Here is a 50847-nt window from a genome sequence, read left to right as displayed (position 1 = left end):
GGTTAGTTTGTTTCATAAGGTGCCTGTCCTTATAAAAAGAAACAACATAAACGTCTATTGCTCAACATAAATAAGCTTACTTATATCAAACTCATGCTCTGTCGCCATACGCTTGAACTTCGCTAATACCTCATCACTGACTGTTTTTGTTCTGGATAGCAACCATAGATAATCTGTATCAGGTCCAGAAACAAAGGCGTATTGATAATTTGATTCCAATTCAAAAACAACATATGAACCATAAAATGGTCCAAAAAATGATACTTTCAAATATCCTTCATTTTGAGCGTCGACAAAGTATGCTTTACCTTCTGCTTCTTTCCATTCGTCGTTAGAGGCTAAATATCCCCTATTTACTACGTCAACTCGTCCATTTTCTTGTAACGTATATTCGGCACTAACTTGGGTAAGGCCGCGTTCAAACGAATGGTCTAATCGAGCAATCTCATGCCATTCCCCCATATATTTCTCTACTTCAAAATCCATTACTGGCTCGACTTTAGCCGGCATACCAAGGCATCCACCTAACAAAAGAACTAGTACTGATAACAAGGAATATTTCATCCACACTCTTGTTGAAAACTGCATTCGTTTATCACTCCCAATACATAATCAAATAAAGTCGTTATTCGTGTATAAATCTAACCTAATGGTTAACTAAAGCACACGACCATTCCTATAAATACATTCTAAATACTAAGATTTACTTTATATAAGATAGAGCAAAAGTAAGTAAAAGTGGCAAGGTTAGAACACAAAAAAAGTTACTAAACAAAACCATTGACGCAACTTTCTGAGGCTCAACATTAAACCGTTCAGCAAACATAAAGTTCATTACCGCAGGCGGAAGCATCGTAAACAACACCATCATTTGAAGCTGTAAGGTAGGTAATGGCACAAAATAATAAATCATACCGAACGATATCGCGCCAACTGCAATTGATAATAAAGTACAACCCAAACCAATTCTCAATCCGCTCAATTGTATATTACACATTTGCGACCCTAAGGACACCAGCATAACGGGTACAGCTGCTTGACCTAATAATGCCGTTGCTTCATATAATGGGTTCCAGATCCCAACTCCACTTAAATTTAAACTAAGCGCTATTAATGAAGCGAGAAAAACCGGCATTTTAACAACTTGCTTAAATGGATTGCCTTCACTAAGTAACAGCAAACCTACGCTAACATGAAGACAAGCGGACACAACAAACAATAGTACCGCCGAGGCTAGTGCTGACTCCCCAAATGTATAAGTAAATAAAGGAATCGCTAAGTTTCCACTATTACGAAACATTATAGGTGGAGCCCAAGTTTTATATTTTAAATTGGCGATACGACAAATAGGCCAAATTAAGATACCAGGTAGCAATACCGCAATAAATGATGCTGTTAATAATGGAATCTGAGAAGAATCAAGAGGCATGGTAACTAAGGATGAAAAAACGATCGCGGGGACAAAGACTTCCATATTGAGACGATTAATAGGCCCAAAATCTGGTTTTATCCATTTTCCAACCGAAAATCCAACCGCAGCTAGCGCAAAAACAGGAAAGAGTATCCCTACAACGGTTTCAAACATACTTACCTTCTAACTGGGTTCACTTATGCAACTAAGTTACCCCATTTAACCACTATTTGGTAGTGACTAAATGAGGTAACGAATATTTATCGCGACTATCGATAATCATTTATTCGTTTGATTTTACTTTTAAATCGACTTCTGCAAGTGTCGCCGAGACTAAAACATTTTCCGCTAATGTTATAGAGGTTGCTAAGTTAGTTGCTCGAACCCTTGCTTTAACTGCCGCAATTCTTACAGAGCTCATACTTAATTCATCAACACCAAGACCAACTAATAGTGACGTTAACCTCGGATCACCTGCCATTTCCCCACACACTCCAACACTAATACTTTCAGAATGAGCCGCATTAACCGCGGTTTGTATCATATTCAATACTGCAGGTTGGTGAGTTGATGTTAGATAAGCAACTGATTCATTTCCTCTATCCGCGGCCATAACATACTGCGTTAAATCGTTGGTTCCTATGCTAAAAAAATCGACATGCTGTGCTAAATGTTTTGCATTTACCACGGCAGCTGGCACTTCTATCATAATACCAATTGCAGGAATTAATGATGCCTGTCCTTGTAATGTGAGCTGTTGATGCATATCTGCTATCATTGATTTTGCATCGAGTAACTCTTCTACTGTTGCTATCATTGGAAACATTATTTTAATATTGTCAAACTGCGCTCGAGTCCTTAGTAAGGCTTTAAGTTGAGTTTTAAATACATCACTATTTTTCAGACATAAACGTATACCACGACACCCTAAAAATGGATTATCTTCTTTATTTTGCTGTAAATATTGTAGAGGTTTATCACCACCAATATCGAGTGTGCGAACTATGACTGTTTTACCTTCGAAACTCTGCGCTATTTTAGAATAGAAACGAACTTGTTCCTCTTCGGTTGGTGGTTGAGCTGAATCCATAAACAAAAACTCACTTCTCAGTAACCCTACCCCTTCTGCTCCATTTTCCAACGCTTTATCTACATCCTCTAATGTTGCTAAATTAGCGAAGACTTCGATACACTTGCCATCTTTCGTAACTGCCGGAAGCTGTGCTACTGCTTGATCTTGCTGTTGTTTTGCTAGATTTTCAGTTATCTGTTGTCTATTCTCTTCTAATTGAGTGCAGGTTGGATTTAAGCAAATGGTTCCTCTATATCCGTCAAGGATCACCTCACACCCTTCTTGTACTTGCTCTAAAATGCTATCAACTCCAACGACTGCAGGAATACCGAGACTCCGCGCTAAAATGGCCGAATGAGATGTATTGCCACCTTTTTCAAGACACAAACCTTTCACTAAGCTGGGGTCAAGTTGAGCAGTATCGGATGGCGATAGATCACTAGCAAATAAAATACTCGCTTGTTCTAATACGATATTCGACGACTGTTCACCTACCATTATTTGCATAACACGTCGACCAATATCAAAAATGTCGTTGGCACGTTGCATAAGATAAGAATCGCCGGTTTGGTTGTAAGCATCAGCCATTTGGTTAATCGCGTCGATCCATGCTTTTTCAGCGATAACTTGGCTATCTATAAGGTTATTTTTTACTTGATTTATTAATTCAGGATCTGAAAGCATCTGCTGATGAGCTTTGAATATTTCAGCGTCTGACACCGATACTTTAGTTGAAACGTCATTGATTAAAGTTTGTAATTCAACATGTGCGGCCTCAAGTGCTCGTGTTACATGGTTCATTTCACTCTCTAACCCACCAATCTCGCGTTGCGGAACGGGTGGCATTACCGTTCTATAACACAGTGCTGGTGCGATGCTAATGCCATCAGAAGCGGCAATACCTACAACCATTGAACCCTCTTGTTGTGGTTCAACGTTAGCTAGAGGAACTTTATGATCACTAGAGGTTTGTTGAGAAATTAAGGCTGGCTCTAAAGACTCTCCAAAGTGAGATTCAGCCAAACTAGAAAAAGCATTTATAGCCTGTTGCGCGTCTTTACCTTGAGCTTTAAAAGCTATGGTATCATTTTGTTTTGCAGTCAACAAAGCCACACTATTTAGGCTGCGTGCATTAGCAACTTTGTCACCATTTACTAGCCACGTCTTTGCTTCATAATCACACGCTAAAGTAACAATCTCTGAAGCTGGACGAGCATGAATCCCATTTGGATTTTGTACTTGCCAAGAAAACGACAATACCTGCTCATCTTCAATATCAGAATCTTCCAACGTAATGGAAGTAGACTCTGAATGTTCAGGAGTACCAATAGCGCCAGCGAGTGCGGATGATTGCTGTAACAATTGATATTTAGCCACAATCGCGCCATTGGTCTCATCAATAACTTGCTGCATCGGCATACCTGCAGCCGCAGCGACACTGGCCGCCATTGTTCCTTCAATTAAAGGGGCAGCACAAACGTGGACGACATTGGCCTGCTCTGGTTCTAGAAGCTCTAATGCCATATCGGTACTAAGAATCGCACTCCCCATATCAACCAAAACTAAAACACCTTGAGTAGAAAAAACCTCGTCGATGGCCGTCATGATTGCAATCGCATCTGTACCTATTGGGTTATCCGGATCGTCAACACCTGCGGCGATCGTCATGACGACTTTTCCCTGAGACATCTGTTGGGCAAGCTCTAATACGCCTTCTGCAAGCTGTTTACTGTGAGACACAATCACAATACTGACCATAATATAACCTACCATAGAGGTGGCAATTGCCACCTCATTAAATGATTAAATAACATTGAAAGAGTTACGGAAAAATTGCTGAAGAGGTTAAAACGCTGCTTTAACCAATGAGTTGACTATCAAATAAGTAGACGTTGCACCTGGATCTTGATGTCCGGCCGAACGTTCTCCGAGATAACTCGCTCGCCCTTTTTTTGCAACCAAAGGTATGGTGTCCTTCATGCCTTTTTCCGCTGCTTGTAAAGCGTGCTCTAAAGCCTGCTGCAAAGATGTTGATTGCGACTGCTCTAGTGATTCCACCATTGGAACCATAGCGTCAATCATCGTTTTATCGCCGATAACGGCTTTCCCACGTTTTTGAACACCCTCACAAGCATCACTAAGCATTACGGTAACATCTTTTAGTGTGAGCTCTTCTTTAGCCATTACACTGGAAGCGGCACGAATAAAAAACGTACCGTATAAAGGCCCACTAGCCCCACCAATACTTGACAACAACGTCATACCTGTTGTTTTCAGAATGGTGCCTATATCCTTGTCCGCTACAGTAGGCAAACGTTCTATCACTTTACGAAAACCACGATTCATATTAAGCCCATGATCTGCATCACCAATCTCACGATCCAATTGGGTAAGAAAATCTTGGTTCTGTTGAAAAACTTCGGCTAAATCTTCCAACCAAGCAACAATGTGTTCCTTTGTGACAACCATTATCAACTCCTATAATTTATATTCCCCAGCGCAACGCTGGTGTGTTAACTGGAGCATCCCAAAGAGACAACATTTCATCATCCACTTTAAGAACAGAAATAGATAAGCCTTGCATATCAATAGAACTACAATAAGTTCCCACAAGATTTCTCGCAATAGTGATGCCTTGTTGCTCCAGCATTTCCGCGACTTTCCGATATACGCAATACAATTCAGATTGAGGAGTACTGCCTAAGCTGTTGACTAGTACAATCACTTTATCGCCTTTGTTCAACGCTTCTGTCGTACGGTTTTCTTCAATCCAACTTGCCGAGTCAATATCCCAAGAACGTACAATTCGTTGATATGGCGTATTATCAAGAATTTCAGCCATCATATCGGCTGTAATTGCATCACCACTAGTAAATTTAGTGCGTTTAATGCCCGGTTCTCCGTGAATACCAACACCAAATTCAATTTCATCATCTGCTAATACAAAACTCGGTTTTCCTGCTGCTGGTACAGTACAAGCATCGAGTGCGACACCAAATGAACGTCCACGATTTGCAATACGAATGGCCAATTCATTACATTTTTCTAAGCTATATCCTTTTTCAGCAGCTGCGCCAAGAATCTTCTCAGCAAGGACGGTTACGGCAACCCCACGGCGACCAGCAGTATATAAACTGTCTTTAACCGCAACATCGTCATCAATAAGCGCCGCTTGCACTTTTATGCCATCGTCATGCAATAATTCAACCGCCGTTTCGAAATTGAGTACATCGCCAGTATAGTTTTTCACTAGAAATAGAACGCCTTCCCCTGAATCTACTTTCTGACCACATTCATACATCTGATCAGGTGTAGGAGACGTAAACATTTGTCCAGGGCATGCACCATCTAACATCCCTAATCCGACAAAACCACCATGCATGGGCTCGTGGCCACTGCCCCCACCAGAAACTAAAGCAACTTTGGGCTTGTCTTGTTTATTCACAATATACATAGGCTCCATGTTGACATCTAATTCCGGATGAGCTTTAGCAATCCCTTGCAACGTTTCAATAATGACATCATCAATCTCGTTAATCATTTTTTTCATGGTTTTATCCTTGTAGGGCGTAGAAGGTCATTGAATTTTAATTCGCTTATATTCTTGATAGTGCGATCATTTTTCTGGCCCTACTTTACCTAATAGAAACTTGGATAAGAAAATTTAATTTATGATTCAATATGAAACGAGTTATTCATTCATTAAGTTTCAAATTGAAACTTAAATAGCCCTCAAACAGCATTATTATGACCAAGTTCAAAATTTAACTAAGCCAAATATAAGATAATTAGCAATGCGCTGAATTACTCACAAGCAAGATAAACATGATGCAAAAGAATCGAAAAGATTGTTAAGTTTTTATCGTAACTAAGTCGACATTATCTGGAAACCGAATTTATGCAACTTGAAAGTAACAGCGTCTTAACAAGAGATCATCAAATTAAAAAATATTGGGACAAGATTGTTGCACAAGGTCAATCTGACTTTGAAATGGCTGAATTTGACCAAGAATTACGTGAACATTGGTTGCGGTGCCAACACAGACAACGCTTCGATCACTGGCCACAACTGAGCTATGCCAAAGGCGTTACCCTTTCCTCTATTAAAAAAAAGAAAGCACGTTTAATTGATATGGCCATTCCAGTTATCGAAGATATCCATGAATTCTTAGAAAATAAAAATTGTGCTTTACTATTAACCGACGAAACAGGTTGCACTTTATCGTTGTACAGCGATCAGTACATGAAAACACAATTGACTAAATTAGGACTCACTGATGGCGTGTACTGGCGAGAAGATATTTTAGGCAATACCGCTATTTCTACTGCAATCCATCAAGCAAAAGTTGCCCAAACTGTCGGTTACCAACATTTTAAACAAGCACTTCACTCACTCGCATGTTATGCAGCACCTTTATTTAACAATGAAGGCAGTATTCTTGGCTCCATCGCAATGATCTTACCGATTCATTCGGCAAGTGACTTTATTCTAGGCCTCATCTATTCAGCTTCTAAAGAAATTGGAACTAATTTGTATGCAGATTATTGTTTAAGTGAATCTAATCAGCATCTTAGTGAAGTTCATGTCTTACTAGAAGGCGTAGAAGAAGGCGTCTTAGCATGGGATTCAAAAGGTACAATTCACTATTTAAATAGTAAAGGAAGCAATCTATTAGGTCTAACAAGCAGCAAAGTATTAGGTTGTGAAATTGATTCGGTGATTAATCTACCTCCACAAATTAAACATGCAATCGCTGCCAAACAAGATCTAGCAATGTTTGAAACAAGCATAGAAATCAATCAACGCCTTATTTCATTATGGATTTCGTTACGTCTGGTCAAAGACGAACATGGCGAGATACACACTTCTATGGTACTCATGCATCCGATTGAACATATTCGCCAGATAGTTCATCATCAAGTCGGGAATCAAGCAAGATTGACTTTTGAAGATATAGAATACCAATCGGAGGAGATGCACCGTGTAATACGTCTTGCACAACATGCAGCAAAGGGCCGTGGTTCAGTTTTTTTACATGGTGAAGAGGGGTTAGGCAAAACAGACCTAGCTCAGGCAATTCACAATGCCAGTGATCGCAGTAACAAGGCATTTATTTCTATTAATTGCCAAGCTATTCCTCAAGTATCAATGAACACTGAATTTCTCGGCTCTGATGCAAATAGTGCGAATCCATTTCCTTCTAAATTTGAATTAGCCAGTGGAGGAACGCTATTTTTGGAGCATGTTGAGTGCTTAACAGCAGAGATTCAAGCCGCCTTATTACATCTGTTAAAAACTGGACTCATTAATCGACTTAATCACACAATTCTTCCTGTTGATGTCCGAGTTATCGCTACTTCAGATATAGATATCACGCAGTACGTAGACGAAAAACGCTTTGGTCGCCAGTTAATGTATGAATTACAATCATTCGACATTTATATTCCTCCACTACGACAACGTATTGATGATATTCCTGTGCTAGCGAATAGGACACTAAAGTTTTTACGCGGTAATAGTAACAAAAACATTTCTCTTGCTAACGATGCAATGAAGGTATTATCTCAGTACCACTGGCCAGGAAATAATCGTGAGTTGAGAAATGTGCTAGAACGAGCGTTTAGTTATGGTAACGGAAGAAAAATATTAGAACGAGATCTTCCCGACTCTGTTAGACAAACAATAGGCCATACACCAGAAATAGTAGCGAAGAAAACCTTAGCTGAAACAGAACGAGATGCTATTACCTGCTCTGCTATTCGTTGTTCAGGTAAACCGAGTAAAATGTGCCTGGAGCTAAATATTAGCCGTACATCATTATGGCGAAAACTGAAAACTTATCAGATTACATTAAACGATTTTAAATAATGTAACCCCCAAATTTATATAAAAATTAGAATTTTATAGGAGTGATTGTGGCCATTGAATTGAAAACAAATCGTTTAATCTTACGTGCATGGAAACCGTCTGATTATCAAGAATTCGCCAAAATGACCTCCGACTCTAAAGTAATGAAGTACTTCCCTTCAATATTATCAGAAATAGAAAGTAACCAATTAGCAGACAGAATCCGTCGACTTATAGATAAAAATGGATGGGGATTTTGGGCATTAGAACTGAAATCTTCATCTGAGTTTATTGGTTTTGTCGGTTTACACTATCAAGATCAGGCTATCCCAGAAAGCCCCTTTATCGAAATAGGTTGGAGGCTATCAGCAAATCATTGGGGACACGGCTATGCACCAGAAGCCGCAACAAAAGCACTTAAATTTGCTTTTGAACAATTACAACAGCCCGCAGTGTACGCATTTACAACTGTGAGCAACCAGCCCTCAAGGAGAGTTATGCAAAAAATAGGCATGATTAATACCAACAAAAATTTTAGTCATCCTCAACTTAGCGAAGATCACCCACTCGCCAAGCATTGTTTATACAAAATAACGTTAGAGCAGTGGATGAAATCGACAACATAATGACGATGTCAAAACGAATATTTTCGCCCATTTTTCCTAACTTGAGCCCATGCTAAAATCTCAGCTTTTTTTTGATTAGTTGATGCAGACCAACCGAGTATTTCTGACAATGTTCTATTACAACCAAGGCAAACATCATCGTCATCCAAACAACAGTGACGAACGCAAGGAGAAGCGATCGATTGAGACTCGTTGGTAAAAAGGTCAGCTTGCTTACGTTTTGTCATGTGTCCTATGCTCATTGTTAGTTAAAATAACGTGCCTGTCCTGATTAGTTAGTAACTAGTAAAATGATTAGTTATCGGTAAAAAGATCATGTTGAACGGATACTTGATCTGTTTCTGCTTGCAAGGTTTTCTTACCTTTCAATACTTTTCTTCTATAACGTTGCCTGCATAATTTAATTACATAAAGTTGCTGTGCTGGCGTAAAATCTAACCAATTAAAACGTTCTTCTCGTTTACGCATGCAACCATTGCAGTATCCTTTTTCATCTACTGAGCACACTCCCACACAAGGACTTGGCACGCTAAAAAATTCTAACTGTTCCATAAAATAGACGACTTTTTTACAATTACTAACTTTATATTAGTTCCATAATGCTTTGATAACAATTTACATAATCAACAAAACAATTACCTTTATCTGACATCACACTCTTATTACGGTCTATACTTTTAAAAAATATTAGACTTTCTCGTTTTGGAGCATTATATGAAAAAAGTTATCACTATGATTAGCTTACCTTTATTACTGGCTGCTTGTCAGAATATCACCCAAGGAAATACCGAAAACGGCACCATTTCGGAGCAAGATCTGCAACATCATAATTGGCAATTAGTCCAAATTGACGGTGAATCGATTATTACTCCAAGTAATATGCAGCCTCCGCGTTTAGAAATTGGTGAAAAAATGACGGCTAATGGCAACGCAGGGTGCAACAATTTCTTTGGTCAAGGAGAATTAGACGATAACAAATTCCGTATCATGCAGATGGGGATGACCATGAAAATGTGTATTAACGATGTTATGGGAACCGAAAAGGCATTATCCCAATCTTTAAGTGATTGGAGTGAAATAGAACTGACTAATGACACTATGACACTGACTAACGATCAACACACATTAACCTTCACTCTGAACGATTGGAAATAGAAAATTTAGCAATCAAAGCCTTACTATCGTTAGTAAGGCTTTTTTATGCGCTACGAATAATATTTAATATTTTTTGCTAAAAGTACCAGTATAGACGTCTAGACGTTTACAATCCGTGTGTAATCAGTTAATTTATGAGACAGATTAATGTAAGGACACAACTGATGAATAATACTAATGATTGAATTAAAACACCTACGAACACTTGCGTCATTACGAGATACCGGGTCACTTACCGCAACAGCAACCTCGTTGCACTTAACCCAGTCGGCGCTATCGCACCAGATTAAGGATTTAGAATCACGGATCGGTGGGCAGCTGTTTCTAAGAAAAACTCGTCCGGTAAAATTCACCGCTGAAGGACAAATATTTCTTCAATTAGCTGATGAGATACTGCACAAAATTGCCGTAGCCGAAAGTAAATTATCTAATTTAAAACAAGATGTAGATGGTCGATTACATATGGCTATCGATTGCCATTCTTGTTTTCAGTGGCTAATGCCTGCATTACGCGAATATCAACTCAGCTGGCCCAGTGTTGGCCTAGATTTCATTTCAGGTTTTGACTTTGAACCTATACCCGCTCTAGTCTCTGGAGAACTTGATCTGGTTATTACATCAGATATCGTGCCTCGGTCAGAAGTCCATTACGAAGCACTATTCGACTTTGAAATGTGTTTGGTTACATCAACTCATCACCCTCTAGCCGATAAACAACAAATCCAACCCGAGGATTTTCTAGATCAAACAATGATCACCTATCCTGTCCATAAAAGTCGTTTAGACGCCTATAAACACTTTATGCAACCCGCTGGCGTTGAGCCAATCAAATGGAAGAAAGCGGACAACACATTAATGTTGATTCAAATGGTCTCTGCTGGACTCGGCGTGGCTGTTATTCCTAATTGGGCGATTCATGAATTTTCTAGGCAAGGTTTGATCACTAGTAAACCATTAGGCAATGGTTTATGGAGACGACTATTCGCTGCGACTCGTCACTCTGAACACGATAGGAGTTATTTACAAGCCTTCTTCAATACCGCAAGGCTTCAATGTAAAAGTAATTTAGAAGGGATAAAGATGCCCTAGCAAACTAGGGTCGCATTCCTAATCTAAGTTCTAAGTTCTAAGTTCTAAGTTCTAACCAACGTTACATGCCACTTACTACTTGCTACTTGCTACTTGCTACTTGCTACTTAGAAAAATAATACTTGGAAAAAATACAGATAGAAGTAACACTCATGATAGTGGCTGTGACCAAGAGATTAGTGGATATAACTGTACCCCTGCCACTAGTAACAACGTTAAGCTAATCGATAGCTGAACTTTGTTGACTGTATGTCTAGTAACCAAGTGCCAACACCACACGACACTACCGACAAGTAAACAGACTAACCCAATTAATATCGTCTGATATAAGCTGTCCATACTTGCCTGCTCTAAACCAATAACGTGTAAAGCAACGACTAGGGCTAAACTCATACTACTGACAATACCGATCACCGGCAAAACTCTGTGAAATGCTTGCAAACGTGAACGGGCGATTAGTAACAGTAGTTGAGCAAAAATAGCCCCTAATAAACTAATGAGTAGCACCCACTCAATAGATGCAAAGGCCGTTGGCAATACAAACGCCTGCATTGCTACAAATAAAAATGCTAATAAATCGGCCAAATACAAAACCCATAAAGGACCCTGATTGCGTGTTTTACTTATTTGAACCTTAGAGAAAAAATAAAAAATGGCACAAGCGACAATAAAAGCGCTCATTTTAATTGTAACAATAGATAACCAAAGTACGCCTATTGCAGGTAGTAATTTATGTACTCTACCGCGCTGTCCTGGACAAATTTCACCTTTAACCAATACTAAAGTTAAAACAAGTTGTGCGCCTAGAAGCATTGGAGCCAACAAAGCAAGCAAAGATTCGGTCATAATATATTTCATCATATTGTTCAAATTAATTCAGCCGCGGATGATAACACATAAGCAAGCAACAAAACTCCTAGCCTAGAACAATCGTTCTGATATAATGCCCGCCAGCCAAATCAGAGGTCAAAAAATGCACAGCGTACAACTCAGTAAAGATATTACTCCTATCCACAAACAAAAGCCTTATTGGGCAGAATGTTACGGCACATCACAATTTTTACCTACTAGTAGAAAAGAGATGGATGCACTCGGATGGGATAGCTGTGACATTATTATTGTTACTGGTGATGCCTATGTCGATCACCCTAGTTTTGGCATGGCCATTATTGGACGTTTATTAGAAGCACAAGGTTTTCGAGTTGGTATCATTGCTCAACCAGAGTGGCATAACAAAGATGCGTTTATGGCATTAGGCCAGCCCAATTTATTCTTTGGCATTACTGCTGGTAACATGGATTCGATGATCAATCGATACACAGCTGATCGTAAACTACGCCATGATGATGCTTATACCCCCAACAATGAAGGCGGCAAACGTCCGGATAGAGCCACGCTTGTTTATTCACAGCGATGCCGCGAAGCATATAAAGAAACACCTATTGTATTAGGTGGTATTGAAGCAAGTTTACGCCGTATTGCTCATTATGATTATTGGTCAGACAAAGTTCGTCGTTCCGTATTATTCGATGCCAAAGCCGATATCCTACTATTTGGTAATGCAGAACGCGCATTAGTGGAAGTGGCTCACCGATTAGCTAATGGTGAAACATTACAAGAGATGACCGCTATACGTGGTACAGCCATAAACTTACCTGCTGCTCCAGAACAATACAAAATTGTTGACTCTTCACGCATCGAAAAACCAGGTCGAGCGTTCGTACCAATCAACCCTTATGAAGTCGAAACAAAATGTGACGATATAAAAGAAGAGCAACTTGAAGTAAAAAGCCAACCGATTACCGTTCGCCCTTCTCGACATGATGCAAAAACAACCGCAGTAAGGTTACCGCCTTTTGAAAAATTAAAAAATGATCGCATTCTATATGCTCATGCTAGTCGCATTATGCACTTGGAAACTAACCCTTATTCGGGACGCGCACTCATTCAAAAACATGGTGATCGTGAGCTTTGGGTTAACCAACCGCCAATCCCTCTTACCACAGAGGAAATGGATTACGTTTTTGCCTTACCTTATGCTCGGGTTCCACATCCTATGTACGGAAAGGCTAAAATCCCTGCTTATGACATGATAAAAACCTCGGTAAATATCATGCGGGGCTGTTTTGGTGGTTGCTCATTTTGTTCAATCACTGAGCATGAAGGTCGAATTATCCAAAACCGTTCTAAAGAATCGATCCTAACGGAACTAGAAGAAATACGCGATAAAGTCCCCGGTTTTACCGGTACGATTTCTGATCTTGGCGGTCCAACCGCCAACATGTACCGTCTAGGCTGTTCCGATCCAAAGGCCGAGAGAAATTGCCGACACCCTTCTTGTGTGTTCCCGAAAATATGCAGCAAGTTAGATACTAATCACCAAGAATTGATTGATTTATATCGTTCGGCTCGCAAAGTAGACGGCATTAAAAAAGTAATGATCGCCTCAGGTGTTCGTTATGATTTAGCGATTCAGTCGCCAGAGTATGTGCGAGAATTAGTCACACATCATGTTGGTGGTTATCTGAAAATTGCACCAGAACATACCGAAAAGGGGCCATTAGATAAAATGATGAAACCCGGTATGGGCACATATGATCAGTTTAAAGAGATGTTCTTCAAGTACAGCGCTGAAGCAGGCAAGAAACAGTATCTAATTCCTTACTTTATATCGGCTCATCCTGGTACAGAAGATGAAGATATGCTTAACCTAGCGTTGTGGTTAAAATCGAATGATTTCGAGTGCGATCAAGTACAAAACTTTTACCCTTCTCCTATGTGTAATGCAACAGCGATGTATTACTCTGAAACAAATCCATTGAAACGCGTAAAATATAAGAAACGCGAAGACGTGCCAGTGGCTAAAGGTGAAAAACAGCGTCGTTTACATAAAGCATTACTACGCTACCATGATCCTGAAAATTGGCCTTTACTGAGACAAGCGTTAACTGAAATGGGCAAAAAGCATCTTATTGGTGATAAAGAAACCTGTTTGGTTCCAGCAGAAGATGTTGCGAGTAAAACGCCAGCCCAGAGACGAGGTTCTGGTCGTCATGGTGCTAAAAGATTTGCAACTAAACACACCAAAGGTCAACCAGATATTAGAACGGATAACCAACGTTCTAAGCGAACCAATGGCAACAAACAGAAAGCTAAAGGCTAAAAGCTACAGCTACAGCTACAGCTACAGCTACAGCTACAGCTACAGCTACAAAGTAACCTCTATTAAGTGCTTAGTCGAGTAAATGTCTAAGCACTTACCTTTCCCTCTTCTCTTAATATCAGTTTTTCAATCGATAATGGCTTATCAAAATAATATCCTTGTATCAAGGAACAACCTAGATCAACAAGTTTAACATATTGTTCTTTCGACTCTACGCCTTCGGCAACAACCTTCATTTCACCAGAATGACCAATAGCAATAATCGCCTTAATCAAACTAACACTTTGAGAATTGTGGGTTATCTTATCAATAAAACACCGATCTATTTTTATCTCAGAGATAGGTAAATTATTAAGATAACTAAGCGAAGAGTAACCTGTACCAAAATCATCCAATGAAATACCAAAACCGAGTTCACGTAATTCATTTAAAATTGGCGACACTTCATTGACATCATTGATTAAGATATTTTCTGTAATCTCTAAAGTTACTCGTTGTATCTCAATACCAACGTTACTTATTACTTCGATCAATTGTTCAATAAAGTTCTGTTCTAATATCTGTTTTGGGGAAATATTCACCGAAACATCAATTGCGTTTTTTCCGTTAGGTGAAATTGACAATATATCTTCACAAGTACGTCGGAACACAAACTGTCCTATTTCGTTAATCACTCCAATTCGTTCCGCAATTTCTATAAATATAGCCGGAGAAATAACTCCAAACTGTTCATTATTCCAACGAGCCAGCGCCTCTACACCAACTAACTCTCCTGATTTAACGTCAATTTGTGGTTGATATAAAACGAAAATTTCTTGTTTAGCAACAGCGTCACGCAATTCTTCTTCTAATCTATATTCGTACTGAATTTGCTCATTAATGCTGTCGTCATAAAACATGACTTTGCCTTTTTGAGTCGCTTTAGATTTATATAAAACAATATCAGCTTTACGTATAAGACTTTCAGCATTATCGCTATCGGAAGGGAACATACTGACACCAATGCTACAATTGGTAATCAATACTTTACCGTTTATAACAAACTGATCGTCAAATACACGACTAATAGTATTTAACTTTTCTTGTGCTTCTTTCGCATCTCTCAACTGAGGAAAACAAAATATAAATTCATCGCCACCAAAGCGTGAAATAGTATCTCTAGGTCCTAAAATTGTTTCAAATTTTCGGCTGACTATTTCTAACAATTTATCACCTGAAGCGTGGCCATATAAATCATTAACTTTTTTAAAATCGTCCAAATCAACAAAGACAACCGCTAATTCAAACCCATTTTCTTTCGCATATTTTATACCTTGAGAAATTTCATTAATTAACAGTAATCGGTTAGGAAGCCCAGTTAAGGCATCATGCGTCGCCATATGTTGCATTTTATTTTTGGTATTCTCTAATTCTCTGAAGTCCGCATTTATGCGCAATTGGAAATTATTGAATCGATTAGCGATCATGTTATTTAATACCAAGGATGAGGCAATAGTCAATGCGGTAAGAATAGAGCTCAGTGTCAACATTTTAACAAATTCGTGTTGATTTTGTTCACGCAGTAAATCTTGATTTTTCAATAAATACTGTTCAAAGTCATCTAAATAAAAGCCTGTACCGATTAGCCAGTCCCAGCCTTCTATTCCTTGCACAAAACTAATTTTTTCGCGTTCTTTCTGATCAGTAACTTCGTTGGTATCGGGATAAATAGCGGGAATTTTATAACTTACAAAGCCGCCTCCCTGTTCCGCTTTAAGCATCATGTTTTTTCTGTTTAATCGTGTAATAAGCGTAGAGTCGGCAATGTTTGTACCAATAAACTTAGGTTCCCGGTGAGATAGAACAGTGCCATTACTATCTAACAGAAAAATAAAACCTTTATCTTCATAGCCATAATCGGTAACCCAATCAATAATCTCAGCTTGCACATCATGCTCTACGTCGACAACATATTCACCAGTACCAATCATCCAATTGTAAGGTTCAAATAATTTGCCAAAACCTATTTTTTCAAACTCTTCAGTTTTCGGCTCATTAGGTTTTCGATACCACCAACGATAAAACGCTTCACCACCTTGCTGTATAAGCTGGATGTGCTGCTGAAGAATATAAGTCCCACGAGCGTCTCTAGCATTCCACGCAGATTTACCTTCAATCTCAGGTTTTAATCCGTGCATAACACTCACACCATCCATTTGAAAGATAAAATAGTAGCCTCTTCCTTCAAAAAAACGAATCGGTCTTAGTGCATCCGATATAAGTTTAATAATTTCATCTTTAGATTTATCTTGATTATTTAAATAAAGATTATTGGCAATAGCGTACGCTTCATTCACTCTTTGTTTTGCCTGCCGTCTTAGTCTTTCCCTTGTTTTAGTACTTTGGTAATTAATTTCATTAGCGACTAATTCTACGTGTTGACGAATAATATTTTTTTGCCTTTCTATGACTTCGCTACGTAATGAATCGATGCTTTGCTTCGCTTTAATTCGATTATCTTGAATAATTACCACATTAATACACATCACAAATAATACAATAAATACCACTGGGGCATAACGAATCAACCTTAGTAATTTTGTATCATTAATCAATGGCATATAGTGTTCTTTATATTTTTATTACCTTATAAACTGAGTATAGAACATAGCTGAGCTTTATACATAAAACTTATCTAATTAAACATACTGACCAAACCCGGTTATTAAGCAATTAATTGCTTAATAATTTCAAATAATACAATGCTCTTATTACTATCCATTTAAATGTTAGAGTATATTTGCACAATTAACATACAAACCGAAAAGAGGAGCTGTTCGTAATCGTATTAGCCATTTCAAAACAGTGCGCTGTATCTCAATAATATTAACGATATTGCAGATTTTCTAAATATTTACAGGCATAATGCCTACCGTTAACGCACAGCGTTAGACAGTTAGTTGCCGCTTTTGGCGACTTCTGGATTTAGTTACATGGAAAATAAATACACATAAAAAAGGAACTAATATGTCTCGATTGAAAACCCTGTTAGCGACGACAACCACCACCGTGTTGTTAGGCGCCTCATTTGCTGCTAGTGCTGCAGACCAGTTCGTTACAATTGGTACTGGTGGGGTAACTGGAGTGTATTACCCAACTGGTGGAGCAATCTGTCGCTTGGTAAATAAAACTAAAAAAGAACACGGTATACGTTGTTCTGTTGAAAGTACTGGCGGTTCGATCTACAACATCAACACGATTCGTGCTGGAGAATTAGATCTTGGTATCGCACAATCCGATTGGCAATACCATGCATATAACGGTACAAGCAAATTTGCTGATCAGGGCGAATTTAAAGAACTTCGTGCAGTATTCTCTATTCACCCAGAACCGTTCACCGTTGTTGCACGTGCTGATTCAGGCATTAAGACCTTTGAAGATTTAAAAGGTAAACGAGTTAACATTGGTAACCCTGGTTCGGGTCAACGTGGCACAATAGAAATTCTAATGAAAGAATATGGTTGGACCAATGACGACTTTAAATTGGCTTCTGAGCTAAAAGCTTCTGAACAATCTAAAGCGCTATGCGACAACAAAATTGATGCTATGGTATATGTTGTAGGTCATCCGAGTGGTGCAATCAAAGAAGCAACAACTTCTTGTGACAGTACTATCGTAGATGTTAGTGGCGCTGAAGTAGATGCATTATTAGCAGCAAACAGTTTTTACCGCACAGCGACCGTTCCTGGCGGCATGTATAATGGTAATGACTCTGATGTAATGACATTTGGTGTTGGTGCAACATTTGTTTCTTCAACATCAGTTCCAGATAATGTTGTTTACGCAATTGTAAAAGCAGTATTTGAAAACTTTGATACATTTAAGAAATTGCATCCTGCATTCGCAAACTTGAAGAAAGAAGAAATGATCAAAGATGGTCTGTCTGCTCCTCTTCATCCAGGTGCGATCAAATATTATAAAGAAGCAGGTCTTCTCTAACGATAGATATAAAGTTAACAATATCTAATCAGTATTTTAAAATGTCTAATCAGCAATGATTAGACATTTTTTGTTCAACAAAACTGATCCTACCGATACACAGGATAATCTATCAGTCCTTCTGCCCCACCACCAAATAACGTGTCGGGATTATGCGTTGCAAGCGGGTAACCTTGTTTCATTCTATTTGGTAAATCAGGATTAGCCACGAAAGGACGCCCAAAGCCAATCATATCCGCTAAACCAGACTCGATAGCTTCAGCTGCTTTATTTTTATTATAACGCCCTGCATAAATTAATGTTCCTTGATAAGCTTTACGTACAGCAACCTTAAAGGTTTCAGGCGTATCAGGCGCGTCATCCCAATCTACTTCCGCAACATGAAGATAAACAACTTTGTGCTTATTAAGTAATGTAGCAGCGGCAACATAAATCTCTACTGGATTTGCATCGACTGTACCGTTAAGCGAAGTGAATGGCGCTAGCCTCACGCCAACTCTTTGGGCCCCAATAGCGTCAACCATTGCTGCAACCACTTCATTCAGGAAACGCAGTCTGTTTTCAACACAACCACCGTATTCATCAGTGCGATTATTCGCTTCAGAATCAATAAATTGATTCACTAAATAACCGTTTGCTGCGTGTAATTCTATGCCATCAAAGCCCGCTTCTATGGCATTTAAAGCCGCTTGACGATATTCTTCTATCACATTTTTGATGTCCTGCAGGGTCATTTCTCTAGGTTCAACTACATCAACAAAACCAGGTTCACCGTTATTATTATCAATAAATACTTTCACATTTTCTGCTTTTAAAGCAGAAGAAGATATTGGTTGCTCACCGCCAATGTTGTCAGGGTGCGTCACTCTACCTACATGCCATAATTGCGCAAAAATAATGCCTCCTTGATCATGTACAGCTTTAGTCACTTTCTTCCAACCCTCAATTTGGGCTACAGAATAAATTCCCGGAGTCCAAGCATAACCTTGCCCTAATGCTGAAATTTGAGTTCCTTCGGCAATAATAAATCCTGCCGATGCCCTTTGTGCATAATATTCTGCCATTATTTCATTTGCTACGTTACCTGGTTGACTTGCTCGGGAACGAGTCATAGGCGGCATAACTATGCGATTTTTTAAACGAAATTGACCAAGTTGAATTGATTGGAAAAGTGGGTTATTCAATCTGTTTTCCTCCGAGTTGACACTCTATAGTCGATACTAATCACTATTTATTCAATGTGGGTTGTTGTTCTATGCAGGTTAATATAATGACAAATAACACTAACTGAAAATTATGATAATTTATGAAATTGATAATTTTTTATGATGCCTTACTTAATCAACATAATCTTTGTTGTCAGACGTAAATATACACACCTTCTATATGTGCTAAACTTTATCAATCGATATTAATTTTAAACAAAATTCGAAACAAACCTAATTAGATTACCATCCAGTATGTATTGGAATTACATGCTGTGGTAAGGTGCGCGCTATTATTCTTAGTCACGGTTTCAGAACGCAGAGTTTACGCGCAGACATCGACTTGTAAATCACCAAATGAACCCGCAGACATGCACAGATTGATGGCTAAGCATTAACAAAAATGAGGAACTATTTTGACTAATAACGATATTTTACGCCGAATCCGTTACACTTTTGATTTTAAAGATGCACAAATGATCGCAATATTTGCCGCCGCAGACCATACAGTCACTCGTGCTCAGATTAGCAATTGGCTGAAAAAAGATGATGATCCAGACTACAAAAACATGGTGGATAAAGACTTAGCTATCTTTTTAAATGGTTTGATCAATACTAAACGAGGCAAGCGTGACGGTGAACAACCTGCACCAGAAAAGAAACTTTCGAACAATATGATTTTCATGAAGCTGCGCATAGCGCTTAATATGAAATCTGAAGATATTTTGCACACAATGGAGTTAGCCAACTTTATCATGAGCAAACATGAATTAAGTGCCTTTTTCCGCAAACCAGACAATAAACATTATCGTGAATGTAAAGACCAAATTCTACGTAATTTCTTAAAAGGAGTTCAACTTAAACTTCGTCCGGAACAACAAGACTAAGACTGCCATTCATTCCATATTTGTAACCATCAATAAGAAACCATTTATGTCATTTTCTGAGTTACCAATCAGCGCCAGACTAATATCATCTTTACCGGAAAAAATAAAAACCGCTAAAGAGATACAAATACGGACGATTCCGGTAATGATGGATAACCGTGACCTATTAGCTTTAGCTCAAACAGGGAGTGGTAAAACACTGGCTTATGGGTTACCACTTATTGAGAAAGCAATGCAGCATCGTGCTGCTGACCAGGCCATTGTATTAGTTCCAACCAGAGAACTCGCGACACAAATTAGCAATGAACTATCAAGCATATCTCAACAGATAGATGTACAGGTGATGACACTTTGCGGTGGAACAGAAATAGACCACCAGATTACAGTGTTAACTAACAACCCTGCCATTATTGTGGCTACACCTGGACGGTTGCTTGAATTGCTCAAACAAAACATGATCAACGTTCAACGAGTAAAATCGTTAGTACTAGATGAAGTTGACCGATTACTGGACATGGGATTTTGGCCTGACCTAACCAATATCATTAGTTATTTACCAGCGATTAATCAAACTGCTCTGTTTTCGGCCACCATGCCAGAAATATTGCAGGAAAAGGCCAACAGTCTATTGTCTAATCCGGTTCAAATTCAACTGCATGCTATCAATAGCGTTGTCGACCAGATACAAGAACACCTTTATTTGGTCAATAAAGGAAACAAGGCCAAGGTATTAATACACCAAATAAAACAACATCAATGGCAACAAGTATTGGTGTTTATTTCCACACGAGAAAATGCCGATGCGTTAAGTAAAAAGCTGAATAAATCCGGCATTTCTTGTGCTGCATTACACGGAAATAAAAGCCAACAACAACGAAATGAAACATTAGATTTATTTAAACAACATAAACTGATGGTTGTTATTGCGACTGACTTACTTGCTCGCGGTTTGCACATTGAACGTTTACCGGTAGTAGTTAATTATGACTTACCTGCTAACCCAGAAACCTATGTACACCGAATTGGTCGAACAGCCAGAATGGGTGCAGAAGGCTTAGCGGTTTCTTTAGTTTGTCATAATGAAAACCAACATTTGGATTCTATTCGTCAATTTACTAACAGAGAATTAAAGCTAGACCAGTTAGAACAATTTCCAGTAACGGATAAACCTTCTTACGGCGAAAGTGCGCGTAGACCAAGAGATAAACAAGCCAATAGGCGCACTAATAACAAAAAATCGATTAAGGCATTCAAAACCAACAAACATCGCTAAGTCGTATTTATAAGCCCGAATAATTTATTAATACTCTATTATTCGTTTGGCCACAACCAAGCCGCACCTCGTACCCCACTTGAATCCCCATGAATCGCTGCTTTAATAGGGGTATGACATTCACCACCAAACGTATAATTAGGTAAAATTTTAGGCACATTTTCATACAATCGCTTTATGTTACATGCACCACCTGCCAATACAACAACATCGGGATCAAGTAGATTAATCACACTGGCAATAGATTTTGCCAATCTATGTTCATAAACCTCTAATGTTAATAATGCGGTTTTATCTCCTTGATCGGCTAATTCTGAGATCTGTTTACCGTTCAATGAAGTGCCACTCTTACGTTGATAATCCGCACACAAACCAGTACCAGAAACAAACTGTTCAATACAGCCATGTTGTCCACAGTAACATTGCGTCGCATCGCCAATCGCGCGCTCTTCAGCGTTTTGCCACGGCAGAGGATTATGTCCCCATTCCCCACCGATACCGTTCCCTCCAGCATGAGGGATACCGTTGATAACTAAACCTGCACCCGCACCAGTACCTAAAATAAGCGCGAGAACCACTTTATGGCCTTCTCCTGCACCATCAGTCGCTTCTGACACAGCCATACAATTTGCATCATTTGCAACACGAACTTCTCGTTTGAGTAAAATGGTTAAATCTACATCGATTGGTTTTCCATTTAACCACGTTGAATTTGCGTTCTTGACCTTCTTTGAATAGGGAGAAATTGTACCTGGAATGCCAACTCCTACACTACCCGTTTGCCCTGTTGCCTTCTCAGCATCATCAACCAAGCCTTTTATCGCATAAAGTGTATCTTGATAAGACCCTTGCGGTGTATCTACACGTTTTCTAAACAGTTCGTCACCTTGATCTGACAGCGCAATCACTTCTATTTTGGTTCCACCTAAATCAATTCCTATGCGCATTCAGACCTTCCTTTTTACTGATAAAAAATATAAAACATTAGTTCAAAAAAATATTGTGGCGTATTAAACCACTTTAGTCTGTGCGGAGGGTCAAGACATCCAATAAATTTTTATTAATTACAAGGAATATATTCGGTCAAAATAGCTTTGTACAATATCAAAGGTCAACTTGAAAATAATTACACTTCATAGTAATAATACTTAACGCACTGGTCAGCCAAAATATCTAGTGAATCCAATGCTCTAGATTTTTTTTCTGAGCAAAAGTGATCAAAGGCGATAGGTATTTCTGTACAACCCAATACAACGCCTTCCGCTCCTCTAGCAATAAGATCGTCAAAGACAGGTTCCATCATCTCTCTCCCCTGTTCAATCTTTCCCGATTTTACGCTATAAATGCCTTGCATAACTTGCTGTTGCTGCGGGTCAGTAGGAAGAATAGCAGTCATCGACCGACTCTCAATAGCTCGAGTATAGATGCCGGTTTGAATAGTTGCATTGGTCGCCAATACGCCAACTTTGCTCATATGTCTGCGGCTTGCTTCACTCATCACCGCCTCAATAATACTAATAAATGAAACCTTCTCATCAGCACTTAATTTATCTAACCAATAATGTGCCGTGTTACAAGGGATCACCACTTTAGTTGCCCCCGATTCTCTCAGAGTCATCAAGTTATTTAACATTTTAGTTAATGGATTTTCTCCATTTTCCATAATATGTTTGGTTCGATCAGGAATAACGGGATCATTCGAAATAATCATAGCCATATGTTCTTGGTCTGAACTCGCTGGACTCTTTTCGACAATCCGTCGAACAAAGTCTACGGTCGCCATCGGCCCCATACCACCTAATACACCTAGTTTTTTGTTCATATCCGCTCCTTTTCGTTGATAAATTAGCAAAAATAAATCTTGATAAGAAATGAAATAACTGGCATATCTATGCATATATTGCATAGTTAAGACGAGATAAACCATGCTAAATATCGAAACAAAATGGTTACAGGATTTTTTAAAACTTGCCGAGCTAGGCAATTTTTCTAAAGCAGCAATAGAAAGAAATGTCACTCAATCGACTTTTAGCCGTCGAATTCAAGCATTGGAAAATGCGGTAGGCTGCCAACTGTTTGATAGAGATAAAACTCCCGTTGCACTTACTCAAAGTGGCAAAGAGTTTCGTACTAGCGCCCGGTCTCTGATAATCCAATTGGAATATGAATTAGAACGACTCAATGATTTGTCTATTCTAGGCAACCAAAAAGTTAGTATTGTTGCAGGACATTCTATCGCTACCGATATATTACCGCTGTTTAAGTTCAACCTGTTTGCTGAAGAGCACGACGTTATTCTTGATGTACGAGCTATTGATGTCGATGATGCCGTTAAAATGCTTGAAGACAGTGCTTGTGATATTGTATTAAGCTATCAAAACCCTCAGCTGCTTACCGAACCTTATTTAGCTCATAAACTGGGCAACTCCAAGAATTATTGTGTGAGTGTTTTGGATGATAACCAAGCAAAATACTCATTATCTAAAACTGAAATCACGCCATTTATTATGCATTCTACCTCCAGTTATATGGGCAGACTCACTCGTCAAAATAGCAACCACTATGCACTTAAACCTATATTCTCCTCTTCAATGACCGATCTAGTGAAGGCGCTTATCTTACAAGGGGAAGGTATCGGTTGGCTTCCGGATTACGCCATAACCGAAGAGCTCAAACAGAATAAATTGGTTATTCTTGAGTCAGAAAACGCAACGGTTAACACAGAATTATATGCATATCGCTCTCGTACCAAACTGCACCCTGCAGGTGAACGGGTTTGGAAGCGAATTTGCGAACACAACACCATATTTATCGCGCAATAAATGCCACAACTCTGGAAACATAAGCTCTAGAAACATAAATAGGCAAAGCAATTTTATTCTTGGATGCGCAGCTTATATTAATTAAAGGCTGGTATCGGTAATTAAAGGCTTTGTAGGTAATTAAAGACTGTTGTCGGCTAAAAGCTGTTATTGGATAGAAATTACTTTATCATGCTGAATTCTGTAACAAAGCATGTTCAGCGATGTGAAAATGAAATTATCTGACAGCCCTATCACCCAACATACATTCAACAATGTTTCTTTTTACTTGAAGAGAGACGATCTATTACATCATCAATTTTCAGGTAACAAAGCCCGAAAATTCATGTCATTATTGACGGGTGAATTTCCCCAAGTTAAACAGCTTGTCTGTTACGGTTCGATTCAAGCCAACTCTTTGTATTCCCTGGCGGCACTTTGTGCAATAAGAAAATGGGACCTCGATTTTATTGTCGATCATATTCCTAAATACGTAAAACAAAAACCTCGTGGTAATTATCGAGGCGCTTTGGAGTTAGGTGCAAATATTATTGACTTATCACAAGTAGAAAATCGTAATGGACGGCATGCAAGTCAATACATTCTGGATAATTATAGCAATAGACCCAACACACTTATCGTGCCTGAAGGTGGCCGCTCTCCAATCGCAGAGGAAGGCGTAAAACAACTTGCTCAAGAAATCATACAATGGACACTTGTTCAGCCGAAACAAGAATGGGTTGTAGCACTGCCATCAGGCACTGGTACCACATCACTTTATCTGCAAAAACATTTACGACCTGCCGAAATAAAGGTCATAACTTGTGCCTGTGTTGGTGATAAAGATTACTTAATTGAACAATTTGCAGAAGTAGATAACGATGCACCTCACCCCACTATTCTTGCTAGCGACAAAAAACATCATTTTGGACGTCTGAGCAAAAATGAATACCAGCTATGGCAAGCGTTAGAAATACAGACCCAAGTTGAATTCGACCTACTATACGATCCTTTTATGTGGCAATGTTTACTTACTTGGATACCAAATAACCCAAGCAAGACACTACTGTATATACACCAAGGTGGGATATTAGGTAACGAAAGTATGGTAGGCCGGTACCGATATTGGTTAGATAAATAACGAGTTAACTAGTAAATCAGTGAGTAACACCTGAAGGATTAACACCAAATTCAGCTTGTTTGAATACTTTATCAAATCGTTTCGGCGTTTTATTAACTTGGCAATTATCAGCACTGGTTCTTTTGTCATTCAATACAATACTGCGCTCATGCTCCTTTGATGAACGAATAAATTCAGGATCGTTCATTGCTTGTTTTCTCAGTTTATTTACGCGTTCTATTGTGTCGGCTAACATATTTTTCTCCTTTACAATAAATACTGTACATAAACACAGTACTCCGGAGTAAATTATTAGTCAACTTTATTTGCTCTTATAAATCTAAATTTTATACATTGACCCTCTATAAACTAATCGTAAATAGACCACCAGATTGAGGATTATCAAACAACTCTTGCTCTGTTAATCCTTGTCGAGAAGAGGTAATAAACAGCGAATTTAAATCTTTGCCACCTATTGCAACGCAAGTTGGGTTGTTAACTGGTACTTCAACTACCCGGTCAATTGCCCCACTGTTTGGATCAATCCGAATAACCGCACTCCCTCCCCATACAGCATTCCAAATATAGCCTTCTTGGTCTACTGTCGAACCATCAGGAAATGAAAATCGATCGGTCCCCGCAAAGATAACTCGTCCTTCTGGTAACGTTTTACAAGTTGGTGAATAGTCATACGCGATAATATTATGTTTTGGAGTGTCAGAAAAATACAGGGTTTTACCATCTGGTGAGAAACAAATACTATTTGCACAGGTGACGTCTTTTATTAATGTATGAACACTCAAATCACGATCGATTTTAATGACTGACGAACAATAACTTTCATCGTCTGATTCATTTACACCACCGATAACAAAATTACCATTTAAATCAGGCTTACCATCATTTAAGCGACTAAAAGGATTTTCTGGTTCGAAATCGAATAGTTTTTGAATGTTATTGGATTCAAGATTAATGATTGCAACATACTGATCGAATCCCGCAAGCAACGTACCATCTTCTTTAATCATAAATGCGCATAAGCGATTGGGCATTTCATAAGTCTGATACGACTGATTTTGCAAACTGTAGGTCCACAGCGTACATCCTTCTATATCAGTCCAAAATAATCGTTGGCTTTGATGGCACCAAACAATACCCTCACCGTGAGTATTTTTACAATCAACCAATAATTTTGCAGCTTCCATTGCTAACCTTTCATAATCAACATTGATATTAGCGGGTTATTGCACTTCTTCCCACTCTCTAGGCGATACCCAATTATTTGCCCATTGATGTACTTGGTCGCTTGGCATAGGTCGAGCGATACCATACCCTTGAGCAACTTGATAACCCATAATTTTAAGCCTACGTCCGTGCTCTATAGTTTCGACTCCTTCAGCAACCGATGTCATGTCAAATGCCCGACAAAAACCTAAAATACCTTGTAATATACTTAAGTCCGTTTTACTAGTTAGCATATTAATAACAAAACTTCGATCTACCTTTAAAGAGTTTACCGGCAATTGCTGTAAATAAGTTAACGAAGAGTAACCCGTACCAAAATCATCCAAAGCGAAACAAATACCTAATTCTTTACATGATCGAATGGTATCGGCAACCTCAGTAAGATTATCTAACGCATTAGTCTCTACAATCTCAATTTCAATAAGAGAAGAAGGTAAATTTGGATACTGATATAACTTTTCCTTCAACAGTTCAGCAATGTTTTTCTGTCTAAAATAGGCATGACTGACATTAATACTAACCGGAATAGTGAGTCCTTCTTCAAACCAAGTATTTACTTGTAACAACGCTCGGTCTATCACCCAATCATCAAGCGTTTTGATTAAGTTATACCTTTCTACATCAGGAAGAAACAAGTCAGGTGTCATTACACCTTTATCTGGATGATTCCAGCGAATTAACGCTTCAAGACCAACAATACTTCCATCAATCAGACTCACTTTAGGCTGGAAATAGAGCATAAATTCATTGGAAGAAAAAGCTCTCAGCAACTCGTTAAACTGACTAGAATTTTCAATATTCGGTTCGTAGCCATTGAAATGCCGTATTTGGTTCGCCCCATAACTTTTCGCGATATACAAAGCTTGCTCAGATTGACGCATTAAATGCTCAGGCTCAATACTGTTACTTTGTGGATAGCTAGTTAAACCAGCACAAGCGGTAAGAACGATTTGGTGGTTATCAATGTCGATTGGCTCAGAAATCGACTCTAAGACACGTTTGGGTTCATGTTGCGAGTTGGATTCTGACTCAAACAATAAATAGAATTCATCACCACCTAGTCTCGCTATTACACTGTCTTTATTAATTACCTTTTTAGCACGATTAATAACCGCCTTGAGTACGGTATCACCAAAGTCATGACCATGCTTTTTATTTATCTGACTAAAATTATCGATATCAAAAAACACAACAAAAAGTGTTCTATTACTTCGGTCACTCTTACACATTGCTTGAGTTAATCGCTCTATAAACACCAGACGGTTAGGTACCCCAGTTAACGTGTCATAAAAAGCAGATTGTTCGAGTAGCCTTTCGTGTCTTTTCTGTGCGGTTATATCTACTGTCACACCACATAAAGCATAAGCATTTGAATTTTCGTCTAAAAGTACCGTTTTAGTGGTAATAACTTCTTGTAAAGATTGTGATTCTTCACGCCAAAAGCTTTCATTTTGGCTGTATTTATACTTATATTTTATGACCCTTTGATCAACTTGTTCTATTTTTTTCGCCATATTGTTATCAAACAAGTCATAGTCCGTTTTACCCAACATTTCATCAAACGACAGGCCAAATTGTTCACGGGTCAACTTATTTGCAAACAAGTATTTTCCAGAAAGATCTTTTAAATAGATAAAAGCGTCGATGCTATCTAGAATAATTCTCAGCTTTTTTTCACTCGCTTTAGTATGTTTATTAGTTTGGTAACGGGCGAAACCATGTAGCAAGAGTAATACAACTAGAACCAATAGAACGCCGATAATTTCGGTAGTATATCGTTCAAATACACTTGCCTCTTCAAACTTAACAACCGAGCCTTCAGGTAAATTGGATGATTCCACTTTATAACGTTGTAACTGTCTAGCATCAAAAATGGGCAAATTATGACTTGCTTCAATAACTGGAATATTAACCTTAGCGCCACCTAACATATGTTGAACAACAATCTTACCAGCTTTGATCCCTTGTTGTTCATGGTCGACCACAACACCACCTAAGATACCTTCGCCAATACCATGCTGATATGGATGAAAAATAGCCGTATCAGTATTACTCACGATAAGATTCAACGACTCATCAAACGTCACATTGACATTATTTTTATCACGATAAGCAGACAGTAATAAGAGGCTACTGGAATCAGGGTCAATCGACTTGAGCGCTTGCTTAAATTCATCCCAACTCAATTCTTCTAAATCTAACAGATGCCAATGTATTGACGGGTAATCATCAACCAACACTGACCATTTATCTATATCAATGTTTCCTGTTGTGGTGCCATCACCGATAACATAAATATCAGTTTTATCAGGAAATATTGATTTAATTATCTCTATATTTGCAGGAATAGAGGTCGCTTCAATAACCCCACTAACAGCAGGATCACTATTCTGAGCCATCGCGAACTCAATATTATTAACCCCTAGAAAAACAATGGGGGTATCTGGAAACAATTGCTTTCTATAGGTCAGAGCAAAATCTAATGCATTATCATCTGATGTAACGATATAGTCATATTGTTGTCTATTCTTTAACTTATAACTTAGAGAGCGATAAAAATTATTGATACTGGTATCGTCATACCATGATTTACTATCCATATATTCGATATCGATTTCAACGGGAGCGCCGTCGAGACCAGAAAGTAACCCTTGATACACTTGGTTGGTAGTCGCAAATGTTGGGTGATAAGAATAGATAAGTAAAAGATGCTTTTTATCCACTTCAATGGCCTTAGCCATTGAAGTGACAAAAAATAGACAGGCGACCATCGTTAAAAGCAAGATAGAACTTTTAAATGAGGAAGTTTTATCAACAGATTTCATTATTTGACCTATAAAGTTCAGCTTTTTACACTATAACATACTGTAAATAATTTAACGAAGCAGTAACAGCAGCCAATAAGTAACAAAAAAATCAATAAGGGTGTAAGTTACATAATACGTTAATCTATAGCTTTAACTTTAGAGGTTCGAAGCTTTAACACCAAGACCATCATGGCAAGAATACCGGTAATTGTGTTGGCAACGACTAATGGCCAATCATTATTCACAAGTCCGTAAATAAGCCAGCACAGCACACCAATAACGAACATGGCATACATTCCCGTCGAAATTCCATCAACATTTTTAGTTTTTAGTATTGCGACAACTTGAGGGACAAAAGAGAAAGTTGTACAAAATGCCGCTAAATAACCTAAATATTCATTATACATGCCGGTAGACTCATTAAATTATAAAAATTTATATTAGTATAATTATATCAATTAACTGTGAACTCGTTTAGAAAATTAACTAAAGCTGTTAATGACATAGCAACATCTTCAACTTCTACCGATTCTTTGGGGTTATGACTGATTCCTTCTTTGCAGCGTACAAACAACATTGTAGTTGCAACAAAATCAGCAAACACCATAGCATCATGCCCAGCTCCAGAGGTTAACGTAAGTGGCTTACCAGTCAATCCATTAATAACCTCAGCCATAGTTTGGGTTAACTTAGGGTCACAATAAACCGCCTGAGCAGTATGTGTTTCTTCAATCGTAACATTTAAGCCATCTCTATCTGCTAGGGTATGTAGTTGAGAAAAAGAAACATCCAATAATAAATCTCGCGCATCATCATTTAAACTTCTCACATCTAGAGATAAATCGACTTGGCCAGGAATAACGTTAACGCCACCGGGCAATACTTCTAATTTACCTACCGTTGCAAGTACAGGATGTTCTAAATCAACCGTCAGTTTAGCCGATCGATTTAGCTCAGTGATCCATTCACTAGCCATAACTAAGGGATCTTGACGGGACCTCATCGGAACAGTTCCGGCGTGTCCCGCTTTACCTTCTATCGAAATAGCGAATCGTCGTGCTCCGGAAATTCCGTTAACCGCCGAGATCGCTAAATCTTGTTCTTCTAATACCGGGCCTTGTTCTATATGCAACTCTACATACGCGAGTACATCATCACTATTTATTTCGGCTTCGACCACCTTGGATATATCCAGAGAAAAATCGCGCATCGCTTGCGCTAAACTGATCCCATTTTCATCGGTTAGCGCATGCCACTGATTATTCCATTTGCCAGTAATTGCCGAACTACCAAGTAGCGTCGCGCCAAATCTCGTGCCTTCTTCGTCACCAAACCCCACCAAATCAAGATTAAAATCGAAGGCTATTTCATTTTCGGCAAAGTGTTTCATTAACACCAACGGGGCAACGACACCCAAAATACCATCATATTTTCCACCATTAGGAACTGTATCAGTATGCGAACCTAATATAACACGCTGATTGGTGGTCTTGTTTGCAGGTAATCTGACCCACTGATTGCCCGCTTGGTCTTGCCAACTTGGTAAGCCGCTATGTTCCGCCCATCTAAATATTTGTTGATTAGCTTGCTTATGCTCAGCCGTTAAATAACGCCTATCCATCATCCCTGGAGTTTGAGTATATTCTGCTAAAATTTCACAATATTGCATAACTGTGTCGGCAAGTTTATCAGCTAACTTTATATCCATAATTTAGTTCCCTGATTGGTACTGTTCCATGGCAGAATAATATGCTGCACCTTGTTTAATAGAACCACCAGCTTGAACCAACAATGCCTCTAGTGCGACCAATGTTAATAATACTGTATCCAATCTCGCGTTGTAGCCCATAGTCCCTATGCGCCAGACCTTGCCATGCAGTGGCCCAAAAGAGGTACCTATTTCAATATTAAATTGCTCCAACATTGCAGTGCGAATCGCGTCACCATCGACATAAGAAGGAATAACAACACCGACGACGTTATTCATTTTATGCGCAAGATCTCCAAATAAAGTCAGCCCCATTGCACGTAGTCCAGCGACTAAAGCGTCACCCGATTTTTTATGCCTAGCGATAACGTTATCTAACCCTTCTTGTAAGTTAATTTGTGCACATTCGCGAGCAGCAAACAACATACTGGTCGCTTCAGTATGATGATTAAGACGCTCTTCTCCCCAATAGTCTAGGATCATACCCAGATCAAAGTAATTTGAACGAATGCGACTCAGTTGCCCTGATTGATGACTATCGGTACGAATGCCTGCTTCAACATGTTTACGTTGTCGAATACGCTCGACCGCTTTTTCGCTTAGAGTCACCGGAGCCGTTCCAGACGGGCCACCTAAACATTTTTGCAAACCAACCGATACCGCATCTAGTTGCCATTCATCTGTTTCAAAAGCGTTACCCACAATTGAAGCGGTTCCATCACTGTAGAAAAGTACGCCATGTTTTTTACACAATTCACCCGCACCTTCAAGCGGTTGCAACATAGTGGTAGACGTATCACCTTGAACTAAAGCGAGTACTTTAGGTTTATGGCGGATAATTTGTTGTTCTAGCATAGAATCGGTCACTACAGTCCCCCACTCTACTTCAAACTTAATGACCTCTGCTCCAGCTCGTTCGGAGATTTCTGCAAGCAGGTGCCCGAATCGTCCAAAAACAGGGACTAAAACCTTATCACCAGGCTCAATTAAAGACACTAATACCGCTTCTATTCCTGCTCTGGCCGTACCATCAATGAGTACTGTTGCTTGATTTTTGGTCTTAAAAACTTCTCGATATAGCGCCATGGTTTGATTCATATATCCAGTCATAACCGGATCATATTGACCAATCAATTGATTACTCATCGCCTGTAATACACGTGGATAGACCGTAATCGGTCCTGGTCCCATTAAAATACGTGGCGGCGGCGAAAGTCTTTCAAATAAATCCATTTGTTCATTCCTTGAAATTGTTGCTGTCATTTTAAAATCATGCTGATGATTAAAAGCGTTAATAGTTGATACAGAACGACTAAAAGCTCTGTAGCAACATGCGAAGTCCGGTAAAGATTAAAACCAAGGCAAATACTTTCTTCAGCTTCACGCTATCTAATTTCTTACCTAAACTTGCACCTATTGGTGAAAAGAACACCGTTAATGGCACGATAAATACAAACCCTGCCCAGTTAACCAAACCAAAATTACCAAACGGTGCATCACTTGGTGTTGTGCCAACTAATAACATGGTCGCGACACCCGGTAGCGCAATTAATAACCCAACCGCCGCTGCAGTTCCAACCGCTTTGTGGGTTGGATAGTTAAATGCAGACAGAGTCGGAACGGTGAGAGTTCCGCCACCGATACCAACCATGACACTTAGACAACCAATGCACGATCCAATCACGCCTTGACCTGCTTTATTAGGTAACGATTGTGCTAAAGGTGCAGCGTTGGCACGCAGCAGCATATTTAAAGCTGATAATGTAGCCACAACACCAAACAATGCAGTAAGCCATGGACCGCCGACGCTGGTGGCAAACAAACTACCGGCGATAACACCTATGACAATAAATGGTGCTAACCATTTAAGCAGTTGCCAATCTACATTGCCGTTTTTATGATGCGCTCTGATTGAGCTAACCGATGTAGGAACAATAGTGGCGAGTGATGTCGCGGTGGCAATCAACATCGCGGAAGTAGCACTCACCTCAAAACTCTGAAACAGATAATACAGTACTGGAACGATGACAATCCCACCGCCAACGCCTAATAGTCCTGCCAACAACCCAGCAACCACTCCTGTTGCCAGAAGTGCTAAAATTACTGGTAACACTTGCATAAATTCGTTCATTTGTTATTTCGTTCCTTCACTGCAAATTAAATGTTTATTTTTGAATACGATTGATCCAATTAATTATTTTTCTTTTTAACTGATTGTTTTGTTTTCTATTTTCTATTAACAACGTTTTCTATTAACAACGATTGTAGTTAACGACAATTGTAATTAACGACCGCTTTCATTAACGATGGCTTCACCATCACTGCGTGGATCTGATGCAGCGCTGGTTATTGATTTGGAAACATGAATCGCACCGGCATGGCCAAAAAACTCAGCAAAATCTGCCGCTGACACAACATCGTGTCCTCTGTCTTGTAATGATATCGCGAACTTATTAAACAAAGTTTCTTCTAACTTCAAATTTTCGCTCGCTTTGCCCCAAGTTTTGCCCAGTAACCAACGAGGAGCGCGAATGGCGTTACTTATGGTTTGTTTTTGGACTAGATAACGCCACACTATGGCGGCTTGAGTTTGAGGCTGCCCTTCTCCTCCCATCGTGCCATAAATAAAGCGAGAGCCGTCTTTTAGTAGCGCCAATGGTGGGTTAAGTGTATGCATCGGTTGCTGTCCAGGCCGAATATAATTCGCATGAGTTGGATCGGTACTAAAACCTAAACAACGATTGTTCCAAACCACTCCAGTCTCAGGGTTCACTACGCCAGAGCCAAATTCCCAATAAATACTTTGAATATAACTCACAGCCAAACCTTCAGAATCGACTACACCCATCCAAACGGTATCGCCTGTTGGTCCAGGATTCGGCCAAGCTTTAGCTTTATCAGAAATGGTTTCGCTTTGCGCTTTTATTGCACTTGCAGTCAAACGCTGTTGCATTTCTGCATCAAGCGAAGCGTGGTCACTCAAATGACAATTACGCCAATTGAAAGCTACTTTTACCGATTCCACCAAATAGTGGAGCAACTCTTCTTCACCCTGTTCACTGTTCCAATACTGCTCATCTTGTGCTCTTTGACTCACATAATGATCCAGCAAAGCTAAAATATTCAACGATGCCCCACCTTGTGTTGGCACACCAAAGTTATAGAAATCGCCCCATTGCGTACTGGCTTTTAAAGGCGTAGTCACTTTGGCTATGGAACTGGCGATATCGTCTAGACAAATCGGGCTGCCCTTTTTTTGTAAATATTGCGCATTCTGTTCAGCTAACGTGCCTTGATACCAATCTTGTAGGCCCGCTTCCGCTAAGCGTTGATAAGTATGCGCTAACGCAGGTAAACGTATTGTATCGCCTACTGCATGAGCTTTACCTTGTTTCAAGAACACCGATGAAAAATCATCGTCATCAATCTCTTGCAACAACTTTATCTGCGCATCATGCAGTGTTTGAGTCACTTCAATACCGTTTTGAGCAAATTCGATAGCGGATTGAAATAAATCATCTAAACCCAGATTGCCCGGATAAAGTGACAACGCCTTATCCCAACCCGCCACAGCGCCCGCGGTAGTCAAAGCAACTTTTTCTCCTCGCGAATGGTGACCAAATTCTGCATGAGTTAGGTCGTTTGCACACTTACCTGCTGCGTTTATGGCGATGGGCTCTTCTCCAGGTTTATGAATCAACCAAAACCCATCACCTCCTAAACTGGTCATGTGTGGATAAACCACCGTCAAGGAACTCGCCATCGCAACGCATGCTTCAACCGCATTACCACCTTGTTGTAAAATGCGCTCACCGGCTTGTGCAGCAAGATAATGTGGCGCGGTAACCGCGGCCTTATATGACATTGTTCATTCCTTTTTGTTGGCAAAGCATCCTATCTACTAAATCGACTTACCGATTAATAAGATGTTGCTTACTAAAATAAATCACCGATAAATCCGTATTCTCTTTACCTAACAAACTCACTCCAACGGGTAGGTTATCGATTTCAAATAAAGGGATTTGTAACTGAGGCCAACCACTTAATCCAGCAATAGAAGTTAAACCTAATAAAATTTGTCGCTCTTTATCTACTTGCTCGCCCTTCGACGTGATCAAGGGAGCAACACTAGGAACTGTTGGCATTAATAAGATACAACCATCAGGTAACCAAGTTGATTTCCCAGCTTGCCATTGTTGCAATAGCGCCTCGGCTTGCAATTTATCTTCGACAGTTAAACTTTTTCCCCAGACTAATCTCTGTTGAATATCTGCAGCAAAGTCGTCTAAATGGTTAGCTAGCCAATCACCATGATGCTGCCAAATAGAATCGGCTTGCAGTACCGAAAAACAAAAACGTCTTTCTTCCGCATTCAGCGGCGGTTCATCTAAACGAGTGGTATGGCCAGAAAACTGCTCAAAAATTTGCAACGCTTTATGTTTGAGTTGCTCATTCACGCCTTCCCATAACGCTTCACACCAGGCCATACTATTAATTGGCTCAACTTTCTTTTGTCCCAGTAAAGTTTGCATACCTAACTCTAACGTTGACAAATCTTGCGTCATCAACCCAGCGGTATCGAATCTAGGTGCCAATGGAACTAAACCTTGTGCTGGCACGGCATTGTAAGTTGGTCGCATGCCAAATAAACCACAGTAACTCGCGGGCACACGAATAGAGCCACCGGTATCCGTTGCTAAGCCTAAATCAGCTTCATTCAAGGCAACTGACAACGCCGCACCCGAGCTAGAGCCTCCGCTGCTTCTGTTTGAATCATAAGGATTAATTGAAACACCATAATGGCTATTATTACCGGCTAAAGAATAAGCCAGCTCATCAAGCTGAGTTTTATAAGTTAACTGAGCACCTTGCTCTAACAATAGTTGAACAGCTTGCGCATTATCGGTTTCTTCTTGTGCTGAAGATAGCCAAACAGGCAAACCAGCACCTGTTTTATACCCTTTTATAGCAAATAAATCTTTTACCGATAAACGTAATTGAGATAACACATCGCCACTGATATCTTGTGCAGTTAAATTAGCCGCAGATATATCTGTAAAGTTATGTTGCTGAACATGATAATCAGAGCGAACAGTTGAGCATCCCTCACCGGATCTATCTACTAGTTTCCCATTATTTTCGAGCGTTTTATTACCTGACTGATTATTCGCTAACCAATGTTCTGCTATTTGTTCACGAGTGGCGTACCACACATCGGAAAATTGCTTGGTGTAATCGAGAAAACGTCTCAAGGCAGCAAGACGAGCAGGTCGACCGACAATGCGACAATGCAAGCCAATACTGAGCATTTTAGGCGTAAAATCGCCTTCTAAATAGAGTTCATCGAACGCATCTTTAAGATATTGATAAAACTGTTCACCACTATTAAAGCCTTGTGGGGTAGCAAAACGCATATCATTAGTGTCCAAAGTATAAGGTACGACTAACAACGGCTTGCTATAATTATTGTCCCAATAAGGTAAATCATCCGCGTAGCTGTCGGCACAATAAAGAATATCATCTCGCTCAGCGATAAGAGCCAACGTGTGTGGACTGGTTCTTCCTGTGTACCACCCTTTAGGCTTACTACCGGTCACTTTTTGATGAATTGCAATGGCTTCCTCGATATGAGCTTTTTCTTGTTCTACGGTAAAATCTTGGTAATGAATCCAACGCAAGCCATGACACGCAATTTCCCAACCAGATTGCTGCATTGCTTTAACGGCATCAGGGTTTTTTTCCAACGCTTTGGCAACACCAAAAACCGTTACAGGGACATTATGTTGATTGAACAATCGATGTAAACGCCAGAAACCGGCACGGCTACCATACTCGTAAATCGACTCCATACTGAGGTGCCTGTCCCGATAAGAATCAGCACCAACTATTTCAGAAAGAAACTGTTCTGACCCTTCATCACCATGCAACACACAGTTTTCAGCACCTTCTTCATAGTTAATCACGAATTGCAGTGCGACCTTAGCTTTATTTGGCCAATTAGCATGAGGGGGGAATTCCCCATACCCAATCAAATCCCTTGGATAATTGTCAGTCATAACCTTTCCTTGTCCTGTCTTTAACGCACATCCTGATGAGCTTTACGACCTACTTTGTAAAACTTCTGCTTAATCTGAAAACAAGATGTTAATGGCAGATATAATAAATGTTAAGCAATTTTCTGACCAAGTGTTCAGTTTTTTATAAAGCCGTTGCTGCTAGGATAAAAAACACTCCGTTTCAGTGACACAAAATCAACTCAAACCTAAGCCTTTTAAAACGATATCTACGGTGAATTTTTCCGCTTCTGAATATTCATCATCGCTTAACGGCCTTCCTTGGATCAGTTCAATTTCTCGATCAAAATCGGCATAAAACTGGGTGCTTCCCCAAATAAGAAACAGTAAATAAAGCGGGTTAATCTTGCCAATCACCCCATCATCTACCCATTTCTGAATAATATTCGATTTGTGCTTTGACCACTCAATCATTGGCTGCTCTATCACATCCCGAATGTTTGGCGCGCCTTGAATAATTTCCATTGCGAAAATCTTTGAACGTAGAGGATGACTGCGGCTGTAACGCATTTTTTCGATAATATAATCCCGAATAACATCACTTGGCGGCTTTTCATCACCGTCCGCTGAAAACCCTTCATTCCACATATCTAAAATATCAGTAAGCAGCGCTTTATACAGACCTGTTTTTGATTTGAAATAATACAGAATATTTGCTTTGGGTAATTGTACGCTATCTGCAATGGCTTGAACTGAGGTTCCTTTGTATCCATGTTTGGCAAATTCTTGTTCTGCTGCTTGCAATATTCGCTGTTTATTCTTCGCTCGAATAGACCCGCCTTTTACTAGTGTATTTGAATCACTTTTACTATCAGACATATTTTTTCCGTTAGCCATTAGAGTTATTAATAATTAAACAAATTCGACTCTTAGTTAGTTAATGACACGTCAACTCATTTATTTTACGCCTCATATTGGTGCTATCGCACCAATATGGACATCAATTGTCGTGCATTTTATCTACAATTCCTTAACAATTACTAAGATTACTGATGAGTTGAACAATTGGTCAGGTTATTGCATGAACCATTCCAATTATCGGGTAAGGAACAATCTCACCATGACCAATGGACATTTATTAGAACTTTGGAATGTTAGTAAGTTTTTTCCAGGGGTGATAGCAAACAATAACGTTAACTTGACCCTAGAGAAAGGCGAAATACTTGCGCTTCTCGGAGAAAACGGAGCAGGAAAGTCGACACTGGTAAAAATGATTTACGGTGTTAATAAGCCAGACACCGGGTCGATTATGTGGAAAAACCATGAAGTTGACATTCGCTCACCAAACCAAGCTCGTGCCATGGGTATCGGCATGGTTTTTCAGCATTTTTCAGTGTTCGAGACTCTCACCGTATTAGAAAATATAGAGCTGGGTTTAGATAAAGAGTTTTTATCTTCACTTGACAACCTAAAGCAACGGGTGATCGAAATTAGTGAAAAATATGATCTACATGTAGAACCCGATCGTTATGTTCACAGCTTAAGTATTGGTGAGAGACAACGTTTAGAAATATTGCGCTGTCTCATACAAGATGTCGAGCTACTGATTCTAGATGAGCCAACATCGGTATTAACGCCACAAGAAGTTGCCGGTCTTTTTAGGGTACTTAAAAAACTAACAAGCGAAGGTTGTAGCATTCTTTTTATTAGTCACAAATTAAAAGAAGTGACCGAACTGTGCGATAGAGCCATTATTCTACGTGGTGGCGAAGTCAGCGGCGAATGTATTCCTGCCAATGAAACGCCAGAGACCATTGCCAGAATGATGGTTGGCAGTGAAGCAGAGTTATCAGAAAGTTATCCGAAAAACCTAACCGAGAACGTAATATTCCAAACCGTCGACCTTACATTGCCACCACTGCATCCGTTTGGTTGCGGATTAAATAAGGTTAATTTAAAACTAAGAGCAGGTGAAATTCTGGGTGTTGCTGGCGTTGCTGGTAACGGCCAAGAAGACCTACTTGAAGCGATTAGTGGTGAGGACTGCCGTGCCGATAGCGCCAGTATTTTGTTATCAAACAAAGCCGTTGGCCATGCGGATGCAGGTGAACGACGTAAGCTAGGTATGGCCTATGTCCCGACTGATCGACTAGGGCAAGGCGCTGTGCCGGAAATGAGTTTAACGGATAATACCTTATTAACAAACAGCGAAAAACTGGTGAAAAATGGTTTTATCCTAAAACAAAAACTTACCGAACTGGCAGATAAAATCATCAGAGTAAATAAAGTGAAATGTCGTGATAGGCAGGCACAAGCAAAAAGTTTATCGGGTGGTAATCTACAAAAATTCATTATTGGTCGCGAAGTTGATCAAAGCCCAAACATACTTATCTGCGCCCATCCTACTTGGGGTGTTGATATTGGCGCAGCTAGTGCCATTCATCGACAATTAATTGCTTTAAGAGATCAAGGTGCCGCTATTTTAGTGGTATCTGAAGACATCGATGAATTGTTTGTTATTTGTGACCGAATCACCGCCTTATATGAAGGCGCACTTGCTCCTACCGTCGAAACAAGTAAAACCAACATCGAACAAATAGGACAATGGATTGCGGGCAGCTTTATCCATCATGACCAAGCACAAGCACAGGAGAGTTCCAATGCTTAAAGTGGAACCAAGAATCGAAAGCTCTAAACTCATGGCCTGGCTTTCGCCAATCATCGCTATCTTGCTAACTATGATTGTTTCAGGATTAATGTTTGTTTCGCTAGACGTAAACCCAGCCAAAGCATTTAACGTTTTTGTTATTTCGCCACTAAGCGATAGCTATAATGTAGGTGAATTAATGGTTAAATCGACTCCTCTCATGTTATGTGCGGTTGGTTTGGCATTATGTTATCGCGCTAATATCTGGAACATTGGCGCAGAAGGACAATTACTTATCGGCGCAGTGGCCAGTAGTGCCATAGCAGTACAGATGGGGGACGACGCAGGTGTCGGCTCACTAACATTAGTACTGGTTGTTGGCATCGTTAGTGGCATGCTTTGGGCAGCAATCCCAACACTATTAGAACGCGTATTTAGCACCAATCTTATTTTAACTACTATCATGCTTAACTACGTTGGCTTATACACTTTACTATGGGCGGTACACGGTCCATTAGCCGATCCACAAGGATTCGGATTTCCCGAATCAGTGATCTTTGTTGATGGCGTTCTGTTACCGGTTATACAAGAAGATGGCCGAGCTTCGATTTCAATTATTATCGCTATTATTGTCGCGCTCATATCTGGATTGATGCTTTATAAAACCCTCCCCGGATTCAAGCTACGCGTATTCGGTGAAGATAAGTCGGCGGCTAAATATGCAGGATTTAGTAGTAACAAAGTAGTCTGGGGCGTGATGTTGTTTGCTGGCGCATTGGCTGGTTTTGCCGGAGCATCTGAAGTCACCGGTCCGATAGGACAACTTATTCCATCGGTATCACCAGGCTATGGATATGCAGCGATTATTGTTGCCTATCTTGGCCGGTTAAACCCTATCGGCATTATTATTTCGTCACTATTTATGGGCACACTGTACATGGGAAGTGATTTAGCCCAAATAGAGTTAGGCCTACCTACCGCTATTACCGGTTTATTCCAAGGTACATTGTTGTTTTTTGTTCTCGCTTGCGATTTTCTTATCTTTTATCGCGTGGTAATAACAAAACGCAACCCAAAACATAAAATTGCTTCCAAAGCAGAAAGCAAACAACCGTCAGGAGTTGTCTAATGGATATGGACTTACTGCAACAAATATTAATCGCAGCCCTGAAAACTGGCACGCCTCTATTACTTATCGCATTAGGCGAATTAGTGTGTGAAAAATCAGGGGTACTTAATCTTGGTCAAGAAGGCATGATGCTAATGGGCGCAATGGCTGGATTTGCTGGTGCTTATTACACTGGCAATCTTGGGTTTGGCATTGCTTTATCTATTGTCGCCGGAATGAGCATGTCGCTTATTTTCGCCACGTTAACCATTAGTTTGAATACCAACCAAGTAGCAACTGGTCTAGCCCTCACTATTTTCGGTACCGGTTTAAGTTCATTCTTAGGTGGCGATCTTGTTGGTACAACGATAGAAGGCTTCAAGCAAATAGAAATACCATTACTGAGTAAAATACCGTTTATCGGTCAAATATTGTTTAATCAGGACATCATCGTTTACGCCAGTTTTGCCATTGTGGCTTTAACTTGGTGGGTGTTACAAAAAACGCGCATTGGTTTGACCATTCGCGCGGTGGGTGAAAACCCTCACTCGGCCAATGCACTAGGCATAAAAGTATTAAAAGTTCGATATTTATCGGTATTATTTGGCGGCGCTATGGCTGGTTTCGCTGGCTCTTACATGTCATTGGTTTACACGCCAATGTGGATGGAAAACATGACCGCTGGACGAGGTTGGATAGCCTTATCATTGGTCGTTTTTGCCTCTTGGCGTGTTGGTTACTTAATGCTTGGTGCCTATTTGTTCGGCTTTGCTTCAATTCTTCACCTCGTTATGCAAGGGTTTGGTTTTGATATCTCACCGAATTTATTAGCGATGACACCATATCTCGCCACCATTATTGTCATGGTGATGATCAGCTCTAATTCACTCAAACAAAAACTGGCCACACCAATGAGCCTCGCTAAACCTTTTGATCCCAAACTGCATTAGTCACGTAAAAAAAATCTAGATTAAGCCACGTTTGAACTATATTTACCTCAAACGTGGCTTAAACAATTTAAGAACAAATTATTAACATAGTACCGATTTGGTGCAATCAAACACTGATACTGCACCATTAAAGGTCGCGCTCTTAGGCTTACCCCGCTGTTTATCAATAAGCTCAATACTAATGAAGTGAGTGCAAAGTCGTTAAAGCCCTTATTTACAAGGTGTTAACAATAGTTAATGATTTATTTTTACAAAATATCACCATGTGGTCAGGTTTTTGCTAATAACCTAACTAGTCGCGGAAAAAGCAAAAAAATTCAATCTAAATAGATTGATGACTGGGTTAAATACCCAAGTAAAGAATCAGCAACATTAGCTACACACGCATTTTATTTTTACATACTGTTTACAAACTAGTGTTGTCTATAAATTAGAAATTTTTACAAACTATTTTTACAAACTATTGAAATGGAGTATTTCATGAAATTAAACCGATGGATGAGTGCAGCGGCCTTATCACTTACAACTGTGTTTTCTTCTGCAGTGTTAGCAGAAGATCCAATGAAAGTAGGATTCGTTTATGTTGGTCCAGTAGGCGACCATGGTTGGAGTTATGAGCACGATCAAGGCCGCAAAGAAATGGAAAAATACTTTGATGGCAAAGTGACAACAACTTACGTCGAAAGTGTTCCTGAAGGTGCCGATGCTGAGCGTGTTATTACTCAGTTAGCAAAGTCTGGTCATGAAATTATTTTTACCACCTCTTTCGGTTACATGAACCCAACGCTTAAAGTTGCTAAACGATTCCCTAACGTTAAGTTTGAACATGCGACGGGTTATAAGCGCTCTAAAAACGTTTCAAACTACGCATTAAGAACTTACGAAGGTCGTTATGTATCTGGTGTTGCTGCAGGTTTGGCAACTAAAACAAATACGTTAGGTTATATCGCCTCTTTCCCAATTCCAGAAGTTATTCGTGACATCAACGCCGTTTACCTTGGCGCAAAAAGTGTTAACCCAGACGTTAAACTGAAAATTGTATGGGTAAACACTTGGTATGATCCAGGCAAAGAATCTGATGCAGCAAATGCTCTGATTGACCAAGGCGTTGATATTATGATTCAGCACACTGATAGCCCTGCTCCATTAATCGCCGCGGAAAAACGTGGTGTTATGGGTATCGGCCAAGCATCTGACATGAGTCACTTTGCACCTATTTCACATATGTTCTCAGTAAGAGATGTGTGGGCACCTCATTACATTCGTACCGTTCAAGAAGTCATGGATGGCACATGGAAATCTGAAGATTACTGGGGTGGATTTGCCGACGATATTTTACATATCGCCTCTGTAAACCCTACATTGCCTGAAGATATTAAACAGGCAATCAGCACCACTCACGATAAAATCAAATCAGGTGAATTCCACCCATTTACCGGTCCAATGAAAGACAATACAGGTAAAGAAGTTATCCCAGCAGGTCACACATTAACAGACACTGAACTTGCCGGCATTAACTGGTATGTAGAAGGTATTGACGCGAAAATTCCAAACTAATACTCATACGACTCACCTGCTCGCCTATCAGCGACCTAAAGCACGTGAGTCTTTTTTTAGCCATTAACTTGACCAATTGGACAACTTTTAGCAACAGAGGACGTTATGCTAGAGATCATGATCAACGATGAAATCGTTCAAGTAGAGCACGCTGCAGTTGATAGTATGCTACTAACCTACTTAAGAGAGCAGCAAGGATTGACCGGCTCTAAAGAAGGGTGTGCTAGCGGTGATTGTGGCGCTTGCACCGTAGTTATGGCAGATTTAGATGAAGATAAGCTGTTACGATATCGCCAGGTAAATGCATGCATCACGCCTATACATGCATTACACGGTAAAAAAATCGTGACAGTAGAGCACTTACAACAACAAGACAAGTTACACCCGGTTCAACAAGCAGTAGTCGACAATCACGGCAGCCAATGTGGTTTTTGTACACCGGGTATTATTATGTCCTTGTATGCACTATCCAAACAAAAACAACGTCCTGAAAACCCAGCCGATTTCTTATCAGGAAACCTATGTCGCTGCACAGGATACGGGCCTTTAATTACCGCAGCCAACACAATTGCCGATAGCCAAATTGACGATCCATTGAGTAAAGATGAAACCGGATTAATACAATGGATGGACTCACGAGAACCACAAAACACCATCAACTATTGGAAACCAACCAGTCGAGAACAACTGGGAGAGTTAAAAACGGCTCATCCCGATGCTAAGTTGATTGCAGGAGGAACAGACCTTGCACTCGAAGTGACACAACATTTACAACGCATCGAAAAAATGATCGATGTTTCAGACGTTACCGACCTGCAAGCGATTCGAAAAACAAAATTGGGTTGGCGTATTGGCTCTGCTGTGTTGCTATCTAAATTACACAGTTTTATGCGCCAACACTATCCAAGCACCGATGAATTAATAGAACGCCTCGGAAGTTTAACTATACGCAATCGAGGTACGCTAGGCGGAAGTCTAGGCCACGCTTCCCCTATTGGTGATATTGCCCCACTTCTTATTAGCTTGAACGCTCGAATTGAAATTGATAACGGTAAAGAAAAAAGCCTATATGCACCAGAAGATTACATTACAGGTTACCGAGAAACCGTCATTAAACAAGATGAATGGATTAGTGCCATTCATCTCCCATTGCTGGCACCCAATCAAAAACACGCAATTTATAAAATAAGCAAACGATTTGAAGATGATATCGCAACAGTTGTGTTAGCGATCAATCTGACTTTTGGCAACGACAATCGTATTAAGAGCTGCATTTTATCCGCTGGTGGTATCGCTGCAAAATCCGTGCGCTTAACTGAATTAGAAAGCCTATTTATCGGTCGTCATTTCAGCGCAGAACTGGTTAGAAAAGTACAAAAACAAGTGGCGAATTATATCTCGCCTATCGGAGACGTACGAGGCAGCGCAGAATACCGTATTCAATTAGTACAAAACTTAATCCAACGTTTTTACCTTGAACATAACCAAATTCCAACCCGTCTGAATTCGACAGATGCAAACCTCATCCCCACGATGGAGGTCAACTAATCATGCGTAAATTAACCCAGATAAATAGTGCAGAAACTAAACTGCCATCGACCAGCAACATTGTTGGTCGGTCATACAAACACGAAAGTGCTATTAAACAAGTCACCGGTGACGCCATGTTTTTGGACGATTACCCGACACCAAAAGGCTGTTTACATGCAGCAATTGTCAGTGCAACGATTGCCAAAGGCAGCATAACTTCACTTGACCTTAACCCAGTTAAAACCATGCCGGGTGTGGTTGCCGTTTACGATTACAACGACATTCCTGGCGAGAAAGATATTGGTGCGATTGTTAAAGGCGATCCACTATTAAGCGACCATGAAATTAAGTTTTACCAACAGCCAATCGCGCTAGTTTTAGCCCGTACTCATACTCAAGCCTTACAAGCCGCCAAACAAGCTAAAATCGAATATGACATTGATCCGAACGCAGTTTTAGATTGCATCCAAGATGGCAAACAAGATGAAGTTTTGCCAACCAACACGATGGGAACAGCAATCACTGACGAACAATTCGATAAAAGTGACATGGTTATTACTGGTCAACAACATGTTGGCGGACAAGAGCATTTTTATCTAGAAGGACAAATTAGCTTGGCTGAACTGACCGAAGATGGTGGCATATTTTTACGCACGTCTAGCCAACACCCGACCGAAGTACAAACCTTAGTCGCAGAAGTATTGGGCATATCCTTTAACAAAGTTACGGTCGACATGCGTAGAATGGGTGGCGGCTTTGGCGGTAAAGAAACTCAAGCAGCACAATGGGCTTGTTTAGCCAGTATGGGTGCTTTTTTAACGCGGAAAGCCGTAAAAATTCGCTTACCTCGTTCAATTGATATGTCCGTAACGGGCAAACGTCATCCTTTCTTTAATCAGTACAAAATTGGAGTAAATCAGCAAGGACTAATAGAAACAGCGCAAATCGAAGTAAACGGTTTATGTGGTCATTCTGCCGATCTATCTGGCGCAATTGTCGACCGTGCAATGTTTCATAGTGATAACGCCTATTTCCTCGCAGATGCATGTGTTACTGGAAAGCGATTGAAAACTGATACCGTCTCCCACACTGCATTTCGTGGTTTCGGTGGACCACAAGGTATGATGGTGATTGAAAAAGCCATGCAAGATATCAGTATCGCCGTAGGAGAAGACGCGTTAGATATCCGTTTAAAAAACTTATATCGAGAAGGAAAAAATACCACTCATTATGGAATGCAGGTTGAACAGCACCAAGAACTGAAACACGTCATCACCGAACTAGAAACTCGCAGTGACTACCGAAAGCGGCGTGAAGAAATCGACGCATGGAACAAAACCAGTCCGATTCTTAAAAAAGGCTTAGCATTAACGCCGGTAAAGTTTGGCATCGCCTTTACTGCTACCCATTTAAATCAGGCTGGTGCGCTTATTCATGTTTATACCGATGGCAGTGTGCAAGTATCTCATGGTGGCACTGAAATGGGACAAGGTTTACACACCAAAATCCAACAAATTGTCGCTCAAACGCTCGGCATCCCATTCGAATTAGTACTAGTCACTTCAACGCGAACCGACAAAGTACCCAATACCTCTCCTACCGCGGCGTCGTCAGGTGCTGATTTAAATGGAATGGCCGCACATAACGCAGCTAAAGAGATAAAAACTCGTCTGATTGAATTTGCCTTAAAGCAGTATGCGACACCTCAAGCTGACGAACAAACCGTCAGCCAAGGTCAGATGGAAGCAGAATTCATTAACGGAACGCTTGAAGTGGGTGATCAACAAATTGACTGGCATACTCTAGTACAACAAGCCTATCTCAATCGCGTTTCTCTCTCGGCTAGTGGCTTCTACAAAACCCCTAAAATATGGTACGACCAAGAAAAATCCGTTGGTAGACCTTTCTTTTATTTTTCTTTGGGCGCGTCTTGTTCAGAAGTGACCATTGATACGCTCACTGGCGAAATGCGCGTTGATCGGGTTGATATTTTGCACGATGTCGGCAACAGCTTAAACCCGGCTATCGATCTTGGCCAAATTGAAGGCGGATTCATTCAAGGTCTAGGATGGCTAACCACCGAAGAATTAGTCTGGAACACCAGCGGAGCGTTACTAAGTAATAGTCCAATGAATTACAAAATCCCCACCATTGGCGACTATCCAAAACAGATGAATATCGACTTATATGATAAAGCCAATCCAGAGCATAGTATTTATCGTTCTAAGGCCGTAGGCGAACCGCCATTTATGCATGCCATCAGTGTTTGGTGTGCCATATACGACGCCGTTGGATCAATTACTAATCACACCTTAGCGGTCGATCTGAATGCACCAGCCACCGGTGAAGCCATTTTAAATGCGTGTACAAAGCAGTTCGAAAGATCTGGTCGGGAGTCAACTTATGCTTGCTAATAGCCAGAGTCACACTTCCCTTTTATTTACGCAATTAACCCAACACACCAAAATGGACTGGTTACAAGCTTGCCAATGGCTCGAGCAAAATGGAGAAAGTTATTGTATTGCCACCATTATTGCAGAAGTCGGCTCAGTCCCTCGAGCCAATGGCAGCAAAATGGTGATCTCTAACAGTGGCCAATTTGATACGCTAGGGGGCGGAAATCTCGAACACCAAGTGATTCAAAAAGCCAGACAACAGCTAACAACGAAACAGCAAGGCGTAGCAATTGAGCGTTTTTCTTTGGCGGCAGATTTAAATCAATGTTGTGGTGGTGCGGTACAAGTGATGTTCGAAACCATGAACTGTCAACGACCGAAAGTGGTCATTTATGGTGCAGGTCACGTTAGTCAGGCTTTATGCGGCATACTAAACCAATTGCCATGCCATGTAACCGTGATTGATAGTCGACCTGAATGGTTAGAGCAAATATCTGCCTCAGGTATCCACACCATTCAACATAACGAACCAGTGGAAACCTTAGCCAATTTAGATTCAAACGCACTGATATTAATTATGACGCATGACCATGCGCTCGATTTCGAACTAACCAAAAATGCCTTACAAAGAAACTGCTTTACTTACGTTGGGCTTATTGGTTCGGAAGGTAAAAAGCAACGTTTTGAATTTCGTTTACGCGAACAATTATCTGATATTAAGTTGCTTGAAAGTCTTACCTGCCCTATTGGTCATTCCGACATTAAAGGAAAACTACCAATGCAGGTTGCGGTTTCTGTTTCGGCGCAACTAATGGATCGGTTTGACCATTTAAGCGAGGAAACAGTCACGCAACAAAACGGCCAACAGAATAGTAAAGCAACTGATCACACGCAAAAATACAACGAACAACAGTGGCAGCAAGCGAATAACGCGAAAAAAACGTTAGAAAGCATGCCCAAGCAACAAGCAAGCAAGGATGCTTACTATGACTGAACCCACTAAAGAAAAGACCGTTTTAATAGACCGCTCATTACTGGAAAAAATCTGTTCTAGCCAACGTTGGCAGACACTATTATTGAAATCTTTCGCGGCCGTATCAAAACCACTCTCAACAGAGACACAAATTACCGCCAGCAAAGCAGCAATAATAGAAATGGCAGATAAAGCGTTTTGCCAACTGGAAGAAGATGATTGGTTAGAAGCGTTTGCAGGCCACCCGATGATAGGTGACATTTCTAGCCTTCATAAAAAATACGCTCAAGGTAAAAATTTGAGTGAAAATGAACAAAGCCAGGTTTCCAGCGCGCCAGAAGAGGTCCTACAATCGCTATTAGAATTAAATCACGCTTATCTAGATAAATTCGGTTTTATTTTTATTATCTGTGCTAGCGACAAATCGGCACAAGAAATGCTTATTAGTTTACAAGGTCGAATCAACAACAGCCGTACAGATGAATTATTAAACGCGTCTGTAGAACAAAGGAAAATCAGCCATATTCGCATGGAGGCGCTATTATGAGCAGTTTAAGTTGTCATGTGCTTAATACTACACACGGGATCCCAGCGTCAGGTATTGATGTCGAATTAACCGTATTTGAACAACAACAAAGCCTACAAAGTGGCGTGACCGATCAGGATGGTCGTTTCAAATTTGACAATATCAGTTTGGAGAAAGGCCGTTACACTCTCAAGTTTTACACCGAACCCTATTGCCAGAAACAGTTTGACGATTGTTTTTTTCCAACGGTAGAGGTGCATTTTATCGTTAACGAACAGCGCCATTATCACGTTCCTTTGCTGCTTTCTCCTTACTCTTATTCAACTTATAGAGGAAGTTGATTATGCGAAGACAAGTACACAGAGGCAGCATATTACACTTTCCCAAAAGCAGTATAGATCCAGCCAATAACTACCAATACTTCAATGACGGCGTATTGGTAACAGAAGCAGGAAAGATTACTCACATTGGTGAGGCTGACGAGTTTTTTAAATTGGCAGACAACCAACAGCTGCTAAATTATGGCGGAGTAGAATTACACCAAGGATTAATCATTCCCGGAATGATCGATGGCCATGTCCATCTACCGCAAATAGAAATGATAGCGAGCTACGGTAAACAGTTACTCGACTGGTTGAATGACTACACCTTTCCAACTGAGAAAAAGTTTGCTGACATCGAATATTGTTATAGACAATCACAGTTTTTCTTAGACCAACTTATCTCTAACGGTACCACAACCGCTAGCGTTTTTGCCTCGGTGCATTCACATTCAGTTGATGCCTTTTTTGTTGCCGCCGAACAACTAGGCGCACGTATGATTTGCGGAAAAGTCTTGATGGATCGCAACTGCCCAACTTATCTACAAGACACCGCTGAAAGCGCTTATAACGATAGTAAAGCCTTAATCGAACGTTGGCATGGTAATGGCCGCGCTATGTACGCCATTACCCCAAGATTCGCACCAACCAGTTCACCAGAACAGTTGAAAAAGGCGGGACAACTCGCCAATGAACACCCAGATACGTTTATTCAAACCCATTTAAGCGAAAACTTATCCGAAATAGATTGGATTAAATCCCTGTTTCCTGACAGTCGTGACTATCTAGATGTCTATCAGCAGTTCGATTTAGCTCGTGATCGTTCATTGTTTGGCCACTGCGTACACTTACAAGATCGCGAATATAAAGCGCTTAGTGAATCAGGCTCAACCATCACATTTTGTCCATCGTCTAATCTATTTCTTGGTAGTGGCTTGTTCGATTACCAACGGGCAAAAGATCATAACATACCAATATCCATCGCCAGTGATATTGGTGCAGGAACCAGTCTAAGTCTATTTGCCAATCAATCGGACGCTTACAAAATTTGTCAGTTACAAGGCATTAGTCTCGACCCATTTGAATCGCTTTATCGCTGTACCCAAGGAGCAGCTGATGCAATGGGAATATCGCACTTAGTTGGTAACCTGAACCCTGGCACTGAAGCCGATTTTATAGAACTGGATATTAAAGCATCTCCGATTCTTCATCAGCGTCTATTGCGCTGCAACGACCTAGCAGAACAACTTTTTGCTATCTCAACATTAAGCGATGAAAGAGTCATCGCTGCGACTTATCTGAATGGAAAACTCGTCTACAAAAAAGGAAGTAAACTATGTGGCCACAACTCTACGAATGGATTGCGCTATTTATCAAATGGTTTCATGTAATCTGTGGGATTGCTTGGATCGGAGCGAGTTTCTATTTCACTTGGCTA

Annotated in this window: 42 protein-coding genes and 2 pseudogenes (1 of these 44 cut by a window edge); 21 read left to right on the top strand and 23 right to left on the bottom strand. The window is 40.1% G+C overall.

The features are described 5' to 3' along the window. Positions 1-54: 54 nt before the first annotated feature. The 5 genes from R3X26_RS11275 to dhaK all read right to left on the bottom strand — a co-directional run bounded on the left by R3X26_RS11275 (position 55) and on the right by dhaK (position 6033). Positions 55-564 carry a lipocalin family protein gene (locus tag R3X26_RS11275; protein WP_317717416.1) on the bottom strand — a complete coding sequence of 170 codons (510 nt, stop codon included), beginning with the start codon at positions 562-564 and terminating at the stop codon, positions 55-57. A gap of 139 nt (positions 565-703) precedes the next feature. After that, the gene (locus tag R3X26_RS11270; protein ID WP_317717411.1) at positions 704-1585 is read right to left on the bottom strand and encodes an AEC family transporter; all 882 of its coding nucleotides are present in this window, start codon (positions 1583-1585) and stop codon (positions 704-706) included. Positions 1586-1694: 109 nt separating this feature from the next. Beyond that, entirely contained in the window at positions 1695-4241 is a 2547-nt protein-coding gene (ptsP, locus tag R3X26_RS11265; protein WP_317717410.1) for a phosphoenolpyruvate--protein phosphotransferase, read from the bottom strand. 87 nt (positions 4242-4328) lie between these two features. Beyond that, positions 4329-4952 carry a dihydroxyacetone kinase subunit DhaL gene (gene dhaL, locus R3X26_RS11260; protein ID WP_317717409.1) on the bottom strand — a complete coding sequence of 208 codons (624 nt, stop codon included), beginning with the start codon at positions 4950-4952 and terminating at the stop codon, positions 4329-4331. 16 nt (positions 4953-4968) lie between these two features. Next, positions 4969-6033: a dihydroxyacetone kinase subunit DhaK gene (gene dhaK, locus R3X26_RS11255; RefSeq protein WP_317717408.1), complete on the bottom strand. Its 1065-nt coding sequence runs from the start codon at positions 6031-6033 to the stop codon at positions 4969-4971. A 348-nt stretch (positions 6034-6381) separates the two neighbouring features. On the opposite strand from dhaK, the gene dhaR reads away from it, so the two are divergent. Further along, on the top strand, positions 6382-8352 hold the full coding sequence (dhaR, locus tag R3X26_RS11250) for a dihydroxyacetone kinase operon transcriptional regulator DhaR (RefSeq protein WP_317717407.1): 1971 nt from the start codon (positions 6382-6384) through the stop codon (positions 8350-8352). Between the two features lie 47 nt (positions 8353-8399). Beyond that, positions 8400-8957 (top strand): GNAT family N-acetyltransferase, encoded by a 558-nt coding sequence (locus R3X26_RS11245; protein WP_411572414.1) that lies wholly within the window; start codon positions 8400-8402, stop codon positions 8955-8957. Between the two features lie 8 nt (positions 8958-8965). On the opposite strand, the gene R3X26_RS11240 is transcribed toward R3X26_RS11245, so the two are convergent. Together R3X26_RS11240 and R3X26_RS11235 are read right to left on the bottom strand one after the other, a co-directional pair. Next, complete coding sequence (locus R3X26_RS11240; protein WP_317717406.1) at positions 8966-9184, bottom strand: DUF1289 domain-containing protein; 219 nt, start codon at positions 9182-9184, stop codon at positions 8966-8968. Positions 9185-9251: 67 nt separating this feature from the next. Further along, complete coding sequence (locus R3X26_RS11235; protein ID WP_317717405.1) at positions 9252-9509, bottom strand: DUF1289 domain-containing protein; 258 nt, start codon at positions 9507-9509, stop codon at positions 9252-9254. A gap of 162 nt (positions 9510-9671) precedes the next feature. Between R3X26_RS11235 and R3X26_RS11230 the strand changes: the two genes are divergently transcribed. Both R3X26_RS11230 and R3X26_RS11225 read left to right on the top strand, forming a co-directional pair. Continuing rightward, positions 9672-10112: an META domain-containing protein gene (locus R3X26_RS11230; protein WP_411572413.1), complete on the top strand. Its 441-nt coding sequence runs from the start codon at positions 9672-9674 to the stop codon at positions 10110-10112. Between the two features lie 177 nt (positions 10113-10289). Beyond that, positions 10290-11201 (top strand): LysR substrate-binding domain-containing protein, encoded by a 912-nt coding sequence (locus R3X26_RS11225; protein WP_317717403.1) that lies wholly within the window; start codon positions 10290-10292, stop codon positions 11199-11201. Positions 11202-11351: 150 nt separating this feature from the next. On the opposite strand, the gene R3X26_RS11220 is transcribed toward R3X26_RS11225, so the two are convergent. Beyond that, positions 11352-12047 carry a hypothetical protein gene (locus R3X26_RS11220; protein ID WP_317717402.1) on the bottom strand — a complete coding sequence of 232 codons (696 nt, stop codon included), beginning with the start codon at positions 12045-12047 and terminating at the stop codon, positions 11352-11354. A 127-nt stretch (positions 12048-12174) separates the two neighbouring features. On the opposite strand from R3X26_RS11220, the pseudogene R3X26_RS11215 reads away from it, so the two are divergent. Beyond that, a pseudogene (locus R3X26_RS11215) lies at positions 12175-14361 on the top strand (YgiQ family radical SAM protein); the annotation flags it as partial. Positions 14362-14450: 89 nt separating this feature from the next. On the opposite strand, the gene R3X26_RS11210 reads toward R3X26_RS11215, so the two are convergent. Next, on the bottom strand, positions 14451-16964 hold the full coding sequence (locus R3X26_RS11210; RefSeq protein ID WP_317717401.1) for a cache domain-containing protein: 2514 nt from the start codon (positions 16962-16964) through the stop codon (positions 14451-14453). Between the two features lie 406 nt (positions 16965-17370). Here R3X26_RS11210 and R3X26_RS11205 point away from each other — a divergent pair, with 406 nt between their 5' ends. Further along, the gene (locus tag R3X26_RS11205) at positions 17371-18342 is read left to right on the top strand and encodes a TAXI family TRAP transporter solute-binding subunit (RefSeq protein ID WP_317717400.1); all 972 of its coding nucleotides are present in this window, start codon (positions 17371-17373) and stop codon (positions 18340-18342) included. An 89-nt stretch (positions 18343-18431) separates the two neighbouring features. On the opposite strand, the gene R3X26_RS11200 is transcribed toward R3X26_RS11205, so the two are convergent. Further along, positions 18432-19526 (bottom strand): alkene reductase, encoded by a 1095-nt coding sequence (locus R3X26_RS11200; protein ID WP_317717399.1) that lies wholly within the window; start codon positions 19524-19526, stop codon positions 18432-18434. Between the two features lie 437 nt (positions 19527-19963). Between R3X26_RS11200 and R3X26_RS11195 the strand changes: the two genes are divergently transcribed. Both R3X26_RS11195 and R3X26_RS11190 read left to right on the top strand, forming a co-directional pair. After that, a complete protein-coding gene (locus tag R3X26_RS11195) occupies positions 19964-20434 on the top strand; it encodes a DUF1456 family protein (protein ID WP_317717398.1) in 471 nt (156 codons plus the stop codon). A gap of 46 nt (positions 20435-20480) precedes the next feature. Then, entirely contained in the window at positions 20481-21707 is a 1227-nt protein-coding gene (locus R3X26_RS11190) for a DEAD/DEAH box helicase (protein ID WP_317717397.1), read from the top strand. A 38-nt stretch (positions 21708-21745) separates the two neighbouring features. Here the strand turns inward: R3X26_RS11190 and mak are convergent, their stop codons facing one another. Next, complete coding sequence (mak, locus tag R3X26_RS11185) at positions 21746-22654, bottom strand: fructokinase (protein ID WP_317717396.1); 909 nt, start codon at positions 22652-22654, stop codon at positions 21746-21748. 179 nt (positions 22655-22833) lie between these two features. Next, complete coding sequence (locus R3X26_RS11180) at positions 22834-23529, bottom strand: aspartate/glutamate racemase family protein (protein WP_317717395.1); 696 nt, start codon at positions 23527-23529, stop codon at positions 22834-22836. Positions 23530-23632: 103 nt separating this feature from the next. On the opposite strand from R3X26_RS11180, the gene R3X26_RS11175 reads away from it, so the two are divergent. Both R3X26_RS11175 and R3X26_RS11170 read left to right on the top strand, forming a co-directional pair. Beyond that, on the top strand, positions 23633-24529 hold the full coding sequence (locus tag R3X26_RS11175; RefSeq protein ID WP_317717394.1) for a LysR family transcriptional regulator: 897 nt from the start codon (positions 23633-23635) through the stop codon (positions 24527-24529). A 211-nt stretch (positions 24530-24740) separates the two neighbouring features. Next, positions 24741-25649: a 1-aminocyclopropane-1-carboxylate deaminase/D-cysteine desulfhydrase gene (locus tag R3X26_RS11170; RefSeq protein WP_317717393.1), complete on the top strand. Its 909-nt coding sequence runs from the start codon at positions 24741-24743 to the stop codon at positions 25647-25649. Positions 25650-25665: 16 nt separating this feature from the next. Here R3X26_RS11170 and R3X26_RS11165 read toward each other — a convergent pair whose 3' ends face one another. From R3X26_RS11165 to R3X26_RS11115, 11 genes and pseudogenes are all read right to left on the bottom strand, one after another. Then, positions 25666-25884, bottom strand: coding sequence for a hypothetical protein (locus R3X26_RS11165; RefSeq protein ID WP_317717392.1), 219 nt, complete (start codon positions 25882-25884; stop codon positions 25666-25668). A gap of 106 nt (positions 25885-25990) precedes the next feature. After that, the gene (locus R3X26_RS11160) at positions 25991-26833 is read right to left on the bottom strand and encodes an SMP-30/gluconolactonase/LRE family protein (RefSeq protein WP_317717391.1); all 843 of its coding nucleotides are present in this window, start codon (positions 26831-26833) and stop codon (positions 25991-25993) included. Between the two features lie 36 nt (positions 26834-26869). Beyond that, on the bottom strand, positions 26870-29698 hold the full coding sequence (locus R3X26_RS11155) for an ABC transporter substrate binding protein (RefSeq protein WP_317717390.1): 2829 nt from the start codon (positions 29696-29698) through the stop codon (positions 26870-26872). Positions 29699-29817: 119 nt separating this feature from the next. Next, on the bottom strand, positions 29818-30087 hold the full coding sequence (locus R3X26_RS11150; RefSeq protein WP_317717389.1) for a SemiSWEET transporter: 270 nt from the start codon (positions 30085-30087) through the stop codon (positions 29818-29820). Between the two features lie 47 nt (positions 30088-30134). Beyond that, positions 30135-31388, bottom strand: coding sequence for an allantoate amidohydrolase (locus tag R3X26_RS11145; protein ID WP_317717388.1), 1254 nt, complete (start codon positions 31386-31388; stop codon positions 30135-30137). A 3-nt stretch (positions 31389-31391) separates the two neighbouring features. Further along, positions 31392-32621: an alanine--glyoxylate aminotransferase family protein gene (locus R3X26_RS11140; RefSeq protein ID WP_317717387.1), complete on the bottom strand. Its 1230-nt coding sequence runs from the start codon at positions 32619-32621 to the stop codon at positions 31392-31394. A 79-nt stretch (positions 32622-32700) separates the two neighbouring features. Next, positions 32701-33519, bottom strand: a complete 819-nt coding sequence (locus R3X26_RS11135) for a sulfite exporter TauE/SafE family protein (RefSeq protein WP_317717386.1) — start codon at positions 33517-33519, stop codon at positions 32701-32703. A 153-nt stretch (positions 33520-33672) separates the two neighbouring features. Further along, on the bottom strand, positions 33673-35253 hold the full coding sequence (locus R3X26_RS11130; RefSeq protein WP_317717385.1) for a gamma-glutamyltransferase family protein: 1581 nt from the start codon (positions 35251-35253) through the stop codon (positions 33673-33675). 46 nt (positions 35254-35299) lie between these two features. Beyond that, positions 35300-36397 carry an amidase family protein gene (locus tag R3X26_RS11125; RefSeq protein ID WP_317717414.1) on the bottom strand — a complete coding sequence of 366 codons (1098 nt, stop codon included), beginning with the start codon at positions 36395-36397 and terminating at the stop codon, positions 35300-35302. Positions 36398-36562: 165 nt separating this feature from the next. After that, positions 36563-37444 (bottom strand): annotated as a pseudogene (gene puuE / locus R3X26_RS11120) (allantoinase PuuE); the annotation flags it as partial. 195 nt (positions 37445-37639) lie between these two features. Then, the gene (locus R3X26_RS11115; protein ID WP_317717384.1) at positions 37640-38281 is read right to left on the bottom strand and encodes a TetR/AcrR family transcriptional regulator; all 642 of its coding nucleotides are present in this window, start codon (positions 38279-38281) and stop codon (positions 37640-37642) included. A gap of 241 nt (positions 38282-38522) precedes the next feature. Here R3X26_RS11115 and R3X26_RS11110 point away from each other — a divergent pair, with 241 nt between their 5' ends. The 11 genes from R3X26_RS11110 to R3X26_RS11060 form a co-directional block, all read left to right on the top strand. Further along, positions 38523-40070 (top strand): ABC transporter ATP-binding protein, encoded by a 1548-nt coding sequence (locus R3X26_RS11110; RefSeq protein WP_317717383.1) that lies wholly within the window; start codon positions 38523-38525, stop codon positions 40068-40070. Then, the gene (locus tag R3X26_RS11105) at positions 40063-41178 is read left to right on the top strand and encodes an ABC transporter permease (protein WP_317717382.1); all 1116 of its coding nucleotides are present in this window, start codon (positions 40063-40065) and stop codon (positions 41176-41178) included. The genes R3X26_RS11110 and R3X26_RS11105 overlap by 8 nt, the downstream gene beginning before the upstream one ends. Then, positions 41178-42107: an ABC transporter permease gene (locus tag R3X26_RS11100; RefSeq protein WP_317717381.1), complete on the top strand. Its 930-nt coding sequence runs from the start codon at positions 41178-41180 to the stop codon at positions 42105-42107. Before R3X26_RS11105 ends, R3X26_RS11100 begins: the two co-directional genes overlap by 1 nt. Positions 42108-42587: 480 nt before the next feature. Continuing rightward, positions 42588-43664, top strand: a complete 1077-nt coding sequence (locus R3X26_RS11095) for a BMP family ABC transporter substrate-binding protein (protein ID WP_317717380.1) — start codon at positions 42588-42590, stop codon at positions 43662-43664. Between the two features lie 105 nt (positions 43665-43769). Beyond that, entirely contained in the window at positions 43770-45212 is a 1443-nt protein-coding gene (xdhA, locus tag R3X26_RS11090; RefSeq protein ID WP_317717379.1) for a xanthine dehydrogenase small subunit, read from the top strand. Between the two features lie 2 nt (positions 45213-45214). Beyond that, positions 45215-47608, top strand: coding sequence for a xanthine dehydrogenase molybdopterin binding subunit (gene xdhB / locus R3X26_RS11085; protein WP_317717378.1), 2394 nt, complete (start codon positions 45215-45217; stop codon positions 47606-47608). Next, entirely contained in the window at positions 47598-48584 is a 987-nt protein-coding gene (gene xdhC / locus R3X26_RS11080; protein WP_317717377.1) for a xanthine dehydrogenase accessory protein XdhC, read from the top strand. Before xdhB ends, xdhC begins: the two co-directional genes overlap by 11 nt. Beyond that, positions 48577-49110 carry a 2-oxo-4-hydroxy-4-carboxy-5-ureidoimidazoline decarboxylase gene (locus tag R3X26_RS11075; protein WP_317717376.1) on the top strand — a complete coding sequence of 178 codons (534 nt, stop codon included), beginning with the start codon at positions 48577-48579 and terminating at the stop codon, positions 49108-49110. The genes xdhC and R3X26_RS11075 overlap by 8 nt, the downstream gene beginning before the upstream one ends. Then, the gene (uraH, locus tag R3X26_RS11070) at positions 49107-49430 is read left to right on the top strand and encodes a hydroxyisourate hydrolase (RefSeq protein WP_317717375.1); all 324 of its coding nucleotides are present in this window, start codon (positions 49107-49109) and stop codon (positions 49428-49430) included. The genes R3X26_RS11075 and uraH overlap by 4 nt, the downstream gene beginning before the upstream one ends. Before the next feature lie 2 nt (positions 49431-49432). Beyond that, positions 49433-50800, top strand: coding sequence for a guanine deaminase (guaD, locus tag R3X26_RS11065; protein ID WP_317717374.1), 1368 nt, complete (start codon positions 49433-49435; stop codon positions 50798-50800). Further along, positions 50746-50847 carry the start of a urate hydroxylase PuuD gene (locus R3X26_RS11060; protein ID WP_317717373.1) on the top strand. It continues 1122 nt past the right edge of the window, so only the first 102 of its 1224 coding nucleotides appear in the window; the start codon lies at positions 50746-50748; the stop codon falls past the right edge of the window. Before guaD ends, R3X26_RS11060 begins: the two co-directional genes overlap by 55 nt.

The organism is Vibrio sp. TH_r3 (genome assembly GCF_033101115.1).
Taxonomy (GTDB): domain Bacteria; phylum Pseudomonadota; class Gammaproteobacteria; order Enterobacterales; family Vibrionaceae; genus Vibrio.
Note: the sequence above shows the minus strand (reverse complement) of the source record. Positions and strands in the feature narration are given on the sequence as shown.

Coding starts and splice junctions, on each gene's coding strand:
- R3X26_RS11140 (WP_317717387.1), bottom strand. CDS start 32,621: ATGGATTTATTTGAAAGACTTTCGCCGCCGCCACGTATTTTAATGGGA.
- R3X26_RS11095 (WP_317717380.1), top strand. CDS start 42,588: ATGAAATTAAACCGATGGATGAGTGCAGCGGCCTTATCACTTACAACT.
- R3X26_RS11135 (WP_317717386.1), bottom strand. CDS start 33,519: ATGAACGAATTTATGCAAGTGTTACCAGTAATTTTAGCACTTCTGGCA.
- dhaL (WP_317717409.1), bottom strand. CDS start 4,952: ATGGTTGTCACAAAGGAACACATTGTTGCTTGGTTGGAAGATTTAGCC.
- R3X26_RS11115 (WP_317717384.1), bottom strand. CDS start 38,281: ATGTCTGATAGTAAAAGTGATTCAAATACACTAGTAAAAGGCGGGTCT.
- dhaR (WP_317717407.1), top strand. CDS start 6,382: ATGCAACTTGAAAGTAACAGCGTCTTAACAAGAGATCATCAAATTAAA.
- xdhB (WP_317717378.1), top strand. CDS start 45,215: ATGCGTAAATTAACCCAGATAAATAGTGCAGAAACTAAACTGCCATCG.
- R3X26_RS11225 (WP_317717403.1), top strand. CDS start 10,290: ATGATTGAATTAAAACACCTACGAACACTTGCGTCATTACGAGATACC.
- R3X26_RS11150 (WP_317717389.1), bottom strand. CDS start 30,087: ATGTATAATGAATATTTAGGTTATTTAGCGGCATTTTGTACAACTTTC.
- R3X26_RS11175 (WP_317717394.1), top strand. CDS start 23,633: ATGCTAAATATCGAAACAAAATGGTTACAGGATTTTTTAAAACTTGCC.
- xdhA (WP_317717379.1), top strand. CDS start 43,770: ATGCTAGAGATCATGATCAACGATGAAATCGTTCAAGTAGAGCACGCT.
- mak (WP_317717396.1), bottom strand. CDS start 22,654: ATGCGCATAGGAATTGATTTAGGTGGAACCAAAATAGAAGTGATTGCG.
- R3X26_RS11145 (WP_317717388.1), bottom strand. CDS start 31,388: ATGGATATAAAGTTAGCTGATAAACTTGCCGACACAGTTATGCAATAT.
- R3X26_RS11075 (WP_317717376.1), top strand. CDS start 48,577: ATGACTGAACCCACTAAAGAAAAGACCGTTTTAATAGACCGCTCATTA.
- R3X26_RS11240 (WP_317717406.1), bottom strand. CDS start 9,184: ATGACAAAACGTAAGCAAGCTGACCTTTTTACCAACGAGTCTCAATCG.
- dhaK (WP_317717408.1), bottom strand. CDS start 6,033: ATGAAAAAAATGATTAACGAGATTGATGATGTCATTATTGAAACGTTG.
- R3X26_RS11160 (WP_317717391.1), bottom strand. CDS start 26,833: ATGGAAGCTGCAAAATTATTGGTTGATTGTAAAAATACTCACGGTGAG.
- R3X26_RS11110 (WP_317717383.1), top strand. CDS start 38,523: ATGACCAATGGACATTTATTAGAACTTTGGAATGTTAGTAAGTTTTTT.
- R3X26_RS11105 (WP_317717382.1), top strand. CDS start 40,063: ATGCTTAAAGTGGAACCAAGAATCGAAAGCTCTAAACTCATGGCCTGG.
- R3X26_RS11220 (WP_317717402.1), bottom strand. CDS start 12,047: ATGACCGAATCTTTGCTTGCTTTGTTGGCTCCAATGCTTCTAGGCGCA.
- uraH (WP_317717375.1), top strand. CDS start 49,107: ATGAGCAGTTTAAGTTGTCATGTGCTTAATACTACACACGGGATCCCA.
- R3X26_RS11190 (WP_317717397.1), top strand. CDS start 20,481: ATGTCATTTTCTGAGTTACCAATCAGCGCCAGACTAATATCATCTTTA.
- R3X26_RS11130 (WP_317717385.1), bottom strand. CDS start 35,253: ATGTCATATAAGGCCGCGGTTACCGCGCCACATTATCTTGCTGCACAA.
- R3X26_RS11270 (WP_317717411.1), bottom strand. CDS start 1,585: ATGTTTGAAACCGTTGTAGGGATACTCTTTCCTGTTTTTGCGCTAGCT.
- R3X26_RS11210 (WP_317717401.1), bottom strand. CDS start 16,964: ATGCCATTGATTAATGATACAAAATTACTAAGGTTGATTCGTTATGCC.
- R3X26_RS11100 (WP_317717381.1), top strand. CDS start 41,178: ATGGATATGGACTTACTGCAACAAATATTAATCGCAGCCCTGAAAACT.
- ptsP (WP_317717410.1), bottom strand. CDS start 4,241: ATGGTCAGTATTGTGATTGTGTCTCACAGTAAACAGCTTGCAGAAGGC.
- R3X26_RS11170 (WP_317717393.1), top strand. CDS start 24,741: ATGAAATTATCTGACAGCCCTATCACCCAACATACATTCAACAATGTT.
- R3X26_RS11205 (WP_317717400.1), top strand. CDS start 17,371: ATGTCTCGATTGAAAACCCTGTTAGCGACGACAACCACCACCGTGTTG.
- R3X26_RS11230 (WP_411572413.1), top strand. CDS start 9,672: ATGAAAAAAGTTATCACTATGATTAGCTTACCTTTATTACTGGCTGCT.
- guaD (WP_317717374.1), top strand. CDS start 49,433: ATGCGAAGACAAGTACACAGAGGCAGCATATTACACTTTCCCAAAAGC.
- R3X26_RS11235 (WP_317717405.1), bottom strand. CDS start 9,509: ATGGAACAGTTAGAATTTTTTAGCGTGCCAAGTCCTTGTGTGGGAGTG.
- xdhC (WP_317717377.1), top strand. CDS start 47,598: ATGCTTGCTAATAGCCAGAGTCACACTTCCCTTTTATTTACGCAATTA.
- R3X26_RS11155 (WP_317717390.1), bottom strand. CDS start 29,698: ATGAAATCTGTTGATAAAACTTCCTCATTTAAAAGTTCTATCTTGCTT.
- R3X26_RS11165 (WP_317717392.1), bottom strand. CDS start 25,884: ATGTTAGCCGACACAATAGAACGCGTAAATAAACTGAGAAAACAAGCA.
- R3X26_RS11275 (WP_317717416.1), bottom strand. CDS start 564: ATGAAATATTCCTTGTTATCAGTACTAGTTCTTTTGTTAGGTGGATGC.
- R3X26_RS11180 (WP_317717395.1), bottom strand. CDS start 23,529: ATGAACAAAAAACTAGGTGTATTAGGTGGTATGGGGCCGATGGCGACC.